Source organism: Pseudomonas sp. EU05-FHT14B02, assembly GCF_058791055.1.
The window spans coordinates 1-57671 of record NZ_JBYTDD010000012.1 but is presented as its reverse complement, the minus strand read 5'-3'; the positions used below and the strand labels follow the sequence as shown (position 1 = coordinate 57671).

Annotated in this window: 51 protein-coding genes, 1 tRNA gene and 1 pseudogene (1 of these 53 running past the window's edge); 32 read left to right on the top strand and 21 right to left on the bottom strand. The window is 58.0% G+C overall.

Translation table 11 applies throughout. The features are described 5' to 3' along the window. The 4 genes from AC3WTM_RS13240 to AC3WTM_RS13225 all read right to left on the bottom strand — a co-directional run. Positions 1–1523, bottom strand: partial view of a heavy metal translocating P-type ATPase gene (locus AC3WTM_RS13240; RefSeq protein WP_102668792.1) — the 5' portion only. 748 nt of this gene lie to the left of the window's left edge; 1523 of the gene's 2271 nt are visible here — the first part of the coding sequence; it begins with the start codon at positions 1521–1523; the stop codon falls past the left edge of the window. A 90-nt stretch (positions 1524–1613) separates the two neighbouring features. Beyond that, a complete protein-coding gene (locus tag AC3WTM_RS13235; RefSeq protein WP_102668791.1) occupies positions 1614–1865 on the bottom strand; it encodes a DUF2933 domain-containing protein in 252 nt (83 codons plus the stop codon). A gap of 125 nt (positions 1866–1990) precedes the next feature. Next, a complete protein-coding gene (locus AC3WTM_RS13230) occupies positions 1991–2392 on the bottom strand; it encodes a hypothetical protein (protein ID WP_102668790.1) in 402 nt (133 codons plus the stop codon). A gap of 99 nt (positions 2393–2491) precedes the next feature. Continuing rightward, positions 2492–2887 (bottom strand): hypothetical protein, encoded by a 396-nt coding sequence (locus AC3WTM_RS13225; RefSeq protein WP_102668789.1) that lies wholly within the window; start codon positions 2885–2887, stop codon positions 2492–2494. A gap of 285 nt (positions 2888–3172) precedes the next feature. On the opposite strand from AC3WTM_RS13225, the gene AC3WTM_RS13220 reads away from it, so the two are divergent. The 5 genes from AC3WTM_RS13220 (at position 3173) to copD (ending at position 7937) form a co-directional block, all read left to right on the top strand. Beyond that, positions 3173–3382 carry a co-regulatory protein PtrA N-terminal domain-containing protein gene (locus tag AC3WTM_RS13220; protein ID WP_102668788.1) on the top strand — a complete coding sequence of 70 codons (210 nt, stop codon included), beginning with the start codon at positions 3173–3175 and terminating at the stop codon, positions 3380–3382. Positions 3383–3540: 158 nt separating this feature from the next. Next, complete coding sequence (locus AC3WTM_RS13215; protein ID WP_102668787.1) at positions 3541–5406, top strand: copper resistance system multicopper oxidase; 1866 nt, start codon at positions 3541–3543, stop codon at positions 5404–5406. A 271-nt stretch (positions 5407–5677) separates the two neighbouring features. Beyond that, positions 5678–6547 carry a copper resistance protein B gene (locus AC3WTM_RS13210; RefSeq protein WP_371918687.1) on the top strand — a complete coding sequence of 290 codons (870 nt, stop codon included), beginning with the start codon at positions 5678–5680 and terminating at the stop codon, positions 6545–6547. A 68-nt stretch (positions 6548–6615) separates the two neighbouring features. Next, complete coding sequence (gene copC / locus AC3WTM_RS13205) at positions 6616–6999, top strand: copper homeostasis periplasmic binding protein CopC (RefSeq protein WP_102668786.1); 384 nt, start codon at positions 6616–6618, stop codon at positions 6997–6999. Positions 7000–7001: 2 nt separating this feature from the next. After that, positions 7002–7937, top strand: a complete 936-nt coding sequence (gene copD / locus AC3WTM_RS13200) for a copper homeostasis membrane protein CopD (RefSeq protein ID WP_102668785.1) — start codon at positions 7002–7004, stop codon at positions 7935–7937. A gap of 51 nt (positions 7938–7988) precedes the next feature. On the opposite strand, the gene AC3WTM_RS13195 is transcribed toward copD, so the two are convergent. Next, positions 7989–8435 (bottom strand): DUF411 domain-containing protein, encoded by a 447-nt coding sequence (locus tag AC3WTM_RS13195; RefSeq protein ID WP_102668784.1) that lies wholly within the window; start codon positions 8433–8435, stop codon positions 7989–7991. 290 nt (positions 8436–8725) lie between these two features. Between AC3WTM_RS13195 and AC3WTM_RS13190 the strand changes: the two genes are divergently transcribed. The 10 genes from AC3WTM_RS13190 to AC3WTM_RS13145 all read left to right on the top strand — a co-directional run bounded on the left by AC3WTM_RS13190 (position 8726) and on the right by AC3WTM_RS13145 (position 19000). Beyond that, the gene (locus AC3WTM_RS13190; protein WP_102668783.1) at positions 8726–9409 is read left to right on the top strand and encodes a heavy metal response regulator transcription factor; all 684 of its coding nucleotides are present in this window, start codon (positions 8726–8728) and stop codon (positions 9407–9409) included. Next, positions 9406–10794, top strand: coding sequence for a heavy metal sensor histidine kinase (locus AC3WTM_RS13185; protein WP_102668782.1), 1389 nt, complete (start codon positions 9406–9408; stop codon positions 10792–10794). The genes AC3WTM_RS13190 and AC3WTM_RS13185 overlap by 4 nt, the downstream gene beginning before the upstream one ends. Positions 10795–11107: 313 nt before the next feature. Continuing rightward, positions 11108–11449, top strand: a complete 342-nt coding sequence (locus AC3WTM_RS13180) for a hypothetical protein (protein ID WP_102668781.1) — start codon at positions 11108–11110, stop codon at positions 11447–11449. A 98-nt stretch (positions 11450–11547) separates the two neighbouring features. After that, positions 11548–12804, top strand: coding sequence for a TolC family protein (locus AC3WTM_RS13175; RefSeq protein WP_102668780.1), 1257 nt, complete (start codon positions 11548–11550; stop codon positions 12802–12804). Next, positions 12801–14285, top strand: a complete 1485-nt coding sequence (locus tag AC3WTM_RS13170; protein ID WP_102668779.1) for an efflux RND transporter periplasmic adaptor subunit — start codon at positions 12801–12803, stop codon at positions 14283–14285. The genes AC3WTM_RS13175 and AC3WTM_RS13170 overlap by 4 nt, the downstream gene beginning before the upstream one ends. Beyond that, positions 14282–17440 (top strand): efflux RND transporter permease subunit, encoded by a 3159-nt coding sequence (locus AC3WTM_RS13165; RefSeq protein WP_102668778.1) that lies wholly within the window; start codon positions 14282–14284, stop codon positions 17438–17440. Before AC3WTM_RS13170 ends, AC3WTM_RS13165 begins: the two co-directional genes overlap by 4 nt. Further along, the gene (locus AC3WTM_RS13160; RefSeq protein ID WP_102668777.1) at positions 17437–17787 is read left to right on the top strand and encodes a copper-binding protein; all 351 of its coding nucleotides are present in this window, start codon (positions 17437–17439) and stop codon (positions 17785–17787) included. The genes AC3WTM_RS13165 and AC3WTM_RS13160 overlap by 4 nt, the downstream gene beginning before the upstream one ends. A gap of 120 nt (positions 17788–17907) precedes the next feature. Beyond that, complete coding sequence (locus AC3WTM_RS13155; RefSeq protein WP_102668776.1) at positions 17908–18126, top strand: hypothetical protein; 219 nt, start codon at positions 17908–17910, stop codon at positions 18124–18126. Positions 18127–18179: 53 nt separating this feature from the next. Continuing rightward, complete coding sequence (locus tag AC3WTM_RS13150; protein ID WP_158247434.1) at positions 18180–18356, top strand: hypothetical protein; 177 nt, start codon at positions 18180–18182, stop codon at positions 18354–18356. A 194-nt stretch (positions 18357–18550) separates the two neighbouring features. Next, positions 18551–19000: an Xre family toxin-antitoxin system antitoxin gene (locus AC3WTM_RS13145; RefSeq protein WP_102668775.1), complete on the top strand. Its 450-nt coding sequence runs from the start codon at positions 18551–18553 to the stop codon at positions 18998–19000. A 437-nt stretch (positions 19001–19437) separates the two neighbouring features. Here AC3WTM_RS13145 and AC3WTM_RS13140 read toward each other — a convergent pair whose 3' ends face one another. From AC3WTM_RS13140 to AC3WTM_RS13065, 16 genes and pseudogenes are all read right to left on the bottom strand, one after another. Then, positions 19438–19800: an antitoxin Xre/MbcA/ParS toxin-binding domain-containing protein gene (locus AC3WTM_RS13140; RefSeq protein WP_102668773.1), complete on the bottom strand. Its 363-nt coding sequence runs from the start codon at positions 19798–19800 to the stop codon at positions 19438–19440. 405 nt (positions 19801–20205) lie between these two features. Continuing rightward, positions 20206–20628: a hypothetical protein gene (locus tag AC3WTM_RS13135; RefSeq protein WP_102668772.1), complete on the bottom strand. Its 423-nt coding sequence runs from the start codon at positions 20626–20628 to the stop codon at positions 20206–20208. A 946-nt stretch (positions 20629–21574) separates the two neighbouring features. Beyond that, entirely contained in the window at positions 21575–22015 is a 441-nt protein-coding gene (locus AC3WTM_RS13130; RefSeq protein WP_173677942.1) for a TetR family transcriptional regulator C-terminal domain-containing protein, read from the bottom strand. Continuing rightward, complete coding sequence (locus tag AC3WTM_RS13125) at positions 22012–23895, bottom strand: site-specific integrase (RefSeq protein WP_102668770.1); 1884 nt, start codon at positions 23893–23895, stop codon at positions 22012–22014. Before AC3WTM_RS13125 ends, AC3WTM_RS13130 begins: the two co-directional genes overlap by 4 nt. Continuing rightward, positions 23892–25571 (bottom strand): hypothetical protein, encoded by a 1680-nt coding sequence (locus AC3WTM_RS13120; protein WP_102668769.1) that lies wholly within the window; start codon positions 25569–25571, stop codon positions 23892–23894. Before AC3WTM_RS13120 ends, AC3WTM_RS13125 begins: the two co-directional genes overlap by 4 nt. After that, entirely contained in the window at positions 25571–26716 is a 1146-nt protein-coding gene (locus AC3WTM_RS13115) for a tyrosine-type recombinase/integrase (RefSeq protein WP_102668768.1), read from the bottom strand. Before AC3WTM_RS13115 ends, AC3WTM_RS13120 begins: the two co-directional genes overlap by 1 nt. 143 nt (positions 26717–26859) lie before the next feature. Further along, positions 26860–27312 (bottom strand): annotated as a pseudogene (locus AC3WTM_RS13110) (phosphatidate cytidylyltransferase); the annotation flags it as partial. 1 nt (position 27313) lies between these two features. Continuing rightward, on the bottom strand, positions 27314–27934 hold the full coding sequence (locus AC3WTM_RS13105) for a lysophospholipid acyltransferase family protein (RefSeq protein WP_102668767.1): 621 nt from the start codon (positions 27932–27934) through the stop codon (positions 27314–27316). Between the two features lie 9 nt (positions 27935–27943). Next, the gene (locus AC3WTM_RS13100) at positions 27944–28399 is read right to left on the bottom strand and encodes a hypothetical protein (RefSeq protein ID WP_102668766.1); all 456 of its coding nucleotides are present in this window, start codon (positions 28397–28399) and stop codon (positions 27944–27946) included. After that, the gene (locus AC3WTM_RS13095) at positions 28389–29732 is read right to left on the bottom strand and encodes a phosphatase PAP2/dual specificity phosphatase family protein (RefSeq protein WP_102668765.1); all 1344 of its coding nucleotides are present in this window, start codon (positions 29730–29732) and stop codon (positions 28389–28391) included. Before AC3WTM_RS13095 ends, AC3WTM_RS13100 begins: the two co-directional genes overlap by 11 nt. After that, on the bottom strand, positions 29732–31486 hold the full coding sequence (locus AC3WTM_RS13090) for a bifunctional alpha/beta hydrolase/class I SAM-dependent methyltransferase (protein WP_102668764.1): 1755 nt from the start codon (positions 31484–31486) through the stop codon (positions 29732–29734). Before AC3WTM_RS13090 ends, AC3WTM_RS13095 begins: the two co-directional genes overlap by 1 nt. Before the next feature lie 10 nt (positions 31487–31496). Continuing rightward, positions 31497–32120 carry a CDP-alcohol phosphatidyltransferase family protein gene (locus AC3WTM_RS13085; protein ID WP_102668763.1) on the bottom strand — a complete coding sequence of 208 codons (624 nt, stop codon included), beginning with the start codon at positions 32118–32120 and terminating at the stop codon, positions 31497–31499. Between the two features lie 139 nt (positions 32121–32259). Further along, entirely contained in the window at positions 32260–32877 is a 618-nt protein-coding gene (locus AC3WTM_RS13080; RefSeq protein ID WP_102668762.1) for a hypothetical protein, read from the bottom strand. Next, the gene (locus AC3WTM_RS13075) at positions 32874–34343 is read right to left on the bottom strand and encodes a PAAR domain-containing protein (protein ID WP_102668761.1); all 1470 of its coding nucleotides are present in this window, start codon (positions 34341–34343) and stop codon (positions 32874–32876) included. The genes AC3WTM_RS13080 and AC3WTM_RS13075 overlap by 4 nt, the downstream gene beginning before the upstream one ends. 148 nt (positions 34344–34491) lie before the next feature. After that, the gene (locus AC3WTM_RS13070) at positions 34492–37770 is read right to left on the bottom strand and encodes a PAS domain S-box protein (protein ID WP_102668760.1); all 3279 of its coding nucleotides are present in this window, start codon (positions 37768–37770) and stop codon (positions 34492–34494) included. A 65-nt stretch (positions 37771–37835) separates the two neighbouring features. Further along, the gene (locus AC3WTM_RS13065; RefSeq protein ID WP_102668759.1) at positions 37836–38726 is read right to left on the bottom strand and encodes a LysR family transcriptional regulator; all 891 of its coding nucleotides are present in this window, start codon (positions 38724–38726) and stop codon (positions 37836–37838) included. A 148-nt stretch (positions 38727–38874) separates the two neighbouring features. Here AC3WTM_RS13065 and leuC point away from each other — a divergent pair, with 148 nt between their 5' ends. The 17 genes from leuC (at position 38875) to AC3WTM_RS12980 (ending at position 57670) form a co-directional block, all read left to right on the top strand. Further along, a complete protein-coding gene (gene leuC, locus AC3WTM_RS13060) occupies positions 38875–40293 on the top strand; it encodes a 3-isopropylmalate dehydratase large subunit (protein WP_102668758.1) in 1419 nt (472 codons plus the stop codon). An 11-nt stretch (positions 40294–40304) separates the two neighbouring features. Then, the gene (gene leuD, locus AC3WTM_RS13055; RefSeq protein WP_015095895.1) at positions 40305–40949 is read left to right on the top strand and encodes a 3-isopropylmalate dehydratase small subunit; all 645 of its coding nucleotides are present in this window, start codon (positions 40305–40307) and stop codon (positions 40947–40949) included. A gap of 145 nt (positions 40950–41094) precedes the next feature. Next, complete coding sequence (locus AC3WTM_RS13050) at positions 41095–41862, top strand: class I SAM-dependent methyltransferase (protein WP_102668757.1); 768 nt, start codon at positions 41095–41097, stop codon at positions 41860–41862. A gap of 50 nt (positions 41863–41912) precedes the next feature. Beyond that, a complete protein-coding gene (gene leuB, locus AC3WTM_RS13045) occupies positions 41913–42995 on the top strand; it encodes a 3-isopropylmalate dehydrogenase (RefSeq protein ID WP_102668756.1) in 1083 nt (360 codons plus the stop codon). A gap of 66 nt (positions 42996–43061) precedes the next feature. After that, positions 43062–44174 carry an aspartate-semialdehyde dehydrogenase gene (asd, locus tag AC3WTM_RS13040; RefSeq protein ID WP_057715575.1) on the top strand — a complete coding sequence of 371 codons (1113 nt, stop codon included), beginning with the start codon at positions 43062–43064 and terminating at the stop codon, positions 44172–44174. Positions 44175–44429: 255 nt separating this feature from the next. Further along, positions 44430–45440, top strand: a complete 1011-nt coding sequence (locus tag AC3WTM_RS13035; protein ID WP_102668755.1) for an aspartate-semialdehyde dehydrogenase — start codon at positions 44430–44432, stop codon at positions 45438–45440. A gap of 206 nt (positions 45441–45646) precedes the next feature. Next, positions 45647–48250, top strand: a complete 2604-nt coding sequence (locus AC3WTM_RS13030) for a motility hub landmark protein FimV (RefSeq protein WP_102668754.1) — start codon at positions 45647–45649, stop codon at positions 48248–48250. Positions 48251–48530: 280 nt separating this feature from the next. Then, positions 48531–49355: a tRNA pseudouridine(38-40) synthase TruA gene (truA, locus tag AC3WTM_RS13025; protein ID WP_032829430.1), complete on the top strand. Its 825-nt coding sequence runs from the start codon at positions 48531–48533 to the stop codon at positions 49353–49355. 63 nt (positions 49356–49418) lie between these two features. Continuing rightward, positions 49419–50045, top strand: coding sequence for a phosphoribosylanthranilate isomerase (locus tag AC3WTM_RS13020; protein ID WP_102668753.1), 627 nt, complete (start codon positions 49419–49421; stop codon positions 50043–50045). 191 nt (positions 50046–50236) lie between these two features. Continuing rightward, a complete protein-coding gene (accD, locus tag AC3WTM_RS13015; protein WP_102668752.1) occupies positions 50237–51157 on the top strand; it encodes an acetyl-CoA carboxylase, carboxyltransferase subunit beta in 921 nt (306 codons plus the stop codon). Next, complete coding sequence (folC, locus tag AC3WTM_RS13010; protein ID WP_102668751.1) at positions 51154–52461, top strand: bifunctional tetrahydrofolate synthase/dihydrofolate synthase; 1308 nt, start codon at positions 51154–51156, stop codon at positions 52459–52461. The genes accD and folC overlap by 4 nt, the downstream gene beginning before the upstream one ends. After that, on the top strand, positions 52445–53104 hold the full coding sequence (locus AC3WTM_RS13005; protein WP_102668750.1) for an SPOR domain-containing protein: 660 nt from the start codon (positions 52445–52447) through the stop codon (positions 53102–53104). The genes folC and AC3WTM_RS13005 overlap by 17 nt, the downstream gene beginning before the upstream one ends. A 98-nt stretch (positions 53105–53202) precedes the next feature. Continuing rightward, positions 53203–53763 (top strand): CvpA family protein, encoded by a 561-nt coding sequence (locus AC3WTM_RS13000; RefSeq protein WP_102668749.1) that lies wholly within the window; start codon positions 53203–53205, stop codon positions 53761–53763. A gap of 41 nt (positions 53764–53804) precedes the next feature. Further along, positions 53805–55310, top strand: a complete 1506-nt coding sequence (gene purF, locus AC3WTM_RS12995; RefSeq protein WP_007975670.1) for an amidophosphoribosyltransferase — start codon at positions 53805–53807, stop codon at positions 55308–55310. A gap of 81 nt (positions 55311–55391) precedes the next feature. Beyond that, positions 55392–56603, top strand: a complete 1212-nt coding sequence (locus AC3WTM_RS12990; RefSeq protein WP_057715568.1) for an O-succinylhomoserine sulfhydrylase — start codon at positions 55392–55394, stop codon at positions 56601–56603. Next, complete coding sequence (locus AC3WTM_RS12985; protein ID WP_090454230.1) at positions 56600–57376, top strand: SDR family oxidoreductase; 777 nt, start codon at positions 56600–56602, stop codon at positions 57374–57376. Before AC3WTM_RS12990 ends, AC3WTM_RS12985 begins: the two co-directional genes overlap by 4 nt. A 218-nt stretch (positions 57377–57594) precedes the next feature. After that, positions 57595–57670: transfer RNA gene (locus tag AC3WTM_RS12980), tRNA-Val, on the top strand. Position 57671 lies beyond the last annotated feature (1 nt).

Sequence of the window (57671 nt, the reverse complement as noted above, 5' to 3'; positions counted from 1 at the left end):
GACTCGAAGGTTTCAGGTGTCACCAGTTTTAGCCCTGCGGCACGAGCCTGCTCGACGATGGCGTGGGCCAATGGATGCTCACTGCCCTGATCGAGACTTGCGGCCAGGCGCAACACTTCATCCTGAGTAAATCCGGGTACGGCCTCGACGCTATGGAACGCTGGTCGACCTTCAGTGAGGGTGCCAGTTTTATCGACTATCAAGATGTCTATCTTGCGCAGGTTTTCGATGGCGGTGGCATCACGGAACAATACGCCGCTGCCAGCAGCCTTACCGGTGGCAACCATGACTGACATCGGTGTCGCTAGGCCAAGGGCACACGGACAGGCGATGATCATGACCGCGACAGCGTTGATCAATCCGAACACCCAACTTGGCTCGGGCCCCCACAGCCCCCAGCCGAGTAGAGTCAGCGCGGCGATAGCTATCACAACGATCACGAAGTAACTGGCAATCACATCTGCCAGCCGTTGCATCGGCGCTTTTGAGCGTTGTGCCTGCACAACCATCTGCACAATCTGTGCGAGCAGGGTCGCTGACCCGATCTTCTGCGCTTGCATCACCAGACTGCCGTGAATGTTGAGGGTGGCTCCGATCAGCGCGTCGCCGGCCCTTTTCATTATCGGTATTGGCTCGCCGGTGAGCATCGACTCATCTACAGCACTTTCGCCTTGCAACACCTGGCCGTCGACAGGCACTTTTTCGCCCGGACGCACACGTAATGTATCGCCGCTGTGTACGTGTGTCAGTGGGATGTCTTCTTCCGTGCCGTCGGCATTGATCCGACGGGCAGTTTTTGGGGCCAGTCCAAGCAGCGACTTGATGGCAGCCGAGGTTTGCGAGCGAGCCTTGAGCTCGAGCATCTGGCCGAGAAGTGTCAGTGAGATGATCACAGCCGCCGCTTCGAAGTACACACCGATGCGACCATCCATCATGAAGTTGCTGGGGAATACATCGGGGGCCAGGGTGGCCACGACGCTGTAAAGGAAGGCCGCCGCCGTACCAAGCCCGATCAACGTCCACATGTTCGGACTACGCTGAATCACCGAGCGCACGCCACGAACATAAAATGGCCATCCAGCCCACAGCACGACGGGTGTCGCCAATCCCAGCTCGACCCAATTTTGCGTGGTGCCATGGAACAGCACCAGGGCATGGCCACCCATAGCCAGCACGGTTACGATCACTGTCAGTGGCAATGTCCACCAAAAGCGCCGGGTGAAGTCCTTAAGTTCGGGGTTCTCATCCTCCTCTAATTCGGGAATCACCGGCTCTAAGGTCATGCCGCACTTAGGGCAGACGCCGGGGCCGATCTGGCGAATTTCCGGATGCATGGGACATGTGTATTCAGCGGCACCCGTTACCGGTTCTGCTGTTGTCTGATGAACTTGTTCGATTTTTCGTTGAGATATTCGATAACGCTCGGGCGCTGCCCTGAAGGTCGTTTGGCATTTCTGGCTGCAGAACCGGTAATTTTGCCCCTCATACTCCGTGCTGAACTGGCTGTCGATACTGACAGTCATGCCACATACCGGGTCATGGGAGCCGGTGGGTGGGGGTTCAGACTTCTGTATTGGGTTGTGCTCTGAACGAAGCTCAGGGGTGGGCATGAGCTAACTCCTCTTTTCATCCTTGGTGGCGTCTGAGGTTTGGCCGTGATGACTGTGACCACCGTGGTGGTGCCCGAAAAAATGCATCAGCGGGCACAACAGCAAAATCATGTAAGGCAGTAAGCCCAGCATATGGCCGTAGTGTTCTCTTGCCAGATAGAACAGCACGATCACCAGCAGCATGCCCAGCGCTATGCCGGGTTTGCTCCTCCAAAATGCTGGTGAGGTGTTAGCGGAATGTGGTGAATTCATCATGGTTCTGTACTCCTGAGGGAGTGCTGTTGAGTGATACGTCGTAGAGGTGCAACGGGCGGCAGTTTTACCCTTGGCATATTGGCTAAAGTAAAACCGTCGCTGCGTTGCCTACAGGCTTGTGCGCGTCACTTGCTCATCGGCATGTTCATCATGCTCGTTTGCTGATCCATCATTTTCATCATCATGTTCATCATTCCCATCTCCATGCCGTCCTTGTTGCCGTCCATGCCCATGCCCTTGCCATGACAGTTCTTATGCATCATGGCCATGCTGTCCTTCATCGTCTTCATGCTCTCCTGCATGGCGGCGTGTCGCTCGGCAGGTGTCTTGGCGGCGGCTGCCTTGTCGTGTGCAGCCTGCATTTTTTGCATTTGCTCGGCCATGACATTGTTTTGCATCGGCGTAGCTGCTTCGCTTGTCTGGGCGGGCGCGGTCTGCCCCTCTGGGTGATGCTCATCGACTGCTGAGGCGATGAGTGGGCTGCTCACGAGCAGGGTGGCGAGGATAAATTTCAATGTGGCATGCATGGCAATCTCCAAAGGGTCAGGACAACTCAGGTAATACCAAGCCGCGCCAGGTTGGCGCAGTCAGACAGTGCGCCGAAGATCGGCGCGCAGAAGGTCGGATTAATCGTTGAAACGGACGAAAATCAGGCGGGCAGGCGGTCTGGCTGGTACAGGGCGCCGTAATGCAAGAAAGGCAAAAGCGGAGGGGTTGGCGGGATACAAAATCAGCAACGCAGGGAGCAGGAGCAGAAACGTCCAACTGGACAGGTCAAATATTTGAAGATGGAGCGAAGGACTTACAGCTATCGCCGCATCGGCGCAGTGCTGAAGGCAACCGAGGACATGGGCGTCGTGGCTATCGTGATCTTGCGCGGTGTTCAGCGAGACATGTGTTGTAGCTGGATTGTGGCTGGGCTGTGCCAGACATCCCTGGCTCGCTGCCAGACCAAACGCTAACACCCACAGCACGATGGCGAGGCGTATGAACGTTGGTTGACGATGGCGAAACCAGAACATGGAGAATCTCCGGTACTGATTAGCGGATTTTGATTTTTCAACATACGCCACATTGAAGTGCCACGGTTGATCTACATCAATTTATGCAGCCGGCTGTCGGTTCTGTGGTGCGGTCAAATTTTATGACGCACGTCGATCTTTCAGATGTTGAGTTTCTCCGTGTGCTGTCAAAAGTGTAATCACCAGCTAAGCGTGCTGACAGGTGCGTCCCCTCATCATCCTCATCGAGCTGACGCTCAAACTCTCTGGTTTCATCGAGAGTCAATTCCTTGAAGGAGATGCACTATGAAAGCAACCAACGTTGTGATTCTTACACTCAGTTTGGCTATTTCGTCCCTGGCCTTTGCCGAAGGTGGCGGCGACCGTGCGGTTGAGCGCATGGAACGAGCTCGAGAGACGGCAATGGTCACCAGCAAGCCCGTTCCACAAGCGCAAGTGCAAGAGGAAATTGCACAGGAAAAGCCCACGGCTGGAGAGCAGAAGCATCAATGCTGATCCGCCCAGCTTACGGAAATGTAATCACCCCGCTTGCTAGCTTATGTCATCTTCCAATGTATTGAGCACTAGCTATCCAAAGCCTGAACCCTCGGGAGCACACCACAGTGTGTGTGTGTGTGTGCACCTGACATCCGACTGACGGGACATGAATCGGTATGCATTCCAAAACTTCTCGGCGCACCTTTGTGAAAGGTCTCACCGCAGGCGGGATCCTCGGTGGCTTAGGGCTTTGGCAGACGCCTATATGGGCGGCACCACGCTCGGGCGAAACCAATCTTCTGTCAGGTACAGAGTTCGATCTATTTATCGGAGAAACTCCGGTAAACATCACTGGGAATGCCCGGACAGCCATGACGATTAATGGTGGAATTCCGGGGCCTCAGCTTCGTTGGCGCGAAGGCGATACCGTAACCTTGCGAGTCAAAAACCGCCTTAAGGATATGACTTCCATCCACTGGCACGGGATTATCCTCCCCGCGAATATGGACGGTGTGCCGGGCCTTAGCTTCCATGGGATCGAGCCTAACGGCACGTATGTCTATCAATTCAAGGTCAAGCAGAACGGAACGTACTGGTATCACAGTCACTCCGGCTTCCAAGAACAGGTAGGTGTGTACGGCCCACTGGTAATCGACGCGAAAGAGCCGGAGCCTTTTGAGTATGACCGTGACTACGTGGTGATGCTTACTGACTGGACGGATGAAGATCCTGCTTCGCTGATGAGGAAACTCAAGCAGCAGTCTGACTACTACAACACTCACAAGCGCACCGTCAGTGACTTCATCCACGACGTAGCTGACAAAGGTTGGTCAGCCACTGTCGCTGACCGAAAGATGTGGGCCGAAATGAAGATGAATCCCACGGACATTGCAGATGTCAGTGGCGCGACATACACCTACTTGATGAATGGCCACGCGCCAAACTCCAACTGGACGGGCACCTTCAAACCTGGCGAAAAACTTAGGTTGAGGTTCATCAATGGTTCAGCCATGAGCTACTTTGATGTCCGTATTCCGGGCTTGAAGATGACTGTGGTGGCTGCAGATGGCCAGTATGTTAAGCCCGTAAGCGTGGATGAATTCAGGATCGCCACAGCTGAGACCTTCGATGTGATCGTCGAACCAACTCAGGACGCCTACACACTGTTTGCGCAGTCGATGGATCGGTCGGGGTATGCAAGAGGCACCTTGGCCGTCCGGTCTGGCTTGGTCGCTCCAGTACCTGAGCTAGACCCACGTCCTCTCGTCACCATGGCCGACATGGGTATGGCCGGTATGGATCATGGCGCGATGGCTGGTATGGGCGATATGGCTGGGATGGATCACAGCAAGATGGCCGGTATGGAAGACAGCTCAATGGAGGGCATGTCAGGCATGGATGGCGGTGCCATGAAAGGTATGAACCATGGCGATATGCAAGACATGTCCGGCATGGACAGCATGGCTGGAATGGATCACAGCAAAATGTCCATGGGCGGCATGAGTGGTATGGGAGAAATGCAAACGCACCCAGCCACGGAATCCAACAATCCTCTCGTCGACATGCAGGCAATGTCGACGTCACCAAAGCTTGATGATCCTGGCATGGGCCTTCGCGAAAATGGTCGAAAGGTGCTGACGTACTCTGACCTAAAGAGCACGTTTGAAGATCCAGATGGCCGTGAGCCAAGTCGAACTATCGAACTGCACTTGACCGGGCATATGGAGAAATTTTCCTGGTCTTTCAACGGCGTGAAGTTTTCGGACGCCGAGCCGGTAAAACTGAAGTATGGCGAGCGAGTCCGGATCGTGCTCGTCAACGACACCATGATGACGCATCCCATCCACTTGCATGGCATGTGGAGCGACCTTGAAGACGAGAATGGCCAATTCCTTGTTCGCAAACACACCATTGATATGCCGCCAGGATCAAAGCGCAGCTATCGAGTGACAGCCGATGCACTGGGACGCTGGGCCTATCACTGCCATCTCCTGTACCACATGGAAATGGGGATGTTCCGCGAAGTGCGTGTAGAGGAATAAGGAGTCGACTATGAGCAATTTTCTTCGCGGGACTCGCATGCACTCAGCTGTATTTACCGTCGCTCTAGCCGCTGGTTTTGTCTTTCCGGCAGCCGCTGAAACAAGCCAGGGCACCGAAGACGCACAGATGCAGACTATGGATCACAGCCAGATGCAGGGTATGGATCACAACCAGATGCAGGGCATGGATCACGGCCAGATGCAGGGTATGGATCACAACCAGATGCAGGGCATGGATCACAGCCAGATGCAGAGTATGGATCACAACCAAATGCAAGGTATGGATCACAGCCAGATGCAGGGTATGGATCACAGCCAGATGCAAGGTATGGATCACAGCCAGATGCAGGGTATGGATCACAGCCAGATGCAAGGTATGGATCACAGCAAAATGGAGGGTATGCAGCCCGCCAAGCAACCACAAACCCAAAGCCGGACTCCGATACCGCCGCTAACTGATGCTGACAGAGCCGCAGTCTATAAGTCCCCTGGTGGTCACCAAGTTCATGACACAGCCCTCAACTCATTTTTTATATTTGAGAAATTGGAATGGCAGGATGCTGACGATGGAAGCGCACTGAACTGGGAAGCCCAAGGTTGGATAGGGGGAGATGTTGATCGTCTATGGTTGCGCTCCGAAGGCGAACGCACCAATGGGAAGACTGAAAAGGCTGAGGTTCAAGCTTTATGGGGACACGCCATCAGCCCTTGGTGGGATCTAGTCGGTGGTGTTCGTCAAGACTTCAAACCAGGCGACCCTCAAACGTGGGCAGCTTTCGGTATCCAGGGCTTGGCGCTCTACAATTTCGAGGCCCAGGCTACTGCTTATTTGGGTGAAGGCGGCCAGACCGCAGCGCGGCTGGAAGGTGACTACGACATTCTCCTCACCAATAAGCTGATTTTACAACCGACGGCAGAATTCAATTTCTATGGCAAAAACGATCCCAAACGTGGAGTGGGTTCGGGGCTGTCTGAGAGTGAGGTGGGTTTGCGACTTCGGTACGAAATCCGTCCAGAGTTCGCACCTTACGTAGGTGTGACTTGGAATCGCTCTTATGGAAAAACCGCTGACTATGCCAGCGAGGAAGGCGGAGACAATGACGAAGCTCGTCTGGTGCTCGGCGTCCGGGTGTGGTTCTAAATCACAGTTAGCAGCACCAAATAATTATTAACCTCATTACAACAGCTACGCGCTGTGAGGAGCCTTGCATGTCTGTATTTAAATCCTGTGTTGTGGCCGTCGCTCTTTCATCCAGCCTTCTGCTCAGTGCAGTTGCCCAGGCTCACCCGAAGCTAGTCTCTTCAACTCCAGCTGAAGGCGCGAACGGCCCAGCCCCAGCAAAGATTGAGCTGCACTTTTCTGAAAACCTGGTCACCCAGTTTTCCGGAGCCAAGTTGATCATGACTGACATGCCCGGCATGCCAAACTCTCCTATGGGTGTTAAAGCCAGCGTGGCCGGCAGTGACGATCCCAAAACTATGGTCTTGACCCCGGCCTCTCCTCTCACAACGGGCACCTACAAAGTGGAATGGCGAGCGGTTTCGTCCGATACCCATCCGATTACTGGCAGCGTCACCTTCAAAGTGAAATAAGTATGAGCGACCCAATTAACGTGGCGCTGCGCCTTGCGCTTTATTTGGATCTGATGCTCCTCTTCGGTCTTGCCGTCTTTGGGCTATACAGCTTTCGGGGAAAAGAACGTGTATCGGGAACGTTGTTGCATTTTGGGTCGCTACTACCTGGCACCGCTGTTATAGGTATGCTTTTGTCCGTAGCAGCTTTTGTAGTTATGACAAAAAATATGAGCGGCGCATCCGAGTGGGCGGAACTGCAACCGCACATGGAAATGATGCTGTACGAGACTGAGGTCGGCTACAGCTGGGTGACACGCATGATCTCGCTAGCAGTGGTGATTTTTGCTGGAAGCCAGAACAGGCGATGGCCGACGGGTAGTCTCTGGATCGCTACCATTGCGGGCAGCATTGCCTTAGCGACAATCCCATGGACAGGTCACGGGGCGATGGATGAAGGCACCCTGCGATTCTGGCACTTTGCCGCTGATATTTTGCACCTACTTGCCGCTGGCGGATGGATCGGAGCTCTCGCGGCGTTTGGTCTGATGTTGAGTATTAGGGGGGCTAATTCGGAGCAACTGGTACGAGTGCTATCGCGAGCGCTCAGGGGATTCGAAACAGCGGGCGCATTCATTGTTGGTACGATCATAGTTACTGGCGTCGCTAATTACCTCTTCATTGTCGGGCCGTCAGTAATCGAAGTCGTAACCAGCACCTATGGCGCTCTCCTGTTCGTGAAGATCCTGCTGTTCCTGGGCATGATCGGGCTCGCTACCCTCAATCGTTTCTACCTGAGCCCTTCACTAGAGCGGTCTGTGGTGGCCGGTGATTTTTCTCTAGCGGCAACTGCTTTGAGAAAAAGTGTGGTGATCGAATCGACCTGTGCTGTCGTCATCGTTTGCTTGGTGGCCTGGCTAGGAACATTGAGCCCCTCAATCGAGATGGCTCAAGGGTGATCCAGGAGCTAGATCCGAGCGGCCCCAAGGGCGCTCAGATCTGAGCAACGACTATCGGCTGATGGGGTAGTCAGCGACCACTTCTTGCGCACCTGCCTTGGTGAGCCCCAGTACCTGGTAAGGTTGATGATTCTGGCCGTAGTCCATACCAGGGGAGCCTGCGGGCATGCCTGGCACTGCAATTCCTGCGAGGTCTGAACGTCCATTCAGCTTCTTGATTTCATCGGCAGGGACATGACCCTCTACGAATTTGCCGTCAATCACAGCCGTATGGCATGAAGCGAGTTCGTGTGGCACGCCCAGGTTCTGCTTGATAGCGCTCATATTACTTTCCACATGGTCTACTACCTTGAATCCATTTGATTCGAGGTGCTTGACCCATTCCTTGCAGCACCCGCAGTTCGCGTCACGATGCACATCGATTGTGAGTGGCTCATCTGCCTGAACAATCCCACAAATCATCAATCCCACAGCAAGCGATAGCTTTCGTTTGAACATTCGATGCACCTCGTCACGTTTTAGCGTTGCGGTTGCGCTGTATGCACTGGCCGTAGGCCAGGAGTCGTGCTTCCGCGCTGGATGGAAAGTAGGTTAAGCGCAAAAAGCTCAGATTGCCGATTACGTTTTTGTAAGCTGCCGACTAGCTGCTCTCCCTCAATCCGCCACACCCCCGCCCCGTCTTGACTGGGAACTTTCTGTTTGCTGTTTGGGCAATTACATTTGCGTAAGCTTCCGCACAGTCGTCAGATTGGTAGCACACTAGAACACCGCAAAACCGGAGCCCCTGCATGAGAATCTTGGTTGCAGAAGACGAACCCAAAATTGGGATGTACCTACAGCAAGGCCTTCTGGAAGCTGGCTTCAGTGTCGACCGGGTTGTGACGGGGACAGAGGCGCTGCACCAGGCGCAAAATGAGGCCTACGATCTTCTAATCCTGGACGTAATGATGCCGGGCCTAAATGGCTGGGAGGTCATTCGCTCTATCCGCACAGCCGGGAGCACTGTTCCTGTGCTGTTTCTGACGGCCAGGGACGGAGTTGACGACCGGGTCAAAGGTTTGGAATTAGGTGCAGACGATTATTTAGTCAAACCCTTCGCATTTTCCGAGTTGCTTGCTCGCGTCAGAAGCTTGCTTCGCCGTGGTGCCGCCGTACCCAACCAGACATCTATTAAGATCGGGGATCTGGAGGTCGATCTTCTAAGACGACGGGCCTCGCGCTCAGGTCGACGCATTGACCTTACCGCCAAGGAATTTTCGCTACTAGAGCTGCTGATGCGCCGTCGGGGAGAAGTCTTGCCGAAATCACTGATCGCATCGCAGGTTTGGGACATGAACTTCGACAGTGATACCAACGTGATCGAAGTCGCGATTCGTCGGCTCCGGGCCAAAATCGATGACGATTTCGACACCAAGATGATTCAGACCGCGAGGGGAATGGGGTACATGCTAGATGCTCCGGATACAGAATGAAGCGCGCATCTCTTACCCTCCGTTTAAGCATGATGTTTGTCTGTGCCGTGGTGGCCGTGTTGGTAGTAGCAGGCTTTACCTTTGATGGGTTCAGTCAGCATCACTTTAAGGCCATCGACCGTCAAGCGATGACGGAAAAGCTCGAATCCATTCGGCAAATAATGGATGGCGAAGCTGGCTCCGCAGACCCTTCAGAAGTTGTGTTGCAACTACAAGCACTCCTTGGTGCTCACCAGGAACTTTCAGCCTCAATTATCGCGATGGGCGGGAAGACGTTCTTCGCGACTTCAAATGCAGTTGGACATCCTTCTTCCTCCTCTGGTGACCCGAGGGAAGATATGTGGGAGTGGACAGCTGGAAGCCATATGTACCGAGGCATGAAAGCTCAAGTTCATTTGGCGAATGAAGCTGAGCCAATGACCGCGTGGCTGAGTCTAGACATCACTAGCCATATGCATTTCGTTGAAACTCTGCGCTGGTGGTTAGTGATCGGGCTGGCGATTAGCGCCTTGGTCAGCGCAGGTTTAGGGTGGTTGGTCGCGCTCAGCGGGCTGAAGCCGGTCGCACAAGTGACGAAAGTCGCGGCCTCGATGTCAGCCGGATCGCTGAAGGAGCGTATTCCGATGGATTCTGTGCCCCGCGAGCTTGAGCTCCTTGTCACTTCGTTCAACGCTATGCTTGCTCGCCTTGAGGAGTCATTTGCTCGGTTGTCTAACTTTTCAGCCGATATCGCGCACGAGCTACGTACTCCTATCAGTAATCTGCGCACACATACCGAAGTCATCCTCACAAAGAAACGTGCACCAGAGGATTATGAAGAGAATCTTTATTCCAACCTGGAAGATCTGAACCGACTCTCCAGCATTATTGACGGCATGCTTTTCTTAGCAAAGTCGGACAACGGTCTGGTTCTACCTGCCAAAGAGAAAATCGAGTTGCGTTCGGTCGTCGATAAATTGTTCGAGTATTACCAGCTTCTGGCAGACGACACAGGGGTAAAGCTGCAGGTAGTCGGGCACGGCGCGGTGAATGGTGACGGGACGATGCTGGATCGGACGATCTCGAATTTGCTGTCCAATGCGCTCAGGTATACCCCACCTGACTGTACGATCTCCGTGAAAATCGAGCCCCTGGGCGACATGATCTGCTTGTCAGTGGAAAACCCCGGCGAGGAGATAGCGGTAGAGCATCTGCCCCGGCTGTTTGACCGTTTTTACCGAGTCGATCCCGCACGGAGAGAGAGCGCTACGAACCATGCGGGGTTAGGGCTGGCAATCGTCAAATCACTTGTTGACGCCCATGACGGCACCGTTGGGTGTATCTCCAGAGAAGGTTATACAACCTTTATGATCAGCCTACCCGCGTGGCCTGCTGACCACGAGTGAAAGTGAGGTTTCCATGGCTGGATGGGGCTGACGGCATAACGAGGCGCTGGGAGCTAGATAGAGGTTGCCATCGCGACCACCCAACGGACGACCACCACCGCCACCGCCACTAATGCAAAAAGTCAGTTCCGGTCTGGGCCTCAGTGCACGCAGCCTCCTGACATCTTTGGAGGCCAGATAAAGGACTATTTATTACACGTAATGCTGACTTAATTCATGTTAGGTGTTATCGCCTACGTCGCATTTTGACGACAGGTTGTTGATGACACGTGTCCAATTGTAAGAGCCATTTTCAGCGACTACACTCCAGCCCATGAAACGCTATCTGCGGTTTTGCATCATCTTCGTGATCAGCCTGGCGCTTCCCCTCAGCGGGATGGCGGGGGTTCAGGCACCGACAGAACCTTGCCCGATGAAGACCATGGGCATGGCGATGATGGACGACATGGGGATGGACTGCTGCAACGACATGAAAAGTCCTGTCGAGCACGGTAAGCCTTGCAAGCCGGGCCAGGAATGCAAGACAGGCGGCATGCTGCAAGTCTCGATCCTAAAGCCTCCCGTCACCGTGTTCAGCCCCGTTGTCGTTTCCCTTATCAGCGATTCGTTACCTATACAGACCCCGTCCGGGGTATGGCGACCGCCACGCGTTTGATTCCTGTCCCACATTGAGCCTCATTCCCATTAGCGGGATGGACTAGCTGTGCGCATGTCTTTTGAAGCGTGCAGTGGATGATCACAGGAATCGTAAACATGAACTCCAAGTGCAATTGCACGGGCTGGTCTCTCGTGGCCGGCCTGGCGGCAGGCGTGCTGGCATTGCCGAGTTTCGCTGCCGCCTTGACGCTCGATGAAGCGTTGCGGCTGGCCGAAAACAACTCGCCGTCACTGACCGCACAAGACGCGAAAATTCAAGCTGCCAGCAGCGCGGCTGTTCCAGCCGGCGAATTACCTGACCCCAAGTTATTGGTGGGTGTGCAGAACTACCCCATTGGCGGCCCGGATCGCTGGAGCATCGACCGTGACTTCATGACCATGCAAATGGTCGGGGTCAGTCAGGAAATGCCCAATAGCGACAAGCGAAAAGCGCGTATCGAAGTCGCCGATGCAGCTATTGATCGTGCCTCTGCGGAGCGTCGAGTCGAACGTCTGAAGGTGCGACAGTCCACGGCGTTGGCCTGGATCAGCAGCTACTCGGTTGAGCGTAAAGATGCGCTATTCCAGGACTTCTACAAAGAAAACCGCCTGCTGACCGATGCCGTCCGAGCCCAAATTGCCGGTGGCCGCGCTCAGCCCGCCGATGCTGTGACACCCAAGCAGGAAGCAGCTCAACTGGCGGAGCAGCAGGACGATCTGATTCTCCAGAGAGCACAGGCCCGAGCGGCCCTCAAACGCTGGATTGGCTCCGCCGCCAACGACAAGCCTGTGGGCAGCTTGCCTGAATGGCCCGTCGACACCTCAAGTTACTCCCATAAACTGCAACACCATCCCGAGTTGGCAGCGTTTGCACCGATGACTCGCGAAGCGCAAGCCAAGGTTCGTGAAGCTGTGTCGGAGAAGCAGTCAGACTGGAGCTGGGAATTGGATTACCAGCGCCGTGGCCGTGAGTTCGGCGATATGGTCAGCGTGCAATTTTCCTGGGATCTGCCGCTGTTTCCTGACTCTCGCCAAAACCCCAAAATCGCAGCCAAACAGGCGGAACTCAGTCAGCTTGAGGCCGAGCGCGAAGCCCTGTCACGCGAGCATACCCAGCAACTGGAAAACGAACTGGCTGACTATGAGCGCCTGAATCGTGCGGTACGCCGTAACCAGGAAAGCCTGTTGCCGCTGGCTAAGGAAAAGGTCGATCTCAGCATGGCCAGTTATCGCTCGGGCAAAGGCGATTTAAACGCCGTTGTTGCCGCCCGTCGTGAACTCATCGAGGCCCGCCTCAAACAGATCGACGTGGAAGAGCAGCGAGCGCTGACCAGTGCGCGGTTGTATTTTGCTTATGGGGAGTCCAGCCAATGATCCTTAAAAAAGGTAACGGGGCATTGTTGGTAGGCATCTCGCTGGCGTTCGGTGTTGCCGGTGGTTACTGGTTCGCTCAACAGCGCATGAATGGGGTATCCAATTCTGCCCAGGAGCAGAGCCTCGATTCACCTGACCAACGCAAGGCTCTGTATTGGTATGACCCCATGTACCCGCAGCAAAAATTCGATAAGCCGGGTAAGTCCCCCTTCATGGACATGCAACTGATTCCTAAGTACGCCGGTGGCGCAGGGGATCGTGCGACCGTCAGTATCGATTCGAGTCTGACCCAGAATCTCGGTCTGCGTTTTGCGACTGTCACTCGTGGGATCTTTGATTCGAGCCTCGACGTGACAGGTGCCTTGACGTTCAACGAACGTGATGTCGCTGTGATTCAGGCACGCACAACCGGCTTTGTGGAGCGGGTCTATGCTCTTGCTCCCGGCGATGTACTCAAAGCCAACGCGGCGTTGGCGGATATCCTGGTGCCTGAGTGGGCCGCTGCCCAGACAGAGTTCCTTGCGCTGAGGCGCAATGGGGATGCTGACTTGTTGGCTGCGGCCCGCCAGCGACTGCGACTCACAGGGATGCCGGCAACACTGATTACTCAGGTAGAGCGTGGCGGTAAGGTTCAGCCCTACCTGACGCTGACCAGCCCCATTGCAGGTGTGCTGCAAGAATTGAATGTACGTGCGGGTATGACTGTGGCTACCGGCGATACCCTGGCACGCGTCAATGGCTTGAGCAGTGTCTGGCTCGCCGTGGCCGTTCCAGAATCGGATGCCGGATCGATCACCGTGGGGCAGGCGGTCGAAGCGCGTCTGCCAGCCTTCCCGGGGACAATGCTCAGTGGCAGGGTCAGCGCAATTTTGCCCGAGACCAATCCGGACAGCCGTACCCTTCGTGTTCGGGTGGAACTGCCCAATCCGGATGGACGCCTCAGGCCGGGTTTGACGGCGCAGGTACGCCTGAATCGCTCGACCGGGCAAAGTTTGTTGTGGGTGCCGAGCGAGGCCGTCATTCGTACTGGCCGACGTGCCTTGGTGATGCTCGCCGAAGACGCGGGCCGCTACCGTCCCGTGGAGGTGCAACTCGGGCAGGAAAGCGATGGCAAGACCGCGATAGTGAAAGGTCTGGAAGAAGGCCAGAAGGTGGTTACGTCTGGCCAGTTCCTGCTCGACTCGGAGGCCAGTCTTAAGGGAATCGTTGCAAGCTCGGAGGAAGCGTCACTGCCCAGCTCAGCAACTTCCAGTTTTCATGAGGCGGATGGGCAGATCGTTGAGATCAACGACAAAGAAGTCACACTCGCCCATGGCCCCTTCAAGACGCTGGGCATGCCTGGCATGACGATGACTTTCCCACTCGCCAACCCGGCCCTGATGCAGGGCCTCAAAACGGGTGACAAGGTTCGGGTTGCGGTGAGCCAGACTGACGATGGCTTGCGTGTTGAGCGCCTGGATAAATCGGGGGGCCAGCCATGATTGCTGCCCTCATTCGTTGGTCGGTGGCCAACCGATTCCTGGTACTACTGGCCACACTGTTCGTCACGGCTTGGGGCATTTGGTCGGTACAGAGCACGCCCATCGATGCGCTGCCGGATCTCTCTGATGTGCAGGTGATCATCCGTACACCTTACGCAGGCCAGGCACCGCAGATTGTCGAAAACCAAGTGACCTATCCTTTGGCGACCACCATGCTCTCGGTGCCAGGCGCAAAGACGGTGCGCGGTTATTCCTTCTTCGGTGATAGCTTCGTCTACGTGCTGTTCGAGGACGGTACTGACCTGTACTGGGCCCGCTCACGGGTGTTGGAGTACCTAAGTCAGATACAAAGTCGGTTGCCAGCCAGCGCCAAGCCAGCGTTGGGGCCGGATGCGACGGGAGTGGGCTGGATCTATCAGTACGCACTGGTGGATCGCAGTGGCGGACACGATCTGGCACAGCTTCGTGCACTTCAGGACTGGTTTCTAAAGTTCGAACTCAAGACCCTGCCGAACGTTGCGGAGGTGGCCACTGTGGGGGGTATGGTCAAGCAGTACCAGGTGCAGCTTGATCCGCTCAAACTGGCCAGCCTCGGTATCACTCAAGCTGAGGTAACCGAGGCTATCGGCAAGGCCAATCAGGAAACCGGTGGTGCCGTGCTGGAGATGGCAGAGACCGAGTTCATTGTGCGGGCCTCAGGCTACCTAAAAACGCTTAATGACTTTCGTGCTATCCCGTTGAAGCTCGGTGCTGGAGGTGTACCGGTGAGTCTTGGCGATGTCGCCACGATCCAGTTGGGGCCGGAAATGCGGCGTGGCATTACTGAACTCGACGGCGAAGGCGAGACCGTCGGCGGCGTGGTGATTTTGCGCAGCGGCAAGAATGCTCGCGAGACCATTGCGGCGGTCAAGACGAAGCTCGAGGAACTGAAAAGCAGTTTGCCGGCTGGAGTAGAAATCGTCACAACGTATGACCGCAGCAAACTGATCGACCGCGCTGTGGAAAATCTCAGCCACAAGCTGATCGAAGAGTTCATTGTCGTCGCGTTGGTCTGTGGAATCTTCCTCTGGCACCTGCGCTCATCCCTGGTGGCGATCATCTCCTTGCCGGTGGGTGTGTTGATTGCCTTCATCGTCATGCGCTACCAAGGCATCAACGCCAACATCATGTCCTTGGGCGGGATTGCCATTGCCATTGGCGCCATGGTCGATGCCGCCGTGGTGATGATCGAGAACGCCCACAAGAAGATTGAGGCTTGGCACGCGGCCAATCCTGGGGAAGAACTGAAGGGTGAACGTCATTGGCATGTAATGACCGAAGCGGCGGCAGAGGTAGGCCCCGCGCTGTTCTTCTGTTTGTTGATCATCACCCTGTCGTTCATTCCGGTTTTTACCCTGGAAGCTCAGGAAGGACGGTTGTTCGGCCCTTTGGCTTTCACCAAGACCTACGCCATGGCCGCAGCGGCGGGATTGTCGGTGACCTTGGTGCCAGTGCTGATGGGCTACTGGATTCGGGGGCGGATCCCTAGTGAACAACAGAACCCATTGAACCGGTGGTTGATCCGGATCTATCAGCCCGCCCTGGACGCAGTCTTGCGTCGACCCAAGATCACGCTGCTGGTGGCGCTGTTGGTTTTTGTCAGTGCGCTATGGCCAATGTCTCGCTTGGGTGGCGAGTTTCTCCCCCCGTTGGACGAGGGCGATCTGCTCTATATGCCTTCAGCCCTGCCGGGATTGTCGGCGCAGAAAGCGGCGCAATTGCTGCAACAAACCGACCGCCTGATTAAGACTGTTCCAGAGGTCGAACACGTCTTTGGTAAAGCAGGTCGCGCCGAAACCGCCACCGACCCCGCACCGCTGGAGATGTTCGAAACCACCATCCAGTTCAAGCCACACAAGCAATGGCGCCCAGGCATGACCCAGGAGAAATTGGTGGAAGAACTGGATCGAGTGGTAAGAGTCCCAGGTCTGACGAACATTTGGATACCGCCGATTCGCAACCGTATCGACATGCTGGCTACGGGTATCAAGAGTCCAATTGGGGTGAAAGTTGCCGGCACCAACCTGACGGAGATCGATGCCGTGACTCAGGCAGTCGAGCGGGTGGCCAAGGACGTGTCCGGTGTCAGTTCGGCCCTAGCCGAACGATTGACCGGTGGCCGCTATATCGATGTCGATATCGACCGCAAGGCCGCTGCTCGTTACGGGCTGAATATCTCCGATGTGCAGTCCATCGTGGCCGGTGCCATCGGCGGTGAAAACGTCGGCGAGACCATTGAAGGACTTGCACGCTTCCCGATCAACGTCCGTTACCTCCGTGAGTGGCGTGACTCGCTCGGCGCCCTGGAGCAGTTGCCAATCTACACCCCGCTGGGCAGCCAAATCACCCTTGGCACGGTGGCGAAGATCAAGGTCAGCGACGGGCCGCCGATGCTCAAGAGCGAGAACGCACGGCCTTCAGGCTGGGTGTATATCGACGTGAGGGGACGGGACATTGCCTCGGTGGTCGCCGACCTGCGTCGGGTCGTCAATGAACAGGTCAAGCTGCAGCCAGGCATGAGCCTGAGCTACTCAGGACAGTTCGAGTTTCTCGAAAGGGCCAACGCACGCCTCAAACTGGTAGTACCTGCCACGCTGTTGATCATCTTCGTGCTGCTCTACCTGACTTTCGCCCGCTTCGATGAGGCGCTATTGATCATGGCCACTCTGCCATTCGCATTGACTGGCGGGGCATGGTTTCTCTATCTGTTGGGATTCAACCTGTCGGTCGCCACCGGAGTCGGCTTTATCGCATTGGCCGGGGTGTCTGCCGAGTTTGGCGTGATCATGCTGCTCTATCTGAAGAACGCTTGGGCTGAACGTGAAGACCTTGGCGACAGCACTGAGCGCGGGTTGGTTGCGGCGATTCGTGAAGGTGCTGTGCAGCGAGTTCGGCCCAAGGCAATGACCGTGGCCGTCATTATTGCGGGCTTGTTACCCATCTTGCTGGGTAGCGGGACTGGTAGCGAAGTGATGAGCCGCATTGCCGCGCCCATGGTTGGCGGCATGGTCACAGCACCCTTGCTTTCCCTTTTTGTTATTCCGGCAGCCTATCGCTTGATGCGTCGCCGGCATCTCTCAGTCGAACCCATCAAACCTGAAGGAAAACTCGTATGAAACTGACTCTGATTGCAGTTGCAAGCACCGTATTCGCGCTATCACTTTCTGTCCATGCGGAGGACATGCCGGGCATGAAAATGGACGGTATGGAGGGCATGCAGATGGAACAAGATTCAAAACAGGCTCAAGTTGCCAATGCCGCAGGAACGATCAAGGCTATAGATACTACGAAGAATACGGTGACCATCTCCCACGGAGCGGTTCCAGCCGTGCAGTGGCCTCCAATGACAATGGCTTTTTCCGTAACGGAGAAACAGCTGGCAGGGCTGATAGTCGGAGACCGTGTATCGTTTTCCTTTAGGCAAGAGGGTGGAAAAGCCGCAATCGTTTCCATAAAAAAGTAAAACCATAACGAGCAAGAAGTACCGGCGCGCTCTGCCGTGCCGGTTTGAAATCTAGCGGTGGATCCAGCCAAGGGCGAATTCAGCTAGGCTTCTCGCATCGGTTACTCACGGACGATACTCATGCTAAATAACTCTGACGCCAACATAGCTACAGCCGACGCCCTCACACTGCTCCTGCACAATCAGCATGCCTTAGCTGCGGCCATAGAAGAAGTTACCAAGTGGCTTTCAGACAATGGAGTGGGGAGTGTCGCCGACAACGCGGTTGCTGCCATGGAAACGCTGGACACAAATGCCCGTGGCATCACGGACGCCATCATGCGACTACGCCAGTTGTAGGCATCCTCACCCACTATGATGGAGGCACAAGAGCTCAGAGCCGGAGGCCAGCGATGGAGTGTACTTTCACCCTGAAATATCTATTACCAGCGGGCGACATGGATGTGGATGCGGTATTGGATCGCTTGGCGGAAGAAGGCTGCGATGATGCGTTGGTAGGCGTCGGACTGCCCGGTTACCTGGCGCTGGAGTTTGTCCGTGAAGGCACCTCATCACATCACGAAATTTAGAGCGCCATCGAAGACGTGCGCCGAGCCGTACCTACCGCACGCTTGATCGAGGTAGCAAGCCGACCCAGCGAACGTAGCATTTAGGATGTAGAAATCATGGCGTACACATTCAAAGATTACTCAGCGCGCGAGTGCCTGAATCAGCAAAAGCTGTTCACAGCTCCTGCTGGTGCCTACGGCACCACGTTTGTCTGATGCTGCCGTTCATTGAAGAGTACAAATCCGGCGCGCCTTCCCCTGCTGGCATCTGGGCACAACTAGGAATACCTAACCGGGGGTCTGCGCTTCATGAGCGCATTCGTGAAGGGCTACCTTTTTCGTTCCTGGAACTGCTAGCAAAGCTGGTTCAGATCGAGATGAGGTTGCTCAGTGAGGGAGTTGGCATATCGAGGTCTACGCTTGGCCGCAGGATGAAGACGGGGCGTCTCACACAGTCCGAGAGTGACCGCCTTATCTCATTTATAACTGTGTACGAGCACGCCATTACGCTGTTCGAAAGCGATTCAGTCGCTACATCAAAATGGATGATCACGCCGCTTCGTGCGCTGGGTTCGAGTCGTCCACTCGACATGCTACGAACGAGAGCGGAATCGAATGCGGTCTTAGATCTTATAGGTCGTTTAGAAATGGGAGTGCTGGTGTAGTTCACAAGGCGGTAGTCGAGCACAATCCAGTCCTGGCATCCTATCGCTCCTTCGAGCCGAAGGCTCGGCTCAGTACGCCAACAAGATCGCAGATAGTCATCGCACGAATCGGCTGAGTGACCGTCGACTCGCTATCACTTGCTCTCGTATCTCGTCTGGGTCTATCGACATGCCACCGCCAGGCGTCACGCGGAGAGATTTCAGATTGTTGAGAGCGGCAATGAAAGCGCGCTCTCTCGCTTGCTCGCGAACTGATCTTTTGTCAGGCCAAACGGAGTCAATGCATCGCCTCAACAAATTCATATCGCTCTCCATTGACGTTGAAAGATAGATCGCCCTCCTGCCCTCAGCGACGGGCGCTGATACGCGGAGCCATTAAGCTCAAAGCGCTGCGGTTGGTCGTTCTGCGTCGGCGTCCTGGGGCTTAACCGGGCGTATCAAAAGAGCGAGCGATTAGCCGTGAGATATTGGACAACTTGCTCGAGACCCGATCTGCATTTGATGAGGCCACGAGGTCGACTACACAGACCACGATTCTCGCTGCTGAGCCAGTTTCTTGCATTTCGCTCGTTACCAACGGCTGCGAGTAAGGACTGATACACCTCAACTAAAAGCAAAGCACGGCTCCCCGTGTCACTGCTCGGTCGAAGCAGTTCATGTCCATGGCGTAAAAGCTGCACCCAGGAAACATCCTCGCCTAAGACAGCTGAAAGCTCAGCGTCATCAAGCCCCAGCCCTTCGCCGGCCCGGATAAAAGCTTTGCCAAGTACGGCGCTTTCAGCGCTCGAAGCGGATTTCATGCTCTACCATATGGTCGGTGATGACTGGTCTGTAACGTAATTCTATGCTCTGTAACGCTGCTTACGTTACAAGTCAAAAGTTACGTTACAGTCTGTGATTAAACTCATAAGGCAAGCGGAGCCCGCAGGCGTGAGGCACCCGGCTTGGTTGACCATTCGGTACCGCTACTGCTTCACCAGATCTTTGTACCGTTCTCGTGACTCCAGGATCTGATCTCTGAGTTATTTAGGATCAATCCTCATCCCGCCACGAGGAGTTGTCTGAAGCGTTTTCAGGCTGTTCACAGCTTTGATGAACTCTCGTTCTTCTGCCTGTACCCAGGCAGCGCGTTGGTCTTTCCAAAATAGCCATGCCATCGATTTTGTCCCATTTTTGGTTGGATGGAGGGGAACTGTAGGCAACGTCTACTCGTCGATGAATCCTTTGCCGACATACTCCCTGTGAAACCTCTCGGCTCGCTCAACTGCATGCCTATGAGAGTCTGCAGGTATCTCGCCAGGCTCAGCAGGAAAATCGCTTGGCTGCATCGCTCGGAGAAGATACAGCTCATCTAGATTCTCCTGGGCTTGCCTGGTGTACCTTTCTTGAAGTGCCTCGGCGACGTCTTTGAAGCCAGCGCTTGATGGGCCGTTGTCCCAGTACCACTGCTTCATATCCTGATATATCTGAAGATGGACACTGTCGAACCCTCCACGATGCTCATCGATGTCGAAAGTGTACCTACAAGGATCGAGCTGATAGAGGACGAACTCTTGCAACCGATATGCTGTTCCGTACATACCGTTCAAAAGGATGTCGCGGTGTTGTTCGTATGGTGACTGATGCATCTCAGGGTTCTCCCTTAGCAAGGTCTCCCAGCTTGGAGAGACCTCTTATTTTCCAGCAAGCGACTACGGCTTTTCTTCGAGGCAAGCGGAGCGCGCAGACTTAAGGATGGAAGCCCGGCAGGGCCGGGACAACGGCGGGCATCGCCGGGCCTGGTTCACGACAGCCGGCCCAGTAGGGCACGCAATAGACAGACCTAAATGCGAGCTCAGCATCCTGGATTTCAAACTGCATCTCTCCGAGGTTGTGGTGTGAAATGAAACCTACGGGGCTGCTGGGGTCAAGGAAGAAAGATGGGTTTTCCGAGATTTCCGACGAAAAATCAGTATGTTACGAGCATACCCTTAAGCGGAGACTACCTTTGTTAGGAGGGATCTGATCACTATAAAGGCCGCCTTTCCCCTGCGTGGCTAATGCTGCTGATAGGGAGTGACTCACGTTGCCAGGCAAGCGGAGCGCGCAGACCTGGAAGGTCGGAGGGCATGAGGATGGAAGCCCGCAGGGCCAAGACCTGTCGTAGACATGGCTTGGTTAACGACAGCCGTCCATGCAAGGGCATGCCACCACTACCGCAGCGTTGATGATTACCCAAAGGTGCGATGATCAAATGATCGGGACACAACTCCCTGTGCGCAAAGATCATACGTTTTGCGCAACGCTACCTCGTCGCCAGAAGGTAACCTCGGGTGCAGCATCTTGAGGTGCATCGTGTCGCGTGCCCTAAGCTCGGGCCTGCAGAGTGATCGTTGAGCTTAAGAAAGGCAGGGTGAAAAAGGGCGATTCAGCGATGCGGATGAGGATCTGTTCGCACCACATACACGAGGTTGTAGGAGTTTCAGGTGGTAGTTCCTTAAGTCCGGATCTGAGCGGGGAGGGGGAGGTAACTGCCATCCCCACAGCGACCGATATTCGGATTTTTTTTTTGATTTCCATTAGCGGAGGACTTCGTCAGATGCGAGATTTATCTATGCGGGTAGACGAAACCATTTCAACCACGTTTCGTTCTTTCACCTTAGCCTTGAGCGTCTGATTCTCGTACAGCAGTACCTCATTGATGGATGCGATGGTCGCGAGCTTGGCCCGAAGCTCCTCAATCTCATGACGGTAGCCCGCAGACTTCTGACGCTCGGCAATAAGATCTTGATGTTTGACATCTCGCATGGCACGACTGGATCGTCCCTGGAGCTCTCGTATAGCCTCTGCGATTGCTGGATAGTAATTATGGATGAGGGCCGTCGATACTCCGGCCTCACGAGCCACAGCGGCGATGGTCACCTTAGTTTCCCCGCTACGAGATCGACCTTTTTGGATAGAATAGATGGCTAGCTTCAGATCCTTCGCTCGATCCACGGCAGGCTTGTAATTGGCTGATTTGTCCTTGCTCTTCATGCGCTTAGAGCCTCTGGAGGCACGCCCAGCTGTACCAAAACCTCTCGGCAGCGGTTCAGGTCGCGCTCAACGCGTTGGCGGCCTCCTTCACCAATGTCCTTGCACTGCAGCAGACCTTTCAGGTCATCGTAAAGTCGCTGGTAGATAGGCGCGTGGGCGTGTCCGATCACTGAATGGTCGCAACCGCTACAGCGCGTACGTTCAAGTGTATTGCCGACGCAGCCGTCATTGTCCGCCGTACACCAAGCATGGCCATTGCTCCGGATAGCAGTGCTTTCAGCGATGGATTTCAACATCGATGCGTGATCTTTGAAGATCAGCAGATTTTGCGGCTCCCGCTGCCATCCTTTGATGGTGCGCCCGTAGCCTCCTGCCAACGATTCCTCCCCCATCCAGTTGTCTACGACGCCTAGTTTGATATCTTCCAGCTCACCTTGGATTTCCATGTACAGTTCAAGATCCAGATGCTGTCCCCAGCTATCGTCCATGGCATAACCGAGCGTCATGTCCATCGACCAGTGAGCGTAGTGCTCCTTTAGGTAGCGCAAGTCGCCAAAGCGGCTGTGTGCGGCGTAATTGGCAAATTTACGCCGAAATTGGTGGCTGGTCAGGTTCCAACTCAACCCGCAATCCCTAGCGAATGCCTTGAGGTTGCCGTTCCAACTTTTGCCAGTGAGTGTGCACACTCGGTTGCCCGTAATCGAAAACGGATTTAGAAAAAGAGCATTGCGGTGTTTGTAAGCCTCCGCAATTTTCGGGTCATGTCGATTGATGTGGCGTCGATGGGCAATTTCGTCTGCGATCATCGCTTGGTAGGGGGCAGACCAGCGTTCCATGATCCGCAAAGCTCGAACTGCTGACTCGGGAATCATCCAGTCATGGATGCCTGCATCGGTCTTTTCAGATCGAGAGCGCATCCAGTGGTAAATCGTGCCCTGATCGTCCTCGGTGCGATGGTGGGCGCCAGATTGCAGATTGGCTAACTCGTGGTTCCTACAGCCAGAGGTGCTGGCCAGGACGATGTAGCAGGCCGTGCGAAGTGTTGCTAACGATTTCGTTAGTGCATCCACGCCACCGTCCCAACCTTTGGCATTCAGATGCTGGTTTTTAACCCAGTACAAACCTGAGACCGTTAGGCTCTTACGCTCTGCTGCAATTGCATCCAGATCATCGCGAAGGTCAAGTAGCTGCTTGCCGCACTCCACCTTTTTGTAAGCCTGTTCGAATAGCGTGCAGAAAACCTCATCGGGGAGTAACGGCGTCTTTCCACCTTTGATTGTGCCGGTTAGTCCCGCCATTGCCTTTGCAGAAGTGTCGGGCCATGGGTGTTGTGGGATCTTGTCGTCGGTGTATTGGCTAAGCTCATAGAGCGCCTCCACTGCCGAGTAACGAGAGTGCAACGCATTTTGTGACAGCGTCTTATCCTTGCGTTGAGTTTGCAGATGTTCCTTGCATGCGGCGACATAGGTCGCTGCGATCATAGGAGTGACTGCGCTTAGGTGATTAAGTCCCAGATCGTCTAAATGCCGCAAAAATGGCATCGCGTTTAGAAAGAGGCCATGAATCGTGGGGCCTTTAGGTCGATCCGACCCACTACGTCCTCTTCTCATGTAGCGATAAAACATCGCCTTCATAACCGTCCGAAATGCCGTGGGTACGGTTCCGAACTTCATCCATTTCATGTGGGCTGAAGCGTTACTAGGGAAGTCACTTAGTTGCCAAGTGTCGTCCACGTAGCGGCTGAGGATCACCCATTGTCCATAGATCTGGGCTGCGGTAATGATCAGGGCGTCGCGCTCTGAGTCGGGAAGCCCGCGCACATCGCCAGGCTGAGCGGTAATAGATGCCCAGGGTAGCGCTTCTAAGGTGGTGTCGATCATGAAAAGACCTCTAGGCTGTCGATGAGATCAACTGACCAGAACGGGTGTGGTTGAGTGCGGGCGTGCTCGCGAGCAGCCTCAACGGCAGCAGCCTTAAAGGTGCCACGGCGCAATCCTTCGGCAACGATGTAATAGTCGATCAAGCGTGGGATGTGAGCGTATTCCCGTGCCCAACGCCGTTTGTCCATACGGGAGCGCTCTGCCAGAACTCGGAAATAAAAACTGAATAATTTGTACAGATCTTCGGCAGTTACTGCGTAGTGTTTACAGCGCAGGCAGTTCATGAAGCTCATGCATGTTGCGCCCTCACGCCTCGGAGCGAACTGGCCGTTTACTGGGTCGGCGCAGCGGCCCAGTGGAGTGTCCTTATAGGTTGCGCCGATGGTCGCACTCAGTAACTCCTGTACCAGTACCTCTCCCATGAATTGCCAGTTTCGCCGCGCATTCTCGGTGGGGGCTAAGTAGTTTTTATCGGCGACTTGTGGGGTGTTGCCAAGAGCAGCGGCAGTGGTTGCAAGATCGCCATCAGTCAACTCAAAGATGCGATTTGCAAAGGTTTTACGCAGACGTGAGATGTTTATGCGTAGTGGCTTTCCATCGGTATCCTTTAAGCCATATTCGGCTACGAGGCGTTCTATTCCTGTATTCAGTAAGGCTGCATCCAGCGTTTTGATTTGACCTGTCGAGCACAAAGCGCGACTACGGTACAGCCACGCGCGCCCCTTGAGGAAGTCTGGAGCTTCCGAATTCAAGGGTTCATTCCAAACCATCACTCGACGAATCAAACGTTCCACGTTGATTCTCACGCTGGGCATGGATTCCACCACCTGCTCGGCACCCGAAACGGCGCGCAGAGCCACTTTGCTGGAGTTGTAGCCACGCCGCTTCCACAGCACTAGGAAGACGGTGTCGTCTTTGGGGTGTGGGCGCAAGCAATTACGGCCCATTTCGAGCAAGGGAGTGGTATTACGTCCGGTGTGTAGAGCTACGACCAGTAAGGCATAGGCTAACAGGTCGCTGGTTATAGGAGTGTCATCGATCCATATTGGCTTGATGGCCTGTCGCAATGCTGCCGCAAACTCTTGCCGCTCGCGCTTCGAGAGTGCTGTCTCGCCCTTACTCTTACGGTTGATGTTTGGAAATGGATTACGTGGGAAGGTGGCTGCATCGCCAGATGTGACCAAGGGGAAGAGCCCGCGTTGCCCAAGGGCGAGAAGCACCGACTTGGTTTTTGAGTAGCAGGCTTTTTGACCCGTAGTCGCCAAACTCGGTCTGCGCAGGTGAATGAGATAGCCGTCGATCAGGTTTCGGTTCAGATCGATCAGTGTTAATTCACGTTCTAAGGAAGTCGCATGGAGTATGCAGTAGTCGAGAAAATTGCATAGCCCAGTGAGGCAGTAGGAAACCACGGTTGTGGCCATTACGGTGGTGTCTTGTCTAGCAAGGAAGCGTTCGATTTGGCGCTGACAAGCGTAGGTGACACAATCAATGCCAGCACCATACCAGCGTGCAAAATCGAAGCTCCGGTTATTGGAGGCGTTCCTCCCAAATTTGACCACAGTGTTCTTTGGAGGGATAGCCTCAGGCAAAATGACAACGTTGCCCGACATGTCGACGCTGTGCCCGACTTCGGGAACACTGAGATCAGTCTTAGCAAATACCTTGCGCTTCCCCATCAGTCTGCTCCCGCCATTTCGTTCAGCTCGTCGTCATACGCAAGCACGGCTTCATCGGCCATTTCGTTGATCAGGTGCAGATACACCATGGTGGTCTGAATCGAACTGTGTCCAAGTTGACGCTGCAGGTACACCAGGGGATCGATTCCGTTCTGAGGGTTACGCTGGAGGTTAACTAGGGTGTGGGTTGCGTAGGTGTGCCGCAGCATGTGCGTATGGACTTCAATTCCAGCTACCTTCCCGGTCTCGCTGATGATCCGGTTCAGGCTCTTGCCGGCGCTTCCGTAGGTCTCTCCGAGATGGTTGAGGAGCAGTGCCTTTTGGTTTTTGCCCAGAGATGCGCGCTCGCCTCGTACCTTGGAAACATAGCGGTAGATTTCGGCCATGAATTTGCGACTGACCCAGATCTCTCGTTCCTTGCTACCTTTAGTCTCCATGCCGCTGCCATCGCACGGGTCAAGCTTAATTCGGAGATTGCGCTCGGTTCGCCCTGCTTTGTCAGGGTCAAAAACATATGCCACTGGAAAGGTGGCAAGTTCGTTACGACGCAATCCCGTATGCAACGCCAACCGAATCATCATCCGGTGGTGTGGGTTCTCCGCTGCTGCCAGGAGAGATTTGGTCTGGGCCATGCTGATGAACTTTGGCAGGAGCTTGTGACGGCGCGGCATCACGTCATTCACCAGCGCTTTGCCTCCGGAGTCATCAATGTGCTCAAGGAAGCTTGTTTCGCGGTTAACGGTTCGCTCTTCGTGACCGAACGGTAGGCGCTTCACCCAGCCTTTATCCAGGGCGAAATCATAGAACTTGCAGATATACGTCAGTCGCTGGCGAGTAGTGTTGCGAGCCAGTTCGCAGGTCACAAGGCAGTAGTCTCGGTAGGCAGCCACAAGGCTCTTGGCCTCACCGCGATCTACGTCCCGCCAATCAAGGTCATGGGCTTGCAGGAAGCTGAAGTAGTCGTACAGCGCTCGTCCAGTGCTTGGCCAAGATTCCTTGGAGCCAATGGCCCCACGAAGGAGGTAGTGACGGAAGAACTGATTGGCATGGCTGCAGCTCTCCATCGAATCCCACAGCAGAATCGGAAACCCTTGGTAAGGCTGCCCTGCGATTACGAAATCATTGGTGCCCCACACAAGCTCCATCTTTTACCCTGTCGTCGGCCAGTCGTTATTTGATTCTCTCCTCTTGGGCTTTGAGAAAGCTAATGCTGCGGCCCTCCACTCCCCATCCACAGAGATATGATTTGAATATCATATCAATCTAACTCGTGCAACGCTCCAGATCACTGGACCTTCGAAGCGCGCTCGAGGAAGTGCGTGCTGTCGCCGCCCAGGGACGCCAGGATCGGCAGCAGCAAAAACACATAGACCGGGATGAAGATCGAAAACAACCCGTACCAATCGTAGTAAATCAACAGGTACTGCAGTGGCAGCGCCAGGTAAAAGGCCGCCACCAGTGCCGGGTAGTCGCTGCGACGGGTTGGCATGAGGGTCATGAATTCGCGCAGGGCGTAGAACGACACCGTGTAGAACAGCAGGATCACCGCGGTGGTACCGAGCCAGAAGGCCGCCCCGATCACCAGTACCATCACCCACCAGGCGTTGATGCGGGCATTGAGGTTGTCGATCACCGGGTTGGGGGTGCCGTGGGTACGTCGCTTGAGCAGGAAACCGATCAGCGAAGCCAGCAGCAGAAACGCGCCGATGCCGGCGAACAACATCAAGGTCTGTCTGTCCATGTCAGGCATGCTCCCCGGCCAGGTTCAGCAGCGCTTTGCTACTGCGTTCGAGAAACTGTGCCTTGCTTTCTTCAGCTTCCAGCTTCAGTGCGGCACCAAAACTGATGGTGCACAACAACGGTAGCGGCAGCACGCGCCCCTTGGGCATGACGCGGTTGAGGTTGGCGATCCACACCGGGATCAATTGCGCCTGGGGGTACTCTTTCGCCAAGTGATACAGCCCGCTTTTGAACGGCAGCAGGCCGTCTTCGGGATTGCGTGTACCTTCAGGGAAGATGATTAGCGAATCGCCGTTTGCCAGGGCGTCGAGCATCGGCTGCAACGGATTCTCGGCAGCATCCTTGCGCTCACGGTCAACCAGCACGCCTTTGAACACGCGGTTGATGATGTACCGGCGCAGTGGGCTTTTGAGCCAGTAATCTGCGCCGGCGACCGGTCGGGTGATGCGACGCAAGGCCGGCGGCAGTGAGGCCCACAGCAACACGAAATCGCCGTGACTGCTGTGGTTGGCGAAGTAGATGCGCTGCACCGCATGCGGGGCGCAACCGAGCCACAGGCTGCGGGCGCCCGTGAGTAGGCGTGCGACAGACGTGATGAAGGTGGCAACCACGGGCTCCAGCATGAGAACTCCTTATCCGGCAAAGTTCAGCCAAGGGCCGGCCAGAATGAAAAACAGGGTCAACAGCACCTGTGCCGCCACTAGCAGCGCCTGGCGGCGCAACAGCTTCAGGGCGCCGGTGATACGTTCGCTCCAGGGGCGCCCGCCATGCTCGGCGGGCTGCAGATTCAGCGTTGTCAGCGCTTGATCCAGGGACAGGGTGTGCTCGGGAAGGTTTTCAGCGCGCTCGGCAAGGCGTTGGAACAGATCGGCATCGAATGCCACCCGCAGCGCCCAGTATTTTTGCCCCAGGCCGAGCAACAGCAGCCCACAGCTGCAGGTCGCGCTCCAGAAGCTCTGGTCGGCCAGGAGGGACTGGCTCAGGCCGAACAAGGCGCCCAACAGGGTAAGCCCATTGGACAGTCGATCCAGCAAGTCGCCACGACGCAACAGACTGGCTGTCACCTGCAGATGCATATCAATGGACAATGCTACTCTCCATGCGGGTCGCTACCTGCTCAAGGGCTTTTCGTTGAGGGGGACCCAGAGCAATCCTTGGACGCGCGCACTGGATCAGCCGGATAGCTTCATCGACGCTGGCAGCCCGCCCGCTGTGCAGCAGCCACGCGGCCACCGCCGTGGCGCTGCGCGAGTAGCCCAAGGCGCAGCAGACCAACAGCGGACCTTGCTGGCGCAGGCTTTCGATGGCCAGCGCTGCCTCCTGACATTGCGCGGCAGTGGGAGCGGTCAGGTCCAATACAGGCAGCGATCGGTAGGCGACGGAGCCCGGGTTCAGCGACAGTTCGGCACAGAGGTCGAGCACGGCGGTAAAGGCACTGTTCTTGAGTTCTTGGTGTGTCGGTATACGTCCGAGCCAGACGTTATCGAGCACCTGATCAGGCAGCGGATCTTTGCGTGTCCACAGGCGCGAGTTGAGCCAGGCAGCGGCCAGATAGGGGGCCAGTAACCAGCGGGCGGCGGCTGACAGGCGTCCATTGGCGCGTTTCTGAAAGCCGCCCGCATTCAGCGCGGCGTAATTGAGCGCTACCAGTAGCAGCGCCAGCGCCGGCCAGAGCAGCCACAGCCAAACTCCCCCTAAGGAAAAAGCCGGGACAGTGAAAGCCACCGCCCCCAGCAGGTAATACAGCGCCAGTTTCCAGCGTGTTCCCCGGGGTGCCAGACGCGCGGTTTGCAGGAGCGAGGGGCCCTCCAGCGACCATAACCACACACACAGCCAGCCGAGCATCGCCCCGGTGGGCAGATCAATGAAGTGGTGCTGGTAAGTGGTCAGTACCGAGATTCCGATCAGGGCGAACCAGCCATGCATCACTGTGCGCCAGATGCCCTGCAAGTGCCGCTGATAACAGGCCCAGAGGATTACCAGCAAGGCGATGTGCAGCGATGGTGCCTGGTTGAACGGCTTGTCAAAGCCGGCGAGGACATCGAACAGCCAGCCAAACACGCCATCCAGTTCCGGACGGGCGAAAGTGAAGCGCAACGGCCATATCAGAAAGCAGCTGACGGCAATCACCTGCGCGGTCAGCAGGCGCAAGGCATGGCGTTTCAGTTCCTCGCGGCTGCGCGGTAGCAGCAGGGATAAACCGTACAGCAGGTCGATGGACCAGTAAGGGACAATGGTCCAGGCCCAGAATGGCATATGGTTTTCCCAACCGAACACCAGGCTGCCGACATCGTCGCGCTGGTCGGTGACCCAGGTGGCGAAACCATAGGTGCCGAAGAACAGCGGCGCCAGCAGCAATAGCCAGAGCACTGCCGATTTGAGCAAGCCGGGCTCGCGTGTCTCCGTTGCAGTGAGCTGCATCACGACACCCGTTGCGCGAGGGCTACGCTGAAGATGCCCCACTCATCGACGCGCAGGTCGATCCTGCGAAAGCCGGCGGCCTCCACCAGTTGGTCCATTTCCGCCTGGGTGCGGCGGCGCATGACCCAGGCCTGGCCCTCACGGTGGCTGGTCAAAGCGCGGGCGATCAGCTCCAGCTGCGGATGCCAGGGTTGACCGGTATAGACCAGATAGCCACCGGGTTCCACGGCGTCGGCCAGACCGGCGAGGGAAGCGCTGACCATTTGGTTGTCGGCGAACAACTCGTACAGACCGGATACCACCGCCAGCGTCGGCCTGGGCTCCAGTGCAGCCAGGTCGGCACGGTCGAAAGCATCGCCCTTGACGAATCGTGCGATCCCTTCCAGGCCTTTTTCGCGGATCAGCGCACTGCCGTCGCGCACATTGATGTCGCTGTAGTCGCGCAACAGAATCGACTCGGGCAGCGGGCTGACACCCTGCAAGGCTTCGAGAATGTAGCGTCCGTGTCCGGCGGCGATGTCGACGATGCGCACTTCGCGATCCTGGTCGCGTAACTGCTGCATGGCCAGGCGCAGCAGCTCTTCGACATGCAGCTTGCGTTGGCGAATGCCGCGCCAGCCGATGGAGTCCAGGTAGTTGCGATCAATCAGGCGGCCCACCGCCGATGTGCCGGTGGGCGTATTTCGGTAGACGTAGTCCAGGGTGCTGCCGGAGTCGAACCCGGTGTCGAACCCCAGCTTGATCCCGGAGGACAACTGGCTGCCCAGGCGCATGCTGGTGCGGGTCATGCGCCAGTAGAGGTCGCGCAGGGAGTTGTGCGGCAGCGGTGCGGCCAATGATTCGGATTCGGCGCAGGTCAGGCCCAGGCGATCGGCAGCCAGCAGGGTAGGGCGTGGCTTCGGTTGGGCGAAGTTCTGCAGGATGAAGCGGCGTACGCTGGCGACGGCGGGTCCGCGATGCTTTTCGCCCAGGGTGTCGTGGAAGAAACCCGGCAGCACATGTTTTTCCTTGTGCAGGCTGCCCAGGCGATCGAAGAACTGATCCTGGGGTTGGCGATGCACCACGAAATCGGCGCCGGAGATCAGCAACTGAACGGGTATCTGAATCGCCTGCGCATCGGCCACGACCCGTTCGGCGGCTTCGTAGAGACCGAGCAGGACATTCACGGAAATGGCCTTGGTGATCAGCGGGTCATTGTCGTAGCTGGCGACGCGTTGCGGGTCATGGCTGAGGAACCGCGCCTTGACGTAGCTGTTGACGAAAAAGTTGCCACGCCACTTGCGCATCAGCGCCAGCCCCTGGCGGGCGAAAGGTACATACAGCTTGACCTTGAACGCCGGCGACGCCAGCACCAGCGAGCGTATGCGTGGCGCGTAATCGTGAGCCCAGGTGGCGACGATCACCGCGCCGACGCTTTGGGCGATCACCGCGAGATTTTCCTCGTCAATCTGGTAAGTCGACTTCAGGTGCTCGCAGAAGGTCTGCACGTCGCGCACGCTGGTGGCAAAGCCCGGGCTGTCGCCACGAGCGCCCGGCGAGAGGCCATGGCCCCGGGCATCCCAGGCAAAAAAGTCGTAGTCGGGCAGGTCCAGTTCATTCACCAAATGGGCAATGCGCCCCGAATGCTCATGGCCCCGGTGAAACAACAGCACGGCCTTGCGCGGTTCGTCCGGGGCAGGGGTGCCAGGCCAGTATCGATAAAACAGTTCCACGCCATCATGGGTGGTGAATGTCTGTTGGCGAGCTTCGCGCATTGCCAATTCCTTAGGCTGAAGAGCCGTCTTGTTGTACTTCCTTGAGGCCCTGGCGGACCCGGTTTACCAGGGTGCAGAGCAACAGCACTGCGATGAGCGCGAGCACCCCATTGATCCAGAAAGCGTTGATCCAGCCTACCGCGATGCCAGTGGCCACGACCCCTAGCACGAAAGCCCGGTCACTCTTGCCCATGGGCCCGTCGTAGCGCCGCGAGGCGCCGATCATCGGCCCCAGCACGCCGCTGTACTCGCTGAACAAGGCGAGCAGGGTCACCAGCAGCACCAGCCATAGGCTGACGTCCGGCAATAGGGCGAAAGGCAGGATCAGCGCACAGTCAGCGGCGATATCGCAAAGCTCATTGAGGTAGGCGCCCAGACGCGACTGTTGGCCGAATTCTCGAGCCAGCATGCCGTCGATGGCGTTGAGCGCCATGCGCACGATCATCCAGACGGGAACCAGCACAAACACCCAGGGGTGTTGCACGAACCCGGCGATCACCGCGCCCACCAGCACCGAGCCAATGCCCGCCAGCACTGTGATCTGGTTGGCGGTGGTGCCGTTGTCGAACAAGCGTCGGACCAGTGGGCGCAGGAGGTTTTGAAAGGCAGGTTTGATCTGGTAGATGCTGGGCACGTTGGAGAGGTCTCGGCCTTGGATAGTTGGGGCTGGGGATATGGTTAGTGAGTGTAGATGGCATCTTGGGATGGATTTGGTGGCGACGCCTGGTGTGTGGGTCTAAAGATGTCAGCGTGATTTTGTCGCGATGAGGAAGTCAGGGATTCGTCCATGGAGTGGCCAGTGACAGCGTGATCAGGTAACGCTCCTCGGTGGGGTGCCTGTAATCCTTAAAGCGATTGACCACCAGCATCACTTGATACTGGGTACCTGCATGCCAATAGGATGTGCCGCCTTTGTTTGCATCGCGTAATTGGGCACGCCAATGCGGCGTGTCCGCGAACGGTGGGAAGTCATTGACCCTGATGGGTACCCAGCCAGCGTTGCGCCATTGCTCCTGTAGATCCAGCACGACCTTGAGTGTGTCGTCGAGCAGCAAAGGTTCGATTTGTGGGGACATGTTGACACCGTTGATTGACTCATCACGATTGAACGTAACCGTAAAGTAGCGTGCCAGTGGAGTGATGAACCCATATTGAGGATCGATGAAACGAAGACGGGCATCCGACTTGGGCAAGCGCCCCCAAAAGTGTCCGGCGATGGCTGGATCAATGGCTGCGCTGGAGCGCTGGCGCATATTTTCCCAAGGTTCGCCAATCAGCAGGGCAATTTCCGGCTCATCCGATAGGGCCTCAATCGCTGCCAATGTCAGGAGGGCCGCGACCGCCAGTACCAACGCACCACGTCGCCAGCCCATGAGCTGCAACAGGCTCATCGCACGCCTCCACCCCAGGCGATATCCCGAATCGACTGCTCAATCTGTTCGCGCTGGTTGCTGCGTAATAGATCATCGAACTGCTCGGCGGCTCTGAGCACGAAGGGCATGCGCTGATTGATATCGGCCAGGTTGGCAGTGAGGCTGTTGCTAAAACCAATGGTGCGTCCGTCATCGATGCGGCGGCACTGACTGGCCAACGTCAGTTCGATGGCTTCAGCGGCGCCAGATGGGATACCACTCAGGTAGGAAAGATGATTGCTGTACAGCAATGAGTTGAATCGCCAGTCGCTGTACATCGCCGGTTGCAGAATATTGCGCTGCTCGTGCCAGGCCAGATGTTCAACGCTCTCGGCGATGTAACCGTCCTCAATCGCCTCGAAGGCCAGGAGGATTTCCTTGTGGTCAATCCCGAACTTCAGTGTTTTCTCGCCGATTGGCCATAGCACCGGATGCTGACTGCTGCCATAAATGTTTTTCCGTGAGGTCAGACAATCCTTCAGCGCCTCCAACCCACGTTCCCTGTAGAACACATGCAACGGATACACATCCAAAAACAGCGTGGTATTGCCCATCGCCAGCATCTCGTACACAAACCGGTACATCCGTTGCGAGTACGACAAGGGCATGTCGGCACCCCAGTGAGTGAAGCCCCACACCGGGTTGTCGCGGTTGGCCTGTTCGTACTCGTGCTGGCGCTGCTCGAACTCGCGAATTTTCGCGCGCTTTTCCCGCTCACTGCTGCTAAACAAACCACCCAGTCCTTGTCTGGCACTGTCCCTCAGTTGCTGTATCGACTGCTCTTCCACCTGCATCTTCTCAAGCGTCTCGGCCGCGTGCAGCAATCCACAGCCCACCTGTTTCGAGGCGAATGCCGCCAGCCCGGCCCACTGGAAGCGCGGGTCGTGGCGCCATAGCTGGGCGTAGGCGGCGTTGATCGCCTTGTTGCGTGTTTTCGGGTCGGTAATCAACTGGCCGCCCGGCGCCACGATGTTTTCAACCCTTTGCTGGTAGCTGCGCCAGAGATTCTCGCAGACCTGTCCCGGCAGTTCGCTGGTGCTCGTTGCAGGACGGCTCGGGGGCGACGTGAAGCTGGAAGGGCGAGGTTCGGCTGTCGAAGGGCGAGGCGTGACCGGCGTCGTGGGGTGAGCGGTGGCTCGGGCATACGGCGCGAAGCCGCCCTCGATCTCTTGACTACTGAGGGTCTGGTTGGCAATCAGCCGCGGCGGTGGGTCGCACTTACACTTGCACAGGTCACCGTCCAGAGCGGCGTTACGATCCTCCAGCAGATCCACCAGACGCGGGCCATCGCAGACAATCGTCCCGGTGCTGTCGCATTTCGGGCAATCGACCACATCGCCTTCGCGGGCCATGGCCTGGCCATTGATCGTGCTGCAGTCCCAGCCGGTACGCACGGTGCCGTCGGCAGTGGTTTTGGCCCCGACGGTGATGTGATAGCGCCTCATGCCTGATCTGTCCTTGTGTTATCTGCAGGGACGAGCACGCTAGGTGAGGCGATAACGGAGATAAATCAGACGTTTCTTTATCTGGTGTAGGTTTGTTCTGAATTCAAGTCACCTGATGATTGGCGAGTGAGAATGATTCCTCCACCGCCTATTTGAGCAATAACTGAAACTCCTCCACCGGCAACGGCTGGCTGTGCAAATACCCTTGGTAGAAGTGACACTCCAGCCCCTGCAGGAACTCAAGCTGCTCCGCTGTTTCGACCCCTTCGGCAATCACCTTCAAATCCAGGCTGTGGGCCATGGCGACGATGGCGCGGATGATCTCGGCGTCGTTCGGGTCGCTGGTGGCGTCGCGGATGAATGACTTGTCTATTTTCAGGGTGTCGACCGGCAAGCGCTTGAGGTAGGTCAGCGAGGAGTAGCCAGTGCCGAAGTCGTCCATGGCGAAGCTCACACCGAGTTTTTTCAGGCGGCGCATTTTGCTGATGGTGTCTTCCAGGTTCTGGATCACGATGCCTTCGGTGATTTCCAGTTTCAACAGGGAGCAGGGCAGGCCATAGGAGTTCAGGCTGTTTTCGACGCGTTCGACGAAATCGTTCTGGCGGAACTGGCGCGGGCTGATATTCACGCACAAGCTGAATTTGTACGGATTCACCAGGCCGTTGTCGATCAACTGTTTGAAGGCCTGGCAGGCTTCGTCGAGGATCCAGGTGCCGACCTCCAGAATCAGTCCGCTGTCTTCCAGCACCTTGATGAACTCGGCGGGTGACTGCGGGCCGAGTTCCGGATGATTCCAGCGCACCAGGGCCTCGGCGCCGACGATGCGGTCGCCCCGGGCGTCGACCTGGGGTTGGTAATGCACGCGAAACTCGCCCCGGGAAAGGGCCAGGCGCAAGTCGGTTTCCATGCGCAGGCGTTCGCTTGCGGCCTTCTGCATGGTGTTGTGGTACATCTGCGCGGTATTGCGACCCGAGTCCTTGGCGCGATAGAGCGCGATGTCGGCGCGCTTGAGCAGGTCGGTCGGGGTCGAGCCGTGATCGGGGATCAGCGCAATGCCGATGCTGGGTGTCACTTGCAGACGCTGGCCGTCGAGGAACATCGGTTCGGAAAGCAGCTCGCGGATGGTGTCGGCCAGTTGGCGAACCTGATCGCTGACCTCGCTGCGCGAACCTTCGAGACCGCTGAGCAGTACCACGAATTCGTCACCGCCCAGGCGCGCAACGGTGTCTTCCATGCGCACGCTGGCTTCCAGGCGTGCGGTGATGATTTTCAGCACGGTATCACCCACCGGGTGCCCGAGGGAGTCGTTGATGTGCTTGAAATGGTCGAGGTCGAGGAACATCAGCGCGCCACGCAGGCTATGCCGTTTGAGCAGAGCGATCTGCTGACTCAGGCGGTCCATCAGCAGCGCGCGATTGGGCAGATTGGTCAGTGGGTCGTGGTAGGCCAGGTGGCGAATCTGCGCTTCGGCGTTTTTCAGCAGGCTGACGTCGCGCGCGGTCAACAGCAGGCAGGCGGTTTCATTGAGGGTGATCGGTTCCACCGAGACTTCGACGGTGAGCAGTTCGCCGCGTTTGTTGCGCCCGAGCATTTCCTGGTGATGAACCCGCCCCTTGATCTGCAATTCGGCCAGCAGCGCCGAGCGTTGTTTTTCTTCAGCCCAGATCCCGACTTGGTACACCGTGCGGCCTACCACTTCCTCGGCGCGGTAACCGGTCAGGCGGCAGAAGCCGTCATTGACCTCCAGATAGCGTCCAGTGTCGCGCTCGGTGATGGTGATGGCGTCGGGGCTGGAGTGGAAGGCCTTGGCGAATTTCTCTTCACTGGCCTTGAGCGCCGCTTCCGAGCGCTGTTGCTGGGTGATATCGCGCAGGGTGGTGACGATGCAGGGCTGGTCGCCGACGCTGATCTGGCGGCTGGAAATCACGCAAGTCAGGGTCTGTCCGTCCTTGTGCTGGACCAGAATGGCCACGTTGTTCAGGCCTTGTTCGCGGATCACTTGTTCGATTCGTCGCAGGCTTTTCGCCGAAGCGTCCCACAGGCCGATTTCGTCGGCGCTGCGGCCGATCACATCGGCGGTGCTCCAGCCGAAGGTCTGGGTGAAGCTGGAGTTGATTTCAATGAACTGGCCGGAGTCCTGGCGGGTGACGCAGATCGGATCGGGGCTGACCTGGAACAGCGTGGCGAATTTCTCTTCGGAGGCCACCAGCCGTTGTTCGCGCTCCACCTGATCAGTGATGTCGAGCAAGGTGCCGGCCATGCGCACCGGCACGCCGTTGTCATCGCGGTAGAGACGGGCACGGCTTTCCAGATAGCGCGAGGTGCCGTCGGGCAATTGCACGCGGTAGGTCAATTGATAGTTGCCGGCCGGGCCTTCACGCAGACTGCGGTAAGCGTCGCGCATCGTGTCACGTTCTTCGCCGGGCACGCCTTCGAAGAACTCGTCGAAGGACTCGTGGAAGGGCTTGGCGTCCAGACCGTGCAGTTGGGCGGCCCGTGCCGATCCGTAGAGCATGCCGCTGGGAATGTGCCAGTCCCAGGTGCCGAGTTGCGCCGAGTCCAGTGCCAGGTCGAGGCGTTCCTGGCTGTCCTTGAGGGCCTGTTCGGCGACTTTGCGTTCGGTAGTGTCAAGGAATGTGCTCAGTAGATAGGGCTGGCCTTCGAGCTCGACCTTTTGCGCACTGAGGATGCCGTCGTGGACCTGGCCATTGCTGGCGCGAAACTGCACTTCCATGCTGACCAGGTCGCCTTTGGCTTTAGTGGCTTTGACCAGTTCGGCCCGTTGTTCGGGATGCACCCACAGGCCCAGTTCCAGGGTGGTGCGGCCAATCGCGTTTTGCACCGGCCAGCCGAACAGGCTTTCGAAATACTGGTTGGCTTCGGTGATCAGGCCGTCTTCCTGGCGAGTCAGCAGGACCATGTTGGGGCACAGGTGGAACAGGGTGGCGAAGCGTTTTTCCGAGCTGCTCAACGCCTGTTCGCGCTGGCGCTGGTGGGTAATCTCGCGGATCACACCGATCATCCGTGGCCGACCGTGCTTGTCCGGTAACAAGCTGCCGCTGATTTCCAGCCAGTGCAGGCTGCCATCGGGCCAGCGGATGCGGTGATGCATCGCTTGCTCCAGCGGTGCGCCTGCGATGACTGCGTGGAACGCGCGAACGGTTTTCGCGCGATCCTCCGGAGGCAGCAAGTCAAGATATTCCAGATCCGATGGCAACGGTTTGCGGGGATCGAAGCCGAACAGCGCCTGCGTGCCCCGGGACCAACTGATTTGCCCGCGCTCGATGTCCCAATACCAGGCACCCAGACGCGCGCCGTTGAGCGCGGCCAACAATTGCGGGGCACTTTCCCAGCTCTGTTCGGAGCTTTTCGGGTCAAGTGCCTGTATACGCGGCATTGGCGGAATACGGTCAACAGATTTGGGCATTGGCAAGCCTTAGGCTGAATGGGCGTTTGGTGCAGGAATTCGCGGCTCTACAGGATTAGCACAGCTTAGCCTTGAGTCCCTGGCAGATCGAGTTGAGCGTCCAGCAAGGCCATGAAGGCCCGCGCAGCATTCGACAGCGTCCTTTCTGTGTGCAAGATATAGCCTAGCTGGCGAGTGAGCTGTATGCCCGGCAAAGGTATGCGCGCCACCTGGTCATCGAGCATGGTGCGCGGTAAAACGCTCCAGGCCAGGCCGATCGAGACCATCATTTTGATGGTTTCCAGGTAGTTGGTGCTCATGGCGATGTTTGGCGTCAGGCCCTGGGCTTCAAACAGCCGCTGCACAATGTGGTGGGTAAAGGTATTGCCACCGGGGAAGACCGCCGGGTGTCGGGCGATGTCCGCCAGGCTGACCTTGCCGTTATTGAGCAACGAATGCTCCGGCGCAACCACGAAATCCAGCGGGTCGTCCCATACCGGGGTGGCCTTGACCAGCGCATGGGGTTCTGGCGCGAGGGTAATGACCGCCAGTTCGGCGCGGCCATGGAGAATTTCCTCGTAGGCCACTTCCGAATCGAGGAACTGAATATCCAGCGCCACTTGTGGGTAGAGTCGGGTGAACTCCCTCAGCAAGGGCGGCAAACGGTGCAAGCCGATGTGGTGACTGGTGGCCAGGGTCAGACGGCCGGTCACTTCGCCGGTGAGGTTGGTCAGGGCACGGCGCGTATCATCGAGGACATTGAGAATCTGATAAGCCCGCGGCAGCAGGGCGCGCCCGGCCTCGGTCAGACCCACTTCACGACCCAGACGGTCGAACAACCGCACCTTCAATTGCTGCTCCAGCCCGGCGATGCGCTTGCTGATGGCCGGCTGGGTCAGGTGCAGCCGTTCCCCGGCGCCGGAGAAGCTTCCGGTCTCGGCGATGGCAATAAAGGCATTGAGGTTGGCCAGGTCCATAGTTGTATTCCAGTTGGTTATCCAAAGCATAAAAAATATGAATTTGAGTTATTTAATGTAACCCCATAGGATCAGCCTCACAAGCCAAGGGGTTATTGAATCGCTCAAGACCCAGGGCATAGAAACAAGCTGATGAGGAAACCGTCTGATGGCCGGCAAAACGCTCTACGACAAGCTCTGGGATTCGCATTTGGTCAAGCAGCGCGACGATGGCTCTGCGCTGATCTACATCGATCGTCACATCATCCACGAAGTGACTTCGCCGCAAGCCTTCGAAGGCCTGCGTCTGGCCGGGCGCAAGCCATGGCGCATCGATGCCAACATCGCGACCCCGGACCACAACGTACCGACCACGCCGGAGCGCAAGGGCGGCATCGACGCCATCGTTGACCAGGTTTCGCGCCTGCAGGTCCAGACCCTCGATGACAATTGCGATGAATACGGCATCGTCGAGTTCAAGATGAACGACGTACGCCAGGGCATCGTCCACGTCATCGGCCCGGAGCAAGGCGCAACCTTGCCCGGTATGACTGTGGTCTGCGGCGACTCCCATACCTCGACCCATGGCGCATTCGGCGCATTGGCTCACGGTATCGGCACTTCCGAGGTCGAGCATGTGCTCGCCACCCAGTGCCTGGTCGCCAAAAAAATGAAAAACATGCTGGTACGCGTCGAAGGTCAATTGCCGTTCGGCGTGACCGCCAAGGACATCGTGCTTGCGGTGATCGGCAAGATCGGCACCGCCGGCGGTAACGGCCACGCCATCGAATTCGCCGGCAGCGCGATTCGCGACCTGTCCGTCGAAGGTCGTATGACCATCTGCAACATGTCCATCGAGGCCGGCGCTCGCGTAGGCCTGGTGGCGGCGGATGAGAAAACCGTTGAATACGTCAAGGGCCGTCCGTTCGCACCGAAGGGCGCGGAGTGGGACATGGCCGTCGAAGCCTGGAAAGACCTGGTGTCCGATGCCGATGCGGTGTTCGATACCGTGGTTGAACTCGACGCCACCCAGATCAAGCCGCAAGTCAGCTGGGGCACTTCGCCGGAAATGGTCCTGGCGGTAGATCAGAACGTGCCGGATCCTGCGAAGGAAATGGACCTGGTCAAGCGCGACTCCATCGTCCGTGCCTTGAAGTACATGGGTTTGACTGCCAACCAGGCGATCACCGACATTCAGCTCGACCGCGTGTTCATCGGTTCCTGCACCAACTCGCGGATCGAAGACCTGCGTGCGGCGGCCGTGATCGCCAAGGGTCGTAAAGTGGCCTCTACCATCAAGCAGGCCATCGTGGTGCCGGGCTCGGGCCTGGTTAAAGCCCAGGCTGAATCGGAAGGCCTGGACAAGATTTTCCTCGAGGCCGGTTTCGAATGGCGTGAACCGGGTTGCTCGATGTGCCTGGCGATGAACCCGGACCGCCTGGAGTCCGGTGAGCATTGCGCATCGACCTCCAACCGTAACTTCGAAGGCCGTCAAGGTGCCGGTGGTCGTACTCACCTCGTCAGCCCCGCCATGGCCGCAGCCGCTGCTATAAACGGTCGTTTCGTCGACGTCCGTGAATTGATCTGAAGGAGCGCAGCATGAAAGCTTTTACCCAGCACACTGGTCTTGTCGCGCCTTTGGATCGTGCCAACGTCGACACCGACCAGATCATCCCGAAGCAGTTCTTGAAGTCGATCAAGCGCACGGGCTTTGGCCCGAACCTGTTCGATGAATGGCGCTACCTGGATGTGGGCCAGCCTTACCAGGACAACTCCAAGCGTCCGCTGAACAAGGACTTCGTCCTCAACGCCGAACGTTACCAAGGCGCCAGCGTATTGCTGGCCCGCGAGAACTTCGGTTGCGGCTCCAGCCGTGAACACGCGCCGTGGGCGCTGGAAGAGTACGGTTTCCGCAGCATCATCGCGCCGAGCTATGCCGACATCTTCTTCAACAACAGCTTCAAGAACGGCTTGCTGCCGATCATCTTGAGCGATGCCGAAGTCGACGAACTGTTCCAGCAGGTCGAGGCCAATCCGGGCTATCAGTTGCAGGTTGACCTGCAGGCCCAGACCGTGACCCGTCCGGATGGCAAGGTGTTGAGCTTTGAGATTGATGCGTTCCGCAAGCATTGCCTGCTCAACGGCCTGGACGATATCGGCCTGACCTTGCAGGACGGCGATGCGATTGCGGCGTTCGAAGCCAAGCACCGGGCGAGCCAGCCTTGGTTGTTTCGCGACGCTTGATTTTGCGTAAGGCGTAATGACGTCATCGCGAGCAAGCTCGCTCCCACATTGGATTTGCGGCGTAAACAAAGCCTGTGGGAGCGAGCTTGCTCGCGATGAGGCCGGAACAGACACCACAAGACTCACCCCAAAAAAGGAAGTCCCCATGACCAGCACCGCCCAGCACAGCCAGGTAGTCCAAAAGCAATTTGGTGAGCAGGCTTCGGCTTACCTGAGCAGCGCCGTACATGCTCAAGGCACCGAATTCGCTCTGCTACAGGCGGAGCTGGCCGGGCAGGGCGAAGCCCGGGTGCTGGATTTGGGCTGCGGCGCAGGTCACGTGAGTTTTCACGTAGCCTCATTGGTGAAAGAGGTGGTGGCCTACGACCTGTCGCAGCAAATGCTCGACGTGGTCGCTGCCGCTGCTGTCGACCGTGGCTTGAGCAACGTAACCACGGTCAATGGCGCCGCCGAGCGCCTGCCGTTCGCCGATGGCGAATTCGATTTCGTTTTCAGCCGCTATTCGGCGCACCATTGGAGCGACCTGGGCGTGGCCCTGCGGGAGGTGCGTCGAGTCCTGAAACCGGGCGGTGTGGCGGCGTTCGTCGACGTGTTGTCACCGGGTAGCCCTCTGTTCGACACTTACCTGCAAAGCGTCGAAGTGCTGCGTGATACCAGCCATGTGCGCGATTATTCCGCTGGCGAGTGGTTGCGCCAGGTCAGCGAGGCGGGGCTGCACACCCGCAGTACCACCCGTCAGCGCTTGCGCCTGGAATACAACAGCTGGGTCGAGCGCATGCGCACACCGCAAGTGATGCGCGCGGCGATCCGCGAGTTGCAGCAGTCGATGGGTAATGAAGTGCGCGAATATTTTGAGATTGAGGCCGATGGTTCGTTCAGTACAGATGTGCTGGTACTGATGGCCGAGCGATAGAATTTTTCCGGGTGCGCCCAAGGCGCACCGACTGATGACATGAGGAAAGCATGAGCAAGCAGATTCTGATTCTCCCAGGTGACGGTATTGGCCCGGAAATCATGGCCGAAGCGGTCAAGGTGCTGGAATTGGCCAGCGACAAGTTCGCATTGGGTTTCGAGCTGAGCTTTGATGTGATCGGTGGCGCTGCCATCGACAAGCACGGTGTGCCGTTGGCCGACGAGACCCTGGAGCGTGCCCGCGCGGCCGACGCGGTGTTGCTGGGCGCCGTTGGCGGCCCGAAATGGGATGCCATCGAACGTGACATCCGCCCTGAACGCGGTCTGCTGAAAATCCGTGCGCAACTGGGCCTGTTCGGTAACCTGCGTCCGGCGATCCTGTACCCGCAACTGGCCGAGGCTTCCAGCCTGAAGCCGGAAATCGTGGCCGGCCTGGACATTCTGATCGTTCGTGAGCTGACCGGCGGCATCTACTTCGGCGCGCCTCGTGGTACCCGTACCCTGGAAAACGGCGAGCGTCAGTCCTACGACACCCTGCCGTACAGCGAAAGCGAAATCCGCCGTATCGCCCGTGTCGGTTTTGACATGGCCATGGTGCGTGGCAAGAAGCTGTGCTCGGTGGACAAGGCCAACGTACTGGCGTCCAGCCAGCTTTGGCGTGAAGTGGTCGAGCAAGTGGCCAAGGATTATCCTGAAGTCGAACTGAGCCACATGTACGTCGATAACGCCGCGATGCAGCTGGTACGCGCACCGAAGCAGTTTGACGTGATCGTCACCGACAACATGTTCGGCGACATCCTGTCCGACCAGGCCTCGATGCTCACCGGTTCCATCGGCATGCTGCCGTCGGCGTCCCTGGACACCAACAACAAGGGCATGTACGAGCCGTGCCACGGTTCGGCCCCAGACATCGCGGGCAAGGGCATCGCCAACCCGCTGGCGACCATTTTGTCGGTGTCGATGATGTTGCGTTACAGCTTCAACCAGCAGGCCGCGGCCGATGCCATCGAGAAAGCCGTCAGCCTGGTGCTGGATCAGGGCTTGCGCACCGGTGACATCTGGTCGGCCGGTTGCACTAAAGTCGGTACGCAGGAAATGGGTGACGCAGTAGTCGCCGCGCTGCGGAATCTGTAATCTCTCGGGCCCGCTGCCAAATTCAAGACAAGGTAGCGGTCCACATTTCAAGAAGGTGTAGTTGCGATGAAACGTGTAGGTCTGATCGGTTGGCGCGGCATGGTCGGTTCCGTGCTCATGCAGCGGATGCTGGAAGAGCAGGATTTCGATCTTATCGAGCCGGTGTTTTTCACCACTTCCAATGTCGGTGGCCAAGGCCCGTCCGTGGGCAAGGACATTGCTCCGCTCAAGGACGCTTACAGCATTGAAGAGCTGAAAACCCTCGACGTGATTCTGACCTGCCAGGGTGGCGACTACACCAGCGAAGTCTTCCCCAAGCTGCGTGAAGCCGGCTGGCAGGGTTACTGGATCGACGCCGCTTCCAGCCTGCGTATGCAGGATGACGCGGTGATCGTTCTGGATCCGGTCAACCGCAAGGTCATCGACCAGCAACTGGACGCGGGCACCAAGAACTACATCGGCGGCAACTGCACCGTCAGCCTGATGCTGATGGGCCTGGGCGGTCTGTTCGAGGCTGGCTTGGTGGAGTGGATGAGCGCCATGACTTATCAGGCGGCCTCCGGTGCCGGCGCGCAGAACATGCGTGAACTGATCAAGCAAATGGGCGCGACCCACGCCGCTGTTGCCGATCAACTGGCCGATCCGGCCAGCGCGATCCTCGACATCGACCGCCGTGTGGCTGAAGCCATGCGCAGCGACGCTTACCCGACTGAAAACTTCGGCGTACCGTTGGCCGGCAGCCTGATCCCGTGGATCGACAAAGAACTGCCGAACGGTCAGAGCCGCGAAGAGTGGAAGGCCCAGGCCGAGACCAACAAGATCCTCGGTCGCTTCAAGAGCCCGATCCCGGTCGATGGCATCTGCGTGCGCATCGGCGCCATGCGCTGCCACAGCCAGGCGCTGACCATCAAGCTGAACAAAGACGTGCCGATCGCTGATATCGAAGGGTTGATCAGCCAGCACAACCCTTGGGTCAAGCTGGTGCCGAACAACCGCGAAACCAGCATTCAGGAGCTGAGCCCGAACAAGGTCACCGGCACCCTGAACATCCCGGTTGGTCGTCTGCGCAAGCTGAACATGGGCTCGCAATTTGTCGGTGCGTTCACCGTCGGCGACCAGTTGCTGTGGGGCGCGGCCGAACCGCTGCGTCGCATGCTGCGGATCCTGCTCGAGCGTTGATCGTTTGAAGCAATGAAAGAACCCGCGCCTTGCAAGAGGCGCGGGTTTTTTATTCCCGGCAACCTGATGTTTATGGGTTGTCTGATATTCCGTCATCGCGAGCAAGCTCGCTCCCACATTGGAATGCGTACCCCTGTGGGAGAGGGCTTGCTCGCGATGAGGCTGGTACAGACACTACAAATCTCCGGCAGAATTGCCTGTATCCCAACCACCCGGTAAAGTGCCGCTCCCCCCGTTTCGCCAGAGGTAAAACCCATGAGCCAGACCATTGATATTGCCGTGATCGGCGCCACCGGTACTGTCGGCGAAACACTTGTGCAGATTCTCGAAGAGCGCGATTTCCCGATCGGTAACCTGCACCTGCTGGCCAGCAGCGAGTCGGCTGGCAGTTCGGTGCCGTTTCGCGGCAAGAACGTGCGGGTGCGGGAAGTCGATCAGTTCGACTTCAGCAAGGTGCAATTGGCATTCTTTGCCGCCGGCCCGTCGGTTTCGTTGAGTTTCGCTTCCCGCGCGACCGATGCCGGTTGCTCGGTTATCGATCTCTCCGGTGCCCTGCCGGCCGAAAAGGCGCCACAGGTTGTGCCTGAAGCCAATGCCCAAGTGTTGGCCGGCCTGAAAAAACCCTTTCAGGTCAGCAGTCCAAGCCCGTCGGCCACCACGCTGGCGGTGGTGCTTGCGCCACTGATGGATTTGCTTGATTTGCAGTGCATCAGCCTGGCCGCCAGCCTGGCGGTATCCGCCCAGGGTCGCGAAGCCGTGAGCGAGCTAGCCCGGCAAACCGCCGAACTGCTGAATGTGCGGCCGCTGGAGCCGAAGTTCTTTGATCGGCAGATGGCCTTCAACCTGTTGGCCCAGGTCGGTAAACCGGATGAGCAAGGTCATACGTTGCTGGAAAAACGCCTGGTGCGTGAGCTGCGCCAGGTCATGGCGCGGCCTTCATTGAAGATTTCCGTCACTTGCATTCAAGCCCCGGTGTTTTTTGGCGATAGCTATAGCGTGACCCTGCAGTCCGCGAGTGAAATCGACCTGGGGAAGATCAATGCGGCCTTGGAAGACGCACCTGGCATCGAACTGGTGGAAGCCGGTGATTACCCGACGCCGGTGGGCGATGCGGTAGGCCAGGATGTGGTCTACGTTGGTCGGGTTCGCCATGGTATTGACGACACGTCGGAACTTAATCTGTGGCTGACGTCAGATAACGTACGCAAAGGCGCGGCGCTCAACGCTGTGCAGCTGGCCGAGTTGTTGATAAAAGACCTGCTGTAAAAGATACTTTGCAACAATTTGTCGAATGATTCCGCACGAGCCTATGCTTGCCGGAGTGCTGAAGGCAGAGCCACCCTGCGGGGCTTTGCCGGGCATCAATGAAATGACCGCGCGCGACGACCCTCGCCGTTGCGTGCAATGCCTTACGGCAGCGACTATCAATACCTTCTCGCTGGCCGAGGAATGTTCAAACTAAGGATGAGCTAATGGTTCAAGTTCGCAAACTGGTGTTAGCAATAGCGGCCGCCTCGGCGCTGTCCTCCGGTATGGCGCATGCCCTCGGGCTCGGGGAGTTGACCCTGAAATCGACGCTCAACCAGCCGCTGGTAGCGGAAATCGAGCTGCTCGATGTCAAGGACCTCACCGCCGCCGAAGTGGTACCGAGCCTGGCCTCACCAGACGATTTCGCCAAGGCCGGTGTCGACCGCCAGGCGTTTCTCAACGACTTGACCTTCACCCCGGTGCTCAACGCCAGCGGCAAAAGCATCCTGCGCGTGACCTCCAGCAAGCCACTTTCCGAACCCATGGTGAAGTTCCTGGTTCAGGTCATGTGGCCGAACGGTCGCTTGCTGCGTGACTACAGTGTGCTGCTCGATCCGTCCAAATTCTCGCCGCAAACCGCTGAAGCGGCTGCGCAGCCGACCTCGACGGTTGCCGCGCCCGTCACCGGTGCGACCAAACCGTCCCAATACACCACCACGCCGCGCGATACCCTGTGGGAAATCGCCGCAAAGGCGCGTAATGGCGGTTCGATCCAGCAAACCATGCTGGCCATCCAGGCGTTGAACCCGGATGCCTTTATCGACGGCAACATCAATCGCCTGAAAACCGGCCAGGTGCTGCGCATGCCTGACCAGGCGCAGAGCACCGGCCTGCCGCAAGCCAAGGCCATTGCCGAAGTGGCCGCACAGAACAAGGCCTGGCGCCAGGGTCGCCGCTATGTGGCAAAACCCGGGGCAGGGCAGCAACAGCTCGACGCCACCAATCGCGCTCGTACCGAGGGTGCTCCGGCGCAAGCGGCCACCGACAAGTTGAGCCTGGTGTCTGCCGAGTCCGGCAAGAACCCTGGCAAAGGGGCTGCCGGAGATGCCAAGGCCCTCAGCAACAAGCTGGCGGTGACCCAGGAAAGCCTCGACACCAGTCGTCGTGATAACGCCGAACTGAAAAGCCGCATGGCCGATCTGCAAAGCCAGGTGGACAAGCTGCAGCGCCTGATCGAGTTGAAGAACAACCAACTGGCCAAGTTGCAAACCGAGGGCGCGGCCGCTGCACCAGCCGCTGCGACAGCGCCGGCAATGTCGGCCGAGCTGGCTGCCAACCCGGTGGCAGCGCCTGCACCGGTTGCCGCTGCGCCTGCCCCTGAGGCAACGCCCGCGCCAGCCGAGAAGCCTGTCGAGGCGGCACCGGCGGCATCTGACGATCAGAAGTTCAATGAATTGCTGACCAATCCGCTGCTGCTGGGCCTGGTCGGTGGCGGTGCGGTGATTCTCCTGCTCCTGCTGCTGTTGCTGGCGCGTCGACGCAAAGCCCAGCAAGCAGCCGAGAAACATCTGCGCATGGCCCGTGCCTTGGCCGAAGATCAGCCGTTCTCGGCCGATTTCGACTTGCCGGAAAGCAGCTTCGAAGGCCTGGAAGTTCCGCCGCCGAGCGTGAAGCTGGCGACTACCCCGACGCCTGCTCCCGCGCCAGCGCCGGTGGTTGCTCCGGTGGTGATGACCACGCCGATCGCCGCACCATTGGTGGCGCCGGCTGCCGAGCGTTCCGACGACGTGCTGGGTCAGGCTCAGTCGCACATCAATGCCGGTCGCCTGAATCAGGCCGCCGCGTTGCTGGAGGACGGCGTCAAGCAAGAGCCCAAGCGCAGCGATCTGCGCTTGAAACTGATGGAAGTCTACGGCCAGCAAGGCGACCGCGATGCGTTCGTCGGCCAAGAGCGTCAGTTGGTGGCCAATGGCGACAACTTTGCCCAGGTTGAAAAACTCAAAAGTCGCTTCCCGGCCATGGCGCTGGTGGCTGCCGGTGGCATCGCCGCAGCCGCCGTTGCTGCCGAGCTGGACGCGCAATACGTCAAGGAACTGTTGCTCGATGAGCCGCAAGCACCAGCGCCAGAACCAGCACCAGCACCGTTCGAGGATGACCTCGACAGCGCCTTCGACCTGAGCCTGGATGATCTGGACGCGATTACGCCTTTGGCGCCAGCACCTGCAGCGGAGCCTGAAGTGGCGGCGTTGCCAGACCTTGGTGAGTTCCCGCTGGACGACGATCTGAGCTTTGAGTCGGTGTTGCAGCAGCAGACTGAAATCAAGGAAAACCTCGACGATCTGTCGGACTTCGACCTCGACCTGGATCTCGGTGCGCAACCGTCGCCGGCGATGCTGGCTGAAGACGATTTCCTGCTGGATCTGGATGAGGGCGTGAAGGATTTCCCGGTTGCCGAAACCCCGGCTGTTCCTGAGGTCGCGCTGGATGATCTGGAGTTGCCGGCCGATTTCGATCTGTCGCTGGCCGAGGAACTGGACGCGCCGGATGCGTTCGCTGCAGAGCTGGATGATGTCAACGCCGAACTGGAGAGCTTGTCCAACAGCATCGGCGAGCCGACCTTTACCGAAGCTGATGCCGCGCTGGATGGCGATGATGACTTCGATTTCCTCTCGGGTACTGACGAAGCCGCTACCAAGCTCGATCTGGCTCAGGCCTATATCGACATGGGCGACAGCGACGGTGCTCGCGACATCCTCAATGAGGTGGTAAGCGAAGGCAGTGCCGAGCAGAAGAGTGAAGCCGCGGAGATGCTTGCGCGCCTGGCTTGATTGATCGGCGGGTTGAAAAAAAGCGGCAGCCCATTGAGGCTGCCGTTTTTGTTTGGCTCATTAATGGATGTTGTTTGCTCGGGCCTCATCGCGGGCAAGCCTGCTCCCACAGAGATTTATGTCGTTCACAAAACCTGTGGGAGCGGGCTTGCCCGCGATGAGGCCGGGACAGTCAATGGAGAACTCTCTGGCATCCCCGCCCGGCGGCCTTATAATGCCCGCCTTTGGTACATCATCAGGCTGTCCCTCCTTGGCAAATATAGATAACCCGGCCGCCGAAATGGCAGCCGACGGCTTTTTCCGGATCGCGCTGGGCGTCGAATACAAAGGCTCGCGCTACCGCGGCTGGCAGCGCCAGGCGTCCGGGGTGCTCACCGTGCAGGAAACCCTCGAAAACGCCTTGTCCAAAGTCGCCGACTCGCCCGTTTCGCTGATGTGCGCCGGGCGTACCGACGCCGGGGTGCATGCCTGCGGACAAGTGGTGCATTTCGACACTCAGGTCGAGCGCTCGATGAAGGCCTGGACCATGGGCGCCAACATCAACTTGCCCCATGACGTCAGTGTCAGTTGGGCCAAGGTCATGCCGGCGCATTTCCATGCGCGGTTCAAGGCCATTGCCCGGCGTTATCGCTACGTGATCTACAACGATCAGATCCGCCCGGCGCACTTGAACGAAGAGGTGACCTGGAACCACCGTCCGCTGGACGTCGAGCGCATGGCCGAGGCCGCCCAGTACCTGCTTGGCACCCATGATTTCAGCGCTTTTCGCGCCGGTCAGTGCCAGGCCAAGTCGCCGATCAAAGAATTGCATCACCTGCGCGTTACCCGTCACGGCAAGATGATCGTGCTGGATATTCGCGCCAGCGCCTTCCTGCATCATATGGTGCGCAACATTGCCGGTGTGCTGATGACCATTGGCGCCGGAGAGCGGCCGGTGGAGTGGATGAAAGAGGTGCTGGAGAGCCGGATTCGACGGACCGGTGGCGTGACCGCGCATCCATTCGGCTTGTATCTGGTTCAGGTCGAGTACCGTGACGAGTTCGAGTTGCCCGAGCGCTACATCGGTCCGCACTTCCTGACCGGCTTCTCGGAACTTGGCGGCTGACGCCCTCGAACGCTTTTGTTACCATCCGGGACTTTCCCGGATTTGTCTTGGAGTTGTATCGACATGTCAGCCGTTCGCAGCAAGATCTGTGGGATTACCCGCATAGAGGATGCGTTGGCAGCCGTCGAGGCCGGGGCGGATGCCATCGGATTCGTGTTCTACGCCAAAAGCCCCCGTGCGGTGACGGTCCAGCAGGCGCGCTCGATCATCAAGGCGCTGCCGCCGTTCGTGACCACCGTGGGCTTGTTCGTCAATGCCAGCCGTTGCGAGCTGGGGGAAATCCTCGACGCCGTACCGCTGGACCTGTTGCAGTTCCATGGCGACGAAACCGCCGCTGAATGCGAAGACTGGCACCGGCCGTACATCAAGGCGCTACGAGTCAAGGCGGGTGATGACATCGCCGCGGCCTGCGATGCTTATGCAAGTGCCAGTGGAATCCTTCTCGACACTTATGTCGAAGGCGTTCCCGGAGGAACCGGTGAGGCATTCGACTGGTCACTGATACCGCAAGGCTTGAGCAAGCCGGTCATTCTGGCGGGTGGTCTGACGCCGGATAACGTCGCCGAAGCGATTGCCCGCGTTCGGCCTTATGCCGTGGATGTCAGCGGCGGGGTAGAGGCGAGCAAGGGCATCAAGGATCACGCAAAGATTCAGGCATTTATCAAAGCGGTACGCGGTAGCACCCGTTGATGTGACGGCTGGCAGTCTGCCGCCGTCCACTGCACTGTACAAAACGGCTGAGGGTTATGGGGTGGTACGCAGGTCACGTTTCGCTGACCCGGCCATTCACTGATCATCGCCGCACACATGAATTTAGCGCTAGGGCATACACGGGGCCGCGAACCAGAGCGTTCGGGCCGCCGGTACTGGAGAAAGAAAGCATGAGCAACTGGTTAGTAGACAAACTGATCCCTTCGATCATGCGTTCCGAGGTCAAGAAGAGCTCGGTGCCTGAAGGTCTTTGGCACAAATGCCCGTCTTGCGAGGCTGTGCTGTATCGTCCGGAACTGGAAAAGACCCTGGACGTTTGCCCAAAGTGCAACCATCACATGCGTATTGGCGCCCGCGCCCGTATCGACATCTTCCTCGATGTTGAAGGCCGTGCCGAGCTGGGTGCGGACCTGGAACCGGTTGACCGTCTGAAATTCCGCGACGGCAAGAAGTACAAGGACCGCCTGACCGCTGCACAAAAGCAGACTGGCGAAAAAGACGCACTGGTTTCCATGAGCGGCACTTTGCTGGGCATGCCGGTCGTGGTTTCGGCGTTCGAATTTGCCTTCATGGGCGGTTCGATGGGCGCCATCGTCGGTGAGCGTTTCGTTCGCGCCGCCAACTACGCCCTGGAAAAACGTTGCCCGATGATCTGCTTCTCGGCTTCCGGCGGTGCACGGATGCAGGAAGCGCTGATTTCCCTGATGCAAATGGCCAAGACCTCAGCGGTGCTGGCCCGTCTGCGTGAAGAAGGCATCCCGTTCATCTCCGTGTTGACCGACCCGGTCTACGGCGGCGTTTCCGCCAGTCTGGCGATGCTGGGCGACGTGATTGTCGGCGAGCCGAAGGCGTTGATCGGTTTTGCCGGCCCGCGTGTGATCGAGCAAACCGTGCGCGAGAAACTGCCGGAAGGCTTCCAGCGCAGCGAGTTCCTGCTGGAGCACGGCGCCATCGACATGATCATTGACCGTCAGGAGCTGCGTCCGCGTCTGGGCAACCTGCTGGCACAAATGATGGGGCTGCCGACGCCGAAGTTCGTGGCTGCCCCCATCGAGCCGATCGTTGTTCCACCGGTACCCGCCAGCCTATGACCCAACGTACCCTTGGCGAATGGCTCGCCTACCTTGAGCAGTTGCACCCTTCAGCCATCGACATGGGCCTGGAGCGATCGCAGCAGGTAGCGTCCCGAATGGGACTGGGTAAGCCGGCGCCTCGGGTGATTACGGTCACCGGGACCAACGGCAAAGGTTCCACCTGTGCGTTCGTGGCGTCCTTGCTGCGGGCCCAGGGCTTGAAAGTGGGGGTGTACAACTCCCCACACCTGCTGCGTTACAACGAGCGGGTAACCGTCAATGGTGTCGAAGCCACGGATGCCGAACTGTGCGAGGCCTTTGCCGCGGTAGAGGCCGGGCGCGGCGACACGTCCCTGACTTACTTCGAAATGGGTACCCTGGCGGCATTCTGGCTGTTCCAGCGCTCCGGGCTCGATGCAGTGGTGCTGGAAGTCGGTCTGGGCGGTCGCTTGGACACGGTCAACGTGGTGGACGCCGACATGGCGCTGGTTACCAGTATTGGCGTCGATCATGCGGACTACCTTGGTGATACCCGGGAGTCCGTGGCCTTCGAGAAGGCCGGTATTTTCCGTCAGGGCGCGCCTGCGCTCTGCGGCGATCTGAATCCTCCACAACCTCTGCTGGACAAGGCACGCGAGCTCAATTGCCCGTTTTTCCTGCGTGGGCGCGATTTTGACCTCGGTGTGACCGATCACAACTGGCAATGGCGCGGTGTCGATGGGCAGGGGTGCGCGGTGGAGCTGCGCGACCTGCCACTGCTCGATCTACCGATGGAAAACGCCGCACTGGCGTTGCAGGCTTACCTGCTGCTGGGCTTGCCTTGGGCGGATGCGCAGATTATCGAGGCGCTACGGGCCACTCGGGTGGTCGGTCGCCTGGATCGCCGTGAGTTCGAGTGGCAAGGCAAGCGCTTGAATCTATTGCTGGATGTGGGGCATAACCCTCATGCGGCGGAGTATCTGGCTCGTCGCCTGGCCAGCCGCCCGCCGGTCGGCAAGCGTCTGGCGGTGTTCGGGTTGCTGGCGGACAAAGACCTGGGTGGTGTTGTCGGTGAATTGAATGCTAGTGTCCAGCACTGGGCCGTTGCACCTCTGGATTCGCCTCGGGCACGTTCGGTTGCGGATTTGCACGCCGCGTTGCAAGGTCTTGGTGCGTCGGTCACGTCATACGACAGTGTCGCGGCCGCCCTGGAAGGGCAGTGCGCGCAGGCCACGAGCGACGACGAAATCCTGTTGTTCGGATCATTTTATTGTGTCGCCGAGGCCCTTGAGTGGTTGGCCCGGCGCTCCACGGAGGAAGCGGCAAATGGCATTGCTGGATAAGGCATACAAACAGCGCATGGTTGGCGCCCTGGTGTTGGTCGCGCTGGCGGTGATTTTTCTGCCGATGCTGTTTTCCCGTCAGGACGAACAACGCCAGGTGACGGTCGAAGCGCCCGCGGCTCCGCAGGCGCCGGAGATGCCCCAGGTACAGGTCGAGCCCGTGGCGGTGCCTGAGCCGCAAGCCCTGCCTCAGGAGCCCGTGCCGAGCGATGACGAAATCGCCCAGCAGGAATCGGCAGTGCCAGCTGTTCCGGTGGTACCAACGCCAGCGCCGGCAGCCAAGCCGGCTGCACCCGCGCCGGTCCCGGCTTTGGCGGCTAAGCCTGCAACGGCGCCTGCCCAGCCAATCACCGCGGCACCGGGCAAGCCGGACACCACGCAAAGCCGTGTCGATGCCAATGGTTTGTCTGTCAGCTGGTCGGTGCAACTGGCCAGCCTGTCGAACCGTGAAAGCGCGGAAAAACTGCAGAAAACCCTGCGCAGCCAGGGTTACAACGCCTACATCCGTACCGCCGACGGCAAAAACCGGGTGTATGTCGGGCCGCTGATCGAGCGTGCCGAAGCCGACCGGCTGCGTGACTTGCTCAACCGCCAACAGAACCTCAAGGGGTTTGTGGTGCGCTTTCAACCGGAGCGTGGCTAAAACTATCGGCCCGATTTGAAATGCACTGACAATCGCAGCTTACCGATAAGCATGGGCTCTGCTAAAATGCGCCGCCTTATCCGTCTGTAGGCTGCACTGTGCCATTTACCTGGGTTGACTGGGCGATCGTTGCAATCGTCGCCATCTCCGCATTGATCAGTCTGAGCCGCGGCTTCGTCAAGGAAGCACTGTCGCTGTTGACCTGGATCATCGCAGGAGTCGTAGCCTGGATGTTCGGTGGCTCACTGTCCGAGTACCTCGGCGGGTACATTCAAACGCCATCGGCACGTATAATAACGGGCTGTGCCATCATGTTTGTCGCCACTTTAATCGTAGGCGCAATGATCAATTATCTTATCGGCGAACTGGTTCGCGTCACCGGGCTCTCCGGGACCGACCGATTCCTCGGCATGGCCTTCGGCGCCGCCCGTGGCGGGTTGCTGGTGGTTATCGCCGTCGGGCTGTTGAGCCTGGGGCCGGTACAGCAGGACGAGTGGTGGAAAGAGTCACAGCTCGTGCCAAAATTTTTATTGGTTGCAGACTGGTCCAAAAACCTGATCCTCGGGTGGAGCAGTCAGTGGCTTGCCAGCGGAATCAGCGTACCCGCTGATATTCCGTTCAAGGAGCAACTCTTGCCGATGGCCAAAACGCCTCAGTGAGTAGTGCTCAGTTCAGATCCATTAAGTAGGGGTTGCGTCGCATGTGTGGCATCGTCGGTATCGTCGGTAAGTCGAACGTCAATCAGGCGCTGTATGACGCGCTAACCGTCCTCCAGCACCGCGGCCAGGACGCTGCCGGTATCGTGACCAGCCATGATGGCCGGTTATTCCTGCGCAAGGACAATGGCCTGGTGCGTGACGTGTTCCAGCAACGTCACATGCAGCGCCTGGTCGGTCACATGGGTATTGGCCATGTGCGTTATCCAACCGCGGGCAGCTCGACGTCGGCTGAAGCTCAACCGTTTTACGTCAACTCGCCTTACGGCATCACCCTGGCGCACAACGGTAACCTGACCAATGTTGAACAACTGGCCAAGGAGATTTACGAATCTGACCTGCGCCACGTCAACACCAGTTCCGATTCGGAAGTACTGCTCAACGTGTTCGCACACGAACTGGCCCAGCGCGGCAAGTTGCAGCCGACCGAAGAAGACGTTTTCGCCGCCGTCACCGACGTGCACAACCGTTGCGTCGGTGGTTATGCCGTCGTAGCGATGATCACCGGCTACGGCATCGTCGGTTTCCGCGACCCGCACGGCATCCGCCCGATCGTTTTCGGCCAGCGTCACACCGACGAAGGCGTCGAGTACATGATCGCCTCGGAAAGCGTTTCCCTGGACGTGCTCGGCTTCACCCTGATTCGCGACCTGGCACCGGGCGAAGCGGTCTACATCACTGAAGAGGGCAAGCTGTACACCCGTCAGTGCGCGACCAACCCATCCCTGACCCCGTGCATCTTCGAGCACGTCTACCTGGCGCGTCCGGACTCGATCATCGATGGCGTTTCGGTCTACAAGGCCCGTCTGCGCATGGGCGAGAAACTCGCCGAGAAGATCCTGCGCGAGCGCCCGGATCACGACATCGACGTGGTCATCCCGATTCCGGACACCAGCCGCACCGCCGCGCTGGAGCTGGCGAACCACCTGGGCGTGAAGTTCCGCGAAGGCTTCGTGAAGAACCGCTACATCGGCCGGACCTTCATCATGCCGGGCCAGGCCGCGCGGAAAAAATCCGTACGCCAGAAACTCAACGCCATCGAGCTGGAATTCCGCGGCAAGAACGTGATGCTGGTGGACGATTCCATCGTTCGCGGTACCACTTGCAAGCAGATCATCCAGATGGCCCGCGAAGCCGGTGCCAAGAACGTTTACTTCTGCTCCGCGGCGCCAGCGGTTCGCTACCCGAACGTCTACGGCATCGACATGCCGAGCGCTCACGAGCTGATCGCCCACAACCGTTCGACCCAGGACGTGGCAGACCTGATCGGTGCCGACTGGCTGATCTATCAGGACTTGCCTGACTTGATCGAAGCGGTCGGGGGCGGCAAGATCAAGATCGACAAGTTCGATTGCGCGGTGTTCGACGGCCAGTACGTCACCGGCGACGTCGACGAAGCGTATCTGAACAAGATCGAGCAGGCACGCAACGATGCCTCCAAGGTCAAGACGCAGGCAGTCAGTGCGATCATCGATCTGTACAACAACTGAGTAACTACCGGCCCTGAGGGGCCGGTTTTGTATCTGGCAAAAAGACATTTATCTATCAAGAGCAAGGCAAGGAGTGACAGCATGAGTCAGGATTGGGATGCCGGTCGGCTGGACAGCGACCTCGAAGGCGTAGCGTTCGATACCCTGGCCGTACGTGCCGGTCAACACCGTACGCCGGAAGGTGAACACGGTGATCCGATGTTCTTCACTTCCAGCTATGTATTCCGTACCGCCGCCGATGCCGCCGCGCGTTTTGCCGGCGAAGTGCCGGGCAACGTCTACTCGCGCTACACCAACCCGACTGTGCGTGCCTTTGAAGAGCGCATTGCCGCGCTGGAAAGCGCCGAGCAGGCCGTGGCCACCGCGACCGGCATGGCCGCGATCATGGCGGTGGTGATGAGCCTGTGCAGCGCCGGCGATCACGTGCTGGTGTCACGCAGCGTGTTTGGCTCGACCATCAGCCTGTTCGAGAAGTACTTCAAACGTTTCGGTATCGAAGTCGATTACGTGCCCTTGGCGGACTTGTCCGGCTGGGACGCGGCAATCAAGGCCAACACCAAATTGCTGTTCGTCGAATCGCCGTCCAACCCGCTGGCCGAGCTGGTGGACATTGCCGAACTGGCGAAAATCGCTCACGCCAAAGGTGCGATGCTGGTGGTCGATAACTGCTTCTGCACCCCTGCATTGCAGCAACCGCTGAAAATGGGCGCGGACATCGTCGTGCACTCGGCCACCAAATTCATCGACGGCCAGGGTCGTTGCATGGGCGGTGTCGTGGCCGGTCGTGGCGAGCAGATGAAAGAGGTGGTTGGTTTCTTGCGCACCGCCGGGCCGACCCTGAGCCCGTTCAACGCCTGGATCTTCCTCAAGGGCCTGGAAACGTTGAACCTGCGGATGAAGGCCCATTGCGCCAACGCCCAGCAGCTGGCCGAGTGGCTGGAGCAGCAGGACGGTATCGAGAAAGTCCATTACGCCGGCCTCAAGAGCCATCCGCAGCACGAATTGGCGCTGCGCCAGCAGAAGGGGTTCGGTGCGGTCGTCAGTTTTGAGGTCAAGGGCGGCAAAGAGGGCGCCTGGCGCTTTATCGACGCCACGCGCCTGATTTCGATCACCGCCAACCTGGGTGACAGCAAAACCACCATCACCCATCCGAGCACCACCTCCCATGGTCGCCTGGCGCCGCAAGAGCGTGAAGCGGCGGGTATTCGTGACAGCCTGATCCGCGTTGCGGTCGGCCTGGAAGACGTGGCGGACCTGCAAGCCGATCTGGCACGCGGCCTGGCTGCGTTGTGATCGAGTTGTCTGCGCCGACCACCGGCTCAAATGGCCGCGTAGCGCTGGTGACCGGTGCTGCGCGGGGTATTGGTCTGGGGATTTCGGCCTGGCTGATCAGCGAAGGCTGGCAAGTCGTGCTGACGGATCTGGACCGGGAGCGCGGTTCGAAAGTGGCGAAAGTGCTGGGCGACAATGCCTGGTTCATCGCCATGGATGTCTCCAACGAGGGGCAAGTCGCGCTGGGCGTAGCCGAGGTGCTCGGTCAGTTCGGGCGCCTGGATGCGTTGGTGTGCAATGCAGCGGTTGCCGATCCGCACAACATCACACTGGAAAGCCTCGACCTGGCTCACTGGAATCGGGTGTTGGCGGTGAACCTCAGTGGGCCGATGTTGCTGGCCAAACACTGTGCACCGTACCTGCGCGCTCACAGCGGCGCCATCGTCAATCTGGCCTCGACCCGCGCCGGGCAGTCAGAGCCCGACACGGAGGCCTATGCGGCGAGCAAGGGTGGTTTGCTGGCCCTGACGCATGCGTTGGCCATCAGCCTTGGCCCGGAGATCCGGGTCAATGCCGTCAGTCCTGGCTGGATCGATGCGCGCGACCCCTCGGTGCAACGTGCCGAACCCTTGACCGAGGCCGATCATGCCCAGCATCCGGCGGGCAGGGTGGGGAAGGTCGAGGATGTCGCGGCGATGGTGGCCTGGCTGCTGTCGAGGAATGCCGGATTTGTCACCGGCCAGGAATTTGTGGTCGATGGCGGCATGACCAAGAAGATGATTTACAGCGAGTAAGCTCCGGGTTTGATGTTGAATGTGCTGCTTTCGCGAGCAAGTCGAATCGTCGCACCGCCGGTCCCACATTTGGAATGCATTCCCCTGTGGGAGCGGGCTTGCTCGCGAAAGCGCTCTTGCTGCATAGACATAATTTTGTCTTTTTCAGAAAAACTTCAATCCTGCTATTGACTTAGGTTCGTTACCTGCGTAAATTTCGCGGCCTCGGAGATGCAAACGGGTGATTAGCTCAGCTGGGAGAGCGTCTGCCTTACAAGCAGAATGTCGGCGGTTCGATCCCGTCATCACCCACCAC

What these genes read in the sequence shown, in the direction of transcription:
- AC3WTM_RS13235 (WP_102668791.1), bottom strand. Translation starts at nt 1,865, where the DNA reads ATGATGAATTCACCACATTCCGCTAACACCTCACCAGCATTTTGGAGG.
- AC3WTM_RS13230 (WP_102668790.1), bottom strand. Translation starts at nt 2,392, where the DNA reads ATGCATGCCACATTGAAATTTATCCTCGCCACCCTGCTCGTGAGCAGC.
- AC3WTM_RS13225 (WP_102668789.1), bottom strand. Translation starts at nt 2,887, where the DNA reads ATGTTCTGGTTTCGCCATCGTCAACCAACGTTCATACGCCTCGCCATC.
- AC3WTM_RS13220 (WP_102668788.1), top strand. Translation starts at nt 3,173, where the DNA reads ATGAAAGCAACCAACGTTGTGATTCTTACACTCAGTTTGGCTATTTCG.
- AC3WTM_RS13215 (WP_102668787.1), top strand. Translation starts at nt 3,541, where the DNA reads ATGCATTCCAAAACTTCTCGGCGCACCTTTGTGAAAGGTCTCACCGCA.
- AC3WTM_RS13210 (WP_371918687.1), top strand. Translation starts at nt 5,678, where the DNA reads ATGCAAGGTATGGATCACAGCCAGATGCAGGGTATGGATCACAGCCAG.
- copC (WP_102668786.1), top strand. Translation starts at nt 6,616, where the DNA reads ATGTCTGTATTTAAATCCTGTGTTGTGGCCGTCGCTCTTTCATCCAGC.
- copD (WP_102668785.1), top strand. Translation starts at nt 7,002, where the DNA reads ATGAGCGACCCAATTAACGTGGCGCTGCGCCTTGCGCTTTATTTGGAT.
- AC3WTM_RS13195 (WP_102668784.1), bottom strand. Translation starts at nt 8,435, where the DNA reads ATGTTCAAACGAAAGCTATCGCTTGCTGTGGGATTGATGATTTGTGGG.
- AC3WTM_RS13190 (WP_102668783.1), top strand. Translation starts at nt 8,726, where the DNA reads ATGAGAATCTTGGTTGCAGAAGACGAACCCAAAATTGGGATGTACCTA.
- AC3WTM_RS13185 (WP_102668782.1), top strand. Translation starts at nt 9,406, where the DNA reads ATGAAGCGCGCATCTCTTACCCTCCGTTTAAGCATGATGTTTGTCTGT.
- AC3WTM_RS13180 (WP_102668781.1), top strand. Translation starts at nt 11,108, where the DNA reads ATGAAACGCTATCTGCGGTTTTGCATCATCTTCGTGATCAGCCTGGCG.
- AC3WTM_RS13175 (WP_102668780.1), top strand. Translation starts at nt 11,548, where the DNA reads ATGAACTCCAAGTGCAATTGCACGGGCTGGTCTCTCGTGGCCGGCCTG.
- AC3WTM_RS13170 (WP_102668779.1), top strand. Translation starts at nt 12,801, where the DNA reads ATGATCCTTAAAAAAGGTAACGGGGCATTGTTGGTAGGCATCTCGCTG.
- AC3WTM_RS13165 (WP_102668778.1), top strand. Translation starts at nt 14,282, where the DNA reads ATGATTGCTGCCCTCATTCGTTGGTCGGTGGCCAACCGATTCCTGGTA.
- AC3WTM_RS13160 (WP_102668777.1), top strand. Translation starts at nt 17,437, where the DNA reads ATGAAACTGACTCTGATTGCAGTTGCAAGCACCGTATTCGCGCTATCA.
- AC3WTM_RS13155 (WP_102668776.1), top strand. Translation starts at nt 17,908, where the DNA reads ATGCTAAATAACTCTGACGCCAACATAGCTACAGCCGACGCCCTCACA.
- AC3WTM_RS13150 (WP_158247434.1), top strand. Translation starts at nt 18,180, where the DNA reads ATGGAGTGTACTTTCACCCTGAAATATCTATTACCAGCGGGCGACATG.
- AC3WTM_RS13145 (WP_102668775.1), top strand. Translation starts at nt 18,551, where the DNA reads ATGCTGCCGTTCATTGAAGAGTACAAATCCGGCGCGCCTTCCCCTGCT.
- AC3WTM_RS13140 (WP_102668773.1), bottom strand. Translation starts at nt 19,800, where the DNA reads ATGAAATCCGCTTCGAGCGCTGAAAGCGCCGTACTTGGCAAAGCTTTT.
- AC3WTM_RS13135 (WP_102668772.1), bottom strand. Translation starts at nt 20,628, where the DNA reads ATGCATCAGTCACCATACGAACAACACCGCGACATCCTTTTGAACGGT.
- AC3WTM_RS13130 (WP_173677942.1), bottom strand. Translation starts at nt 22,015, where the DNA reads ATGAAGAGCAAGGACAAATCAGCCAATTACAAGCCTGCCGTGGATCGA.
- AC3WTM_RS13125 (WP_102668770.1), bottom strand. Translation starts at nt 23,895, where the DNA reads ATGATCGACACCACCTTAGAAGCGCTACCCTGGGCATCTATTACCGCT.
- AC3WTM_RS13120 (WP_102668769.1), bottom strand. Translation starts at nt 25,571, where the DNA reads ATGGGGAAGCGCAAGGTATTTGCTAAGACTGATCTCAGTGTTCCCGAA.
- AC3WTM_RS13115 (WP_102668768.1), bottom strand. Translation starts at nt 26,716, where the DNA reads ATGGAGCTTGTGTGGGGCACCAATGATTTCGTAATCGCAGGGCAGCCT.
- AC3WTM_RS13105 (WP_102668767.1), bottom strand. Translation starts at nt 27,934, where the DNA reads ATGCTGGAGCCCGTGGTTGCCACCTTCATCACGTCTGTCGCACGCCTA.
- AC3WTM_RS13095 (WP_102668765.1), bottom strand. Translation starts at nt 29,732, where the DNA reads ATGCAGCTCACTGCAACGGAGACACGCGAGCCCGGCTTGCTCAAATCG.
- AC3WTM_RS13090 (WP_102668764.1), bottom strand. Translation starts at nt 31,486, where the DNA reads ATGCGCGAAGCTCGCCAACAGACATTCACCACCCATGATGGCGTGGAA.
- AC3WTM_RS13080 (WP_102668762.1), bottom strand. Translation starts at nt 32,877, where the DNA reads ATGAGCCTGTTGCAGCTCATGGGCTGGCGACGTGGTGCGTTGGTACTG.
- AC3WTM_RS13075 (WP_102668761.1), bottom strand. Translation starts at nt 34,343, where the DNA reads ATGAGGCGCTATCACATCACCGTCGGGGCCAAAACCACTGCCGACGGC.
- AC3WTM_RS13070 (WP_102668760.1), bottom strand. Translation starts at nt 37,770, where the DNA reads ATGCCCAAATCTGTTGACCGTATTCCGCCAATGCCGCGTATACAGGCA.
- AC3WTM_RS13065 (WP_102668759.1), bottom strand. Translation starts at nt 38,726, where the DNA reads ATGGACCTGGCCAACCTCAATGCCTTTATTGCCATCGCCGAGACCGGA.
- leuC (WP_102668758.1), top strand. Translation starts at nt 38,875, where the DNA reads ATGGCCGGCAAAACGCTCTACGACAAGCTCTGGGATTCGCATTTGGTC.
- leuD (WP_015095895.1), top strand. Translation starts at nt 40,305, where the DNA reads ATGAAAGCTTTTACCCAGCACACTGGTCTTGTCGCGCCTTTGGATCGT.
- AC3WTM_RS13050 (WP_102668757.1), top strand. Translation starts at nt 41,095, where the DNA reads ATGACCAGCACCGCCCAGCACAGCCAGGTAGTCCAAAAGCAATTTGGT.
- leuB (WP_102668756.1), top strand. Translation starts at nt 41,913, where the DNA reads ATGAGCAAGCAGATTCTGATTCTCCCAGGTGACGGTATTGGCCCGGAA.
- asd (WP_057715575.1), top strand. Translation starts at nt 43,062, where the DNA reads ATGAAACGTGTAGGTCTGATCGGTTGGCGCGGCATGGTCGGTTCCGTG.
- AC3WTM_RS13035 (WP_102668755.1), top strand. Translation starts at nt 44,430, where the DNA reads ATGAGCCAGACCATTGATATTGCCGTGATCGGCGCCACCGGTACTGTC.
- AC3WTM_RS13030 (WP_102668754.1), top strand. Translation starts at nt 45,647, where the DNA reads ATGGTTCAAGTTCGCAAACTGGTGTTAGCAATAGCGGCCGCCTCGGCG.
- truA (WP_032829430.1), top strand. Translation starts at nt 48,531, where the DNA reads ATGGCAGCCGACGGCTTTTTCCGGATCGCGCTGGGCGTCGAATACAAA.
- AC3WTM_RS13020 (WP_102668753.1), top strand. Translation starts at nt 49,419, where the DNA reads ATGTCAGCCGTTCGCAGCAAGATCTGTGGGATTACCCGCATAGAGGAT.
- accD (WP_102668752.1), top strand. Translation starts at nt 50,237, where the DNA reads ATGAGCAACTGGTTAGTAGACAAACTGATCCCTTCGATCATGCGTTCC.
- folC (WP_102668751.1), top strand. Translation starts at nt 51,154, where the DNA reads ATGACCCAACGTACCCTTGGCGAATGGCTCGCCTACCTTGAGCAGTTG.
- AC3WTM_RS13005 (WP_102668750.1), top strand. Translation starts at nt 52,445, where the DNA reads ATGGCATTGCTGGATAAGGCATACAAACAGCGCATGGTTGGCGCCCTG.
- purF (WP_007975670.1), top strand. Translation starts at nt 53,805, where the DNA reads ATGTGTGGCATCGTCGGTATCGTCGGTAAGTCGAACGTCAATCAGGCG.
- AC3WTM_RS12990 (WP_057715568.1), top strand. Translation starts at nt 55,392, where the DNA reads ATGAGTCAGGATTGGGATGCCGGTCGGCTGGACAGCGACCTCGAAGGC.